General features: G+C 58.1%; 53 protein-coding genes and 2 tRNA genes. 27 read left to right on the forward strand and 28 right to left on the reverse strand.

Annotation, left to right across the window (positions count from 1 at the left end; genetic code table 11):
* Window positions 1-71: 71 nt before the first annotated feature.
* From AB5Y76_RS01830 to AB5Y76_RS01850, 5 genes are all read right to left on the reverse strand, one after another.
* Window positions 72-320 carry a DUF3297 family protein gene (locus tag AB5Y76_RS01830; protein ID WP_005338226.1) on the reverse strand — a complete coding sequence of 83 codons (249 nt, stop codon included), beginning with the start codon at window positions 318-320 and terminating at the stop codon, window positions 72-74.
* Between the two features lie 112 nt (window positions 321-432).
* Window positions 433-861: an N-acetyltransferase gene (locus AB5Y76_RS01835; RefSeq protein WP_236297513.1), complete on the reverse strand. Its 429-nt coding sequence runs from the start codon at window positions 859-861 to the stop codon at window positions 433-435.
* An 85-nt stretch (window positions 862-946) separates the two neighbouring features.
* Window positions 947-1,435 carry a TIGR00645 family protein gene (locus AB5Y76_RS01840; protein ID WP_040065876.1) on the reverse strand — a complete coding sequence of 163 codons (489 nt, stop codon included), beginning with the start codon at window positions 1,433-1,435 and terminating at the stop codon, window positions 947-949.
* 183 nt (window positions 1,436-1,618) lie between these two features.
* Complete coding sequence (locus AB5Y76_RS01845) at window positions 1,619-3,004, reverse strand: ATP-binding protein (protein ID WP_005338217.1); 1,386 nt, start codon at window positions 3,002-3,004, stop codon at window positions 1,619-1,621.
* Window positions 3,004-3,678, reverse strand: coding sequence for a response regulator transcription factor (locus AB5Y76_RS01850; RefSeq protein WP_040066247.1), 675 nt, complete (start codon window positions 3,676-3,678; stop codon window positions 3,004-3,006). The genes AB5Y76_RS01845 and AB5Y76_RS01850 overlap by 1 nt, the downstream gene beginning before the upstream one ends.
* A 200-nt stretch (window positions 3,679-3,878) precedes the next feature.
* Here AB5Y76_RS01850 and AB5Y76_RS01855 point away from each other — a divergent pair, with 200 nt between their 5' ends.
* Window positions 3,879-4,559, forward strand: a complete 681-nt coding sequence (locus tag AB5Y76_RS01855; RefSeq protein WP_263717891.1) for a polymer-forming cytoskeletal protein — start codon at window positions 3,879-3,881, stop codon at window positions 4,557-4,559.
* A gap of 87 nt (window positions 4,560-4,646) precedes the next feature.
* Here the strand turns inward: AB5Y76_RS01855 and AB5Y76_RS01860 are convergent, their stop codons facing one another.
* Together AB5Y76_RS01860 and tsaA are read right to left on the reverse strand one after the other, a co-directional pair.
* Complete coding sequence (locus AB5Y76_RS01860) at window positions 4,647-5,195, reverse strand: cytochrome b (RefSeq protein ID WP_263717890.1); 549 nt, start codon at window positions 5,193-5,195, stop codon at window positions 4,647-4,649.
* A 288-nt stretch (window positions 5,196-5,483) separates the two neighbouring features.
* A complete protein-coding gene (tsaA, locus tag AB5Y76_RS01865; RefSeq protein ID WP_263717889.1) occupies window positions 5,484-6,188 on the reverse strand; it encodes a tRNA (N6-threonylcarbamoyladenosine(37)-N6)-methyltransferase TrmO in 705 nt (234 codons plus the stop codon).
* Window positions 6,189-6,400: 212 nt separating this feature from the next.
* On the opposite strand from tsaA, the gene AB5Y76_RS01870 reads away from it, so the two are divergent.
* Window positions 6,401-7,399, forward strand: coding sequence for an NAD-dependent epimerase/dehydratase family protein (locus AB5Y76_RS01870; protein ID WP_263717888.1), 999 nt, complete (start codon window positions 6,401-6,403; stop codon window positions 7,397-7,399).
* A gap of 159 nt (window positions 7,400-7,558) precedes the next feature.
* Here AB5Y76_RS01870 and AB5Y76_RS01875 read toward each other — a convergent pair whose 3' ends face one another.
* From AB5Y76_RS01875 to cydD, 4 genes are all read right to left on the reverse strand, one after another.
* Window positions 7,559-7,945 carry a DUF488 domain-containing protein gene (locus AB5Y76_RS01875; RefSeq protein ID WP_263717887.1) on the reverse strand — a complete coding sequence of 129 codons (387 nt, stop codon included), beginning with the start codon at window positions 7,943-7,945 and terminating at the stop codon, window positions 7,559-7,561.
* 9 nt (window positions 7,946-7,954) lie between these two features.
* Window positions 7,955-8,326 carry an Rcs stress response system protein RcsF gene (gene rcsF / locus AB5Y76_RS01880; protein ID WP_013723982.1) on the reverse strand — a complete coding sequence of 124 codons (372 nt, stop codon included), beginning with the start codon at window positions 8,324-8,326 and terminating at the stop codon, window positions 7,955-7,957.
* Window positions 8,327-8,500: 174 nt separating this feature from the next.
* Window positions 8,501-10,231 (reverse strand): cysteine/glutathione ABC transporter ATP-binding protein/permease CydC, encoded by a 1,731-nt coding sequence (cydC, locus tag AB5Y76_RS01885; protein ID WP_263717886.1) that lies wholly within the window; start codon window positions 10,229-10,231, stop codon window positions 8,501-8,503.
* A complete protein-coding gene (cydD, locus tag AB5Y76_RS01890) occupies window positions 10,224-11,993 on the reverse strand; it encodes a cysteine/glutathione ABC transporter permease/ATP-binding protein CydD (RefSeq protein ID WP_263717885.1) in 1,770 nt (589 codons plus the stop codon). The genes cydC and cydD overlap by 8 nt, the downstream gene beginning before the upstream one ends.
* A gap of 201 nt (window positions 11,994-12,194) precedes the next feature.
* Here cydD and AB5Y76_RS01895 point away from each other — a divergent pair.
* Window positions 12,195-12,268 (forward strand) — tRNA-Gly (locus tag AB5Y76_RS01895).
* Between the two features lie 15 nt (window positions 12,269-12,283).
* Window positions 12,284-12,358 (forward strand) — tRNA-Gly (locus tag AB5Y76_RS01900).
* 171 nt (window positions 12,359-12,529) lie between these two features.
* On the opposite strand, the gene arcA is transcribed toward AB5Y76_RS01900, so the two are convergent.
* Window positions 12,530-13,249, reverse strand: a complete 720-nt coding sequence (gene arcA, locus AB5Y76_RS01905) for a two-component system response regulator ArcA (RefSeq protein WP_005338193.1) — start codon at window positions 13,247-13,249, stop codon at window positions 12,530-12,532.
* A 396-nt stretch (window positions 13,250-13,645) separates the two neighbouring features.
* Here arcA and AB5Y76_RS01910 point away from each other — a divergent pair, with 396 nt between their 5' ends.
* Complete coding sequence (locus tag AB5Y76_RS01910; RefSeq protein WP_263717884.1) at window positions 13,646-14,053, forward strand: DUF3293 domain-containing protein; 408 nt, start codon at window positions 13,646-13,648, stop codon at window positions 14,051-14,053.
* Between the two features lie 42 nt (window positions 14,054-14,095).
* Entirely contained in the window at window positions 14,096-14,575 is a 480-nt protein-coding gene (locus AB5Y76_RS01915) for a putative 4-hydroxy-4-methyl-2-oxoglutarate aldolase (protein WP_263717883.1), read from the forward strand.
* Between the two features lies 1 nt (window position 14,576).
* On the opposite strand, the gene AB5Y76_RS01920 is transcribed toward AB5Y76_RS01915, so the two are convergent.
* A complete protein-coding gene (locus AB5Y76_RS01920) occupies window positions 14,577-15,056 on the reverse strand; it encodes a hypothetical protein (RefSeq protein ID WP_005359117.1) in 480 nt (159 codons plus the stop codon).
* A gap of 157 nt (window positions 15,057-15,213) precedes the next feature.
* On the opposite strand from AB5Y76_RS01920, the gene AB5Y76_RS01925 reads away from it, so the two are divergent.
* The 7 genes from AB5Y76_RS01925 (at window position 15,214) to AB5Y76_RS01955 (ending at window position 21,626) form a co-directional block, all read left to right on the forward strand.
* A complete protein-coding gene (locus AB5Y76_RS01925) occupies window positions 15,214-15,612 on the forward strand; it encodes an META domain-containing protein (RefSeq protein ID WP_005359119.1) in 399 nt (132 codons plus the stop codon).
* Window positions 15,613-15,851: 239 nt separating this feature from the next.
* Window positions 15,852-16,220 carry a helix-turn-helix transcriptional regulator gene (locus tag AB5Y76_RS01930; RefSeq protein ID WP_005338181.1) on the forward strand — a complete coding sequence of 123 codons (369 nt, stop codon included), beginning with the start codon at window positions 15,852-15,854 and terminating at the stop codon, window positions 16,218-16,220.
* 4 nt (window positions 16,221-16,224) lie between these two features.
* Complete coding sequence (gene arsD, locus AB5Y76_RS01935; protein WP_005347398.1) at window positions 16,225-16,593, forward strand: arsenite efflux transporter metallochaperone ArsD; 369 nt, start codon at window positions 16,225-16,227, stop codon at window positions 16,591-16,593.
* A gap of 27 nt (window positions 16,594-16,620) precedes the next feature.
* Window positions 16,621-18,384 (forward strand): arsenical pump-driving ATPase, encoded by a 1,764-nt coding sequence (gene arsA / locus AB5Y76_RS01940; protein WP_263717882.1) that lies wholly within the window; start codon window positions 16,621-16,623, stop codon window positions 18,382-18,384.
* A gap of 109 nt (window positions 18,385-18,493) precedes the next feature.
* Window positions 18,494-19,558: an ACR3 family arsenite efflux transporter gene (arsB, locus tag AB5Y76_RS01945; protein WP_005338173.1), complete on the forward strand. Its 1,065-nt coding sequence runs from the start codon at window positions 18,494-18,496 to the stop codon at window positions 19,556-19,558.
* A gap of 75 nt (window positions 19,559-19,633) precedes the next feature.
* Window positions 19,634-20,059 (forward strand): glutaredoxin-dependent arsenate reductase, encoded by a 426-nt coding sequence (arsC, locus tag AB5Y76_RS01950; protein ID WP_005338171.1) that lies wholly within the window; start codon window positions 19,634-19,636, stop codon window positions 20,057-20,059.
* A 358-nt stretch (window positions 20,060-20,417) separates the two neighbouring features.
* A complete protein-coding gene (locus AB5Y76_RS01955) occupies window positions 20,418-21,626 on the forward strand; it encodes a NupC/NupG family nucleoside CNT transporter (protein ID WP_021230483.1) in 1,209 nt (402 codons plus the stop codon).
* A 77-nt stretch (window positions 21,627-21,703) separates the two neighbouring features.
* Here AB5Y76_RS01955 and AB5Y76_RS01960 read toward each other — a convergent pair whose 3' ends face one another.
* Complete coding sequence (locus AB5Y76_RS01960) at window positions 21,704-23,803, reverse strand: hypothetical protein (protein WP_368177655.1); 2,100 nt, start codon at window positions 23,801-23,803, stop codon at window positions 21,704-21,706.
* 443 nt (window positions 23,804-24,246) lie between these two features.
* Between AB5Y76_RS01960 and AB5Y76_RS01965 the strand changes: the two genes are divergently transcribed.
* Window positions 24,247-24,396, forward strand: coding sequence for a hypothetical protein (locus AB5Y76_RS01965; RefSeq protein ID WP_005338159.1), 150 nt, complete (start codon window positions 24,247-24,249; stop codon window positions 24,394-24,396).
* Between the two features lie 182 nt (window positions 24,397-24,578).
* On the opposite strand, the gene AB5Y76_RS01970 is transcribed toward AB5Y76_RS01965, so the two are convergent.
* Window positions 24,579-25,355, reverse strand: a complete 777-nt coding sequence (locus tag AB5Y76_RS01970; RefSeq protein ID WP_368177656.1) for a BPL-N domain-containing protein — start codon at window positions 25,353-25,355, stop codon at window positions 24,579-24,581.
* A 216-nt stretch (window positions 25,356-25,571) separates the two neighbouring features.
* On the opposite strand from AB5Y76_RS01970, the gene AB5Y76_RS01975 reads away from it, so the two are divergent.
* On the forward strand, window positions 25,572-26,081 hold the full coding sequence (locus tag AB5Y76_RS01975; RefSeq protein WP_368177657.1) for a metal-dependent hydrolase: 510 nt from the start codon (window positions 25,572-25,574) through the stop codon (window positions 26,079-26,081).
* A gap of 208 nt (window positions 26,082-26,289) precedes the next feature.
* On the opposite strand, the gene AB5Y76_RS01980 is transcribed toward AB5Y76_RS01975, so the two are convergent.
* From AB5Y76_RS01980 to AB5Y76_RS02015, 8 genes are all read right to left on the reverse strand, one after another.
* Complete coding sequence (locus AB5Y76_RS01980; protein ID WP_368177658.1) at window positions 26,290-26,778, reverse strand: hypothetical protein; 489 nt, start codon at window positions 26,776-26,778, stop codon at window positions 26,290-26,292.
* A 129-nt stretch (window positions 26,779-26,907) separates the two neighbouring features.
* On the reverse strand, window positions 26,908-28,923 hold the full coding sequence (locus tag AB5Y76_RS01985; protein ID WP_368177659.1) for an ATP-binding protein: 2,016 nt from the start codon (window positions 28,921-28,923) through the stop codon (window positions 26,908-26,910).
* A gap of 674 nt (window positions 28,924-29,597) precedes the next feature.
* Window positions 29,598-30,404, reverse strand: coding sequence for a tryptophan synthase subunit alpha (gene trpA, locus AB5Y76_RS01990; RefSeq protein WP_368177660.1), 807 nt, complete (start codon window positions 30,402-30,404; stop codon window positions 29,598-29,600).
* On the reverse strand, window positions 30,401-31,594 hold the full coding sequence (gene trpB, locus AB5Y76_RS01995; RefSeq protein WP_106552996.1) for a tryptophan synthase subunit beta: 1,194 nt from the start codon (window positions 31,592-31,594) through the stop codon (window positions 30,401-30,403). Before trpB ends, trpA begins: the two co-directional genes overlap by 4 nt.
* Before the next feature lie 47 nt (window positions 31,595-31,641).
* Complete coding sequence (trpCF, locus tag AB5Y76_RS02000; protein ID WP_368177667.1) at window positions 31,642-33,138, reverse strand: bifunctional indole-3-glycerol-phosphate synthase TrpC/phosphoribosylanthranilate isomerase TrpF; 1,497 nt, start codon at window positions 33,136-33,138, stop codon at window positions 31,642-31,644.
* Complete coding sequence (gene trpD, locus AB5Y76_RS02005; RefSeq protein ID WP_335866213.1) at window positions 33,138-34,166, reverse strand: anthranilate phosphoribosyltransferase; 1,029 nt, start codon at window positions 34,164-34,166, stop codon at window positions 33,138-33,140. Before trpD ends, trpCF begins: the two co-directional genes overlap by 1 nt.
* Before the next feature lie 15 nt (window positions 34,167-34,181).
* A complete protein-coding gene (locus AB5Y76_RS02010) occupies window positions 34,182-34,781 on the reverse strand; it encodes an aminodeoxychorismate/anthranilate synthase component II (RefSeq protein ID WP_016351382.1) in 600 nt (199 codons plus the stop codon).
* On the reverse strand, window positions 34,774-36,408 hold the full coding sequence (locus AB5Y76_RS02015; RefSeq protein ID WP_368177661.1) for an anthranilate synthase component 1: 1,635 nt from the start codon (window positions 36,406-36,408) through the stop codon (window positions 34,774-34,776). Before AB5Y76_RS02015 ends, AB5Y76_RS02010 begins: the two co-directional genes overlap by 8 nt.
* Window positions 36,409-36,844: 436 nt before the next feature.
* Between AB5Y76_RS02015 and AB5Y76_RS02020 the strand changes: the two genes are divergently transcribed.
* The 6 genes from AB5Y76_RS02020 (at window position 36,845) to tesB (ending at window position 42,021) form a co-directional block, all read left to right on the forward strand.
* Window positions 36,845-37,726 (forward strand): PHP domain-containing protein, encoded by an 882-nt coding sequence (locus AB5Y76_RS02020; protein WP_368177662.1) that lies wholly within the window; start codon window positions 36,845-36,847, stop codon window positions 37,724-37,726.
* A 106-nt stretch (window positions 37,727-37,832) separates the two neighbouring features.
* Window positions 37,833-38,453 carry an L-threonylcarbamoyladenylate synthase gene (locus AB5Y76_RS02025; RefSeq protein ID WP_005338129.1) on the forward strand — a complete coding sequence of 207 codons (621 nt, stop codon included), beginning with the start codon at window positions 37,833-37,835 and terminating at the stop codon, window positions 38,451-38,453.
* The gene (locus tag AB5Y76_RS02030) at window positions 38,446-39,315 is read left to right on the forward strand and encodes a ScpA family protein (RefSeq protein ID WP_368177663.1); all 870 of its coding nucleotides are present in this window, start codon (window positions 38,446-38,448) and stop codon (window positions 39,313-39,315) included. The genes AB5Y76_RS02025 and AB5Y76_RS02030 overlap by 8 nt, the downstream gene beginning before the upstream one ends.
* Complete coding sequence (scpB, locus tag AB5Y76_RS02035; protein WP_005350230.1) at window positions 39,299-39,871, forward strand: SMC-Scp complex subunit ScpB; 573 nt, start codon at window positions 39,299-39,301, stop codon at window positions 39,869-39,871. Before AB5Y76_RS02030 ends, scpB begins: the two co-directional genes overlap by 17 nt.
* Window positions 39,872-40,005: 134 nt before the next feature.
* Window positions 40,006-40,929 (forward strand): 23S rRNA pseudouridine(2605) synthase RluB, encoded by a 924-nt coding sequence (gene rluB / locus AB5Y76_RS02040; protein ID WP_005347347.1) that lies wholly within the window; start codon window positions 40,006-40,008, stop codon window positions 40,927-40,929.
* A gap of 225 nt (window positions 40,930-41,154) precedes the next feature.
* Complete coding sequence (gene tesB / locus AB5Y76_RS02045; protein WP_263718709.1) at window positions 41,155-42,021, forward strand: acyl-CoA thioesterase II; 867 nt, start codon at window positions 41,155-41,157, stop codon at window positions 42,019-42,021.
* A gap of 77 nt (window positions 42,022-42,098) precedes the next feature.
* On the opposite strand, the gene aceK is transcribed toward tesB, so the two are convergent.
* A complete protein-coding gene (gene aceK / locus AB5Y76_RS02050; protein ID WP_263718711.1) occupies window positions 42,099-43,826 on the reverse strand; it encodes a bifunctional isocitrate dehydrogenase kinase/phosphatase in 1,728 nt (575 codons plus the stop codon).
* 206 nt (window positions 43,827-44,032) lie between these two features.
* On the opposite strand from aceK, the gene AB5Y76_RS02055 reads away from it, so the two are divergent.
* The 4 genes from AB5Y76_RS02055 (at window position 44,033) to thrC (ending at window position 49,729) form a co-directional block, all read left to right on the forward strand.
* Window positions 44,033-44,737, forward strand: coding sequence for a tRNA/rRNA methyltransferase (locus AB5Y76_RS02055; RefSeq protein WP_115520819.1), 705 nt, complete (start codon window positions 44,033-44,035; stop codon window positions 44,735-44,737).
* Between the two features lie 263 nt (window positions 44,738-45,000).
* Window positions 45,001-47,460: a bifunctional aspartate kinase/homoserine dehydrogenase I gene (gene thrA / locus AB5Y76_RS02060; RefSeq protein WP_263718716.1), complete on the forward strand. Its 2,460-nt coding sequence runs from the start codon at window positions 45,001-45,003 to the stop codon at window positions 47,458-47,460.
* A gap of 2 nt (window positions 47,461-47,462) precedes the next feature.
* Window positions 47,463-48,458 (forward strand): homoserine kinase, encoded by a 996-nt coding sequence (thrB, locus tag AB5Y76_RS02065; RefSeq protein ID WP_263718719.1) that lies wholly within the window; start codon window positions 47,463-47,465, stop codon window positions 48,456-48,458.
* Window positions 48,455-49,729, forward strand: coding sequence for a threonine synthase (gene thrC, locus AB5Y76_RS02070; RefSeq protein WP_263718721.1), 1,275 nt, complete (start codon window positions 48,455-48,457; stop codon window positions 49,727-49,729). The genes thrB and thrC overlap by 4 nt, the downstream gene beginning before the upstream one ends.
* Before the next feature lie 90 nt (window positions 49,730-49,819).
* Here the strand turns inward: thrC and kwaB are convergent, their stop codons facing one another.
* The 3 genes from kwaB to AB5Y76_RS02085 all read right to left on the reverse strand — a co-directional run bounded on the left by kwaB (window position 49,820) and on the right by AB5Y76_RS02085 (window position 52,118).
* On the reverse strand, window positions 49,820-50,782 hold the full coding sequence (gene kwaB, locus AB5Y76_RS02075) for an anti-phage protein KwaB (RefSeq protein ID WP_263718723.1): 963 nt from the start codon (window positions 50,780-50,782) through the stop codon (window positions 49,820-49,822).
* 2 nt (window positions 50,783-50,784) lie between these two features.
* Entirely contained in the window at window positions 50,785-51,390 is a 606-nt protein-coding gene (gene kwaA / locus AB5Y76_RS02080) for an anti-phage protein KwaA (protein WP_257690713.1), read from the reverse strand.
* A gap of 212 nt (window positions 51,391-51,602) precedes the next feature.
* Window positions 51,603-52,118: a transposase gene (locus AB5Y76_RS02085; protein WP_263718726.1), complete on the reverse strand. Its 516-nt coding sequence runs from the start codon at window positions 52,116-52,118 to the stop codon at window positions 51,603-51,605.
* Window positions 52,119-52,716: 598 nt separating this feature from the next.
* Here AB5Y76_RS02085 and AB5Y76_RS02090 point away from each other — a divergent pair.
* Window positions 52,717-53,094 carry a hypothetical protein gene (locus AB5Y76_RS02090; protein WP_263718728.1) on the forward strand — a complete coding sequence of 126 codons (378 nt, stop codon included), beginning with the start codon at window positions 52,717-52,719 and terminating at the stop codon, window positions 53,092-53,094.
* Window positions 53,095-53,319: 225 nt separating this feature from the next.
* Window positions 53,320-53,901 (forward strand): DUF1349 domain-containing protein, encoded by a 582-nt coding sequence (locus AB5Y76_RS02095; RefSeq protein WP_263718730.1) that lies wholly within the window; start codon window positions 53,320-53,322, stop codon window positions 53,899-53,901.
* 79 nt (window positions 53,902-53,980) lie between these two features.
* Here AB5Y76_RS02095 and rimO read toward each other — a convergent pair whose 3' ends face one another.
* Window positions 53,981-55,309: a 30S ribosomal protein S12 methylthiotransferase RimO gene (gene rimO / locus AB5Y76_RS02100; protein WP_088869804.1), complete on the reverse strand. Its 1,329-nt coding sequence runs from the start codon at window positions 55,307-55,309 to the stop codon at window positions 53,981-53,983.
* Between the last annotated feature and the right edge of the window lie 208 nt (window positions 55,310-55,517).

Below are 55,517 nucleotides of genomic sequence, written 5' to 3' on the forward strand. Positions count from 1 at the left end.
AGCACCAATACCGGAAACAACAAGGCCACCGCGAGGGTGGCCTTGTTGTTTATCAATCAGCAGCGCGCTGATTAGCTGTAGAAGGCTTCAACGGTGCCCTTGAGCTTGATCAGGATGGGCTGACCACGGCGATCCAGCGCCTTGGGGGAGGGGATCTTCACCCAACCTTCGCTGATGCAGTACTCCTCGACATCGGTGCGCTCTTTGCCGTTCAGGCGAATACCGATCGGGTGCTCGAAGCAGGCGGCCACATAGTGAGGGCTGCGGGGATTGCAGGAGAGGTGATCCGGCAGAGCCGGTTTGGTGCTGGTATCGCTCATCGATATAACCCGAAATGAATAAAAAGTGGGTCATTGTAGAGAATGCCGCCATGGCATTCAAGGCGGCCACAAAACAGGCAAAACGTGCTCGCCATCGCTATGGGCGACCCGCTTATCCTCGTTGCCAATGCATCACCAGCTCGGGGCGACCGCTATGCTCGCACAGCTGCTGCTCACCCTCTTTGAAACCGTTGCGGGAATAGAAGCGCCGCGCCTGCTCATTTTCGGCGTAGACCGTCAACTCGAGCCGGTCATATTGGGCTTTGAGGTGTTCGAGCAGTTGGTGACCCAGCCCGTGTGATTGGTGAGCAGGGGAGATAAACAGGGCGGCAACAGAGCCCTGATACCAGGAGATAAAGCCCAGTAGCTGTCCATCCTCCTCATAGACCCAGCTCTTGCTGGCGGGCAGATAGATGTCCCGCATCGCTGCCCGTTGCTCATGCCAAAAGGCGGCGGGAATAAAGTCGTGGGCTTGTACCGATGCCTGATACCAGAGCTCGACGGCGGCATCCAGATCGGTGGCAGATAATGGGCGGATCATATTGGCCTCGACTGTGAAGAGTGGTCGCACGATATGCCCGAACCATGTCGTGTTATCGGGCATATCGTCTATCGCAAGCTGGCTACTATTTGCGGGTCAGCTTGTCGAGGTAGCCCATGGCGAAGGCCGAGAGGACAAAGGTGATGTGGATCAGCAGGTACCACTTGATCTTGTCGTTGGGGAGATTTTCGGCATTCATAAACACCTTGAGCAGGTGAATAGAGGATATGGCGACAATGGAGGCGGCGACCTTGTTTTTCAGGGAGCCGGCATCGAGTTTGCCGAGCCACACCAGTTTGTCGCTCTCATCCCCGACATCGAGGCGCGAGACGAAGTTCTCATAGCCGGAAAACATCACCATCACGATAAGTCCCCCCACCAGGGTGATATCGATCAGCGACAGTGTGACCAGCACCAGATCCACCTCTTTCATCTCCAGTATGTTGGGCAGGATATGGAGGATCTCCTGAAAGAATTTCACTCCCAGTGCCAGCAGTATGAGGCTGAGCCCAAGATAAATGGGGGCCATGATCCAGCGGGATGCGTACATCAATCTTTCAAACATGTTTTCCATAGTGCGATTACAGGTCCATCAAATGGTTAACAAACGAGTCGGCCATAGCTTAACCGAGATGCCTCACATCTCAAGCATCTCGATAGCATATTGCTGAATTGGGGGGTGTCAGGCAGGAGTTTTTAACCCTGGGTAGGGCAGTGCTGCGGGTGGCAGAGGGCCCGTGGTCGGGTCTATCCGGTGTCAGGGCAGATCCAGGGTAAAGCGGGCGCCGCCGAGGGGGGATTCATCGACCCGGATCTGGCCGCCGTAGCTGTGGACGATTTCGGTCACCACTGCCAGACCTATGCCCTGACCGGGTGAACTGTCTGCCCGCACGCCGCGCTGGAAGATCTGCTCTGATTTGGCCGGGTCGATACCCGGGCCATCATCTTCCACTTCGATACGCAGCCGCTCGAGATGGCGACGCACCGTCACCTTCACTTCGCTGATGGCAAACTTGCAGGCGTTGTCGAGCAGGTTACCCATCAGCTCCATCAGGTCGCCCTGCTCGCCGTGGAAGAGGGCGTCATCGTCGAACTTGAAGTGGGTTTGCAGCTTCTTGTGGCGATAGACCTTGGTCAGGCTGGCCAGCAGTTTTTCAATCAGCGGCACCGGCTCGGTGCCCTTGCTGGCAAGGCGCTGGCGGCCAGTAACGGCCCGTCTGAGCTGATACTGGATCATCTGATCCATGGTGAGGATTTGCTCGTTGATGTTGTCGTGGATCTCCCGCCCCAGCTTCACTTCGCGGGTGGTGATCTGGATCAGCGCCAGCCGGGTTTTCAGGCTGTGGGCGAGATCGTTGAGGGCGTGCTGGTAGCGCTGGGTCTGCTGGCGTTCGTTCTCCAGCAACTGGTTGATGGAGTCGGTCAGCGGGGCCAGCTCCCGCTCAAAATCACTCGAGAGGTCATCGCGCTTGCCGGCCCGGATATCATCGATCTGACGGGCGATGGTGCGCAGTGAGCTGAGGCTCCAGAAGGTGGTGAGCAGCAGCAGCCCGGCCAGCAGCATATAGGCGAGCAGCGCCTGTTTGGCGGTCTGGTAGAGGTAGGTGCGGGACTCTTCGTGGTAGCGTTTGGCCGAGTCGATCATCACCACGTAGTAGGCGGTGGTGCCGCTGCCGGGATTGCGGATAAACCGCAGGCTGTAGACGAAGTAGCTCTCGCCGTTCTTGATGGTGTGCTTCTTGAAGAAGTAGTCGAGATCCATCCCCCCCAGATACTTCATCAGATCGCCACAGATGGTCTGTTTGGCCTTGATCACCTCCGGCATATGGAGGCTCGACCAGACCAGATCGCCATCGGCGCGGCAGATCAGGGTATCGAGGTTGCGATCCCCCGCACCACGGGATATCCGCCCCAGCTCGACGTTTGACCCCTTGTCATCCGGCTCGGTGGAGGAAAACAGCTTGGCCAGGTTCTCCTGCATCCGGGCGCTGGCCTTCTGGGTCTGCTCCTCGACGTGGCCGAGGTAGAGGGCGTAGACGGCAAACCCCATGATCAGCGCGATGACCAGCAGCGAGCTGAGCAGCAGTTTGATGTGCAGTGAGCTGCGGATCATCTTGATGGGGCGCGGCAGATGAAACTGCATCAGTTACAGGAGAGGTTGAAGATGTAACCCTGACGCCGGATGGTGGAGATGGGTTGAATCGTCCCTTCCGGATCCAGCTTCTTGCGCAGGCGGCTCACCATCACCTCGATGGTGTTGGGGTCCCCTTCGCCGTCGCCGTAGAGCTGGTCGAGCAGTTGCTGCTTGGAGACCACCTGACGGGCATTGCGCATCAGGTACTCCAGAATGAGGTATTCAAAGCTGGTGAGCACCGCCACTTCACCGGCGATAGTCAGCTCCTTGCGGGAGAGATCCAGCTCGTAATCACCGGCCTTCACCTTGGGCGAGATAAAACCGGCGCTGCGGCGCACCAGCGCATTGAGTCGGGCCAGCAGCTCATCTTTCTGGAACGGTTTGACCAGATAGTCATCAGCACCCGCTTCCAGTCCTTCGACCTTGTCCTGCCAGTTGCCACGGGCGGTCAGCACAATGATGGGGAAGGGGATCTGCCGTTCGCGCAGTTGCCGGATCAGTTGCAGGCCGTCCATATCGGGCAGACCGAGGTCGATGATGGCCACATCAATGGGATAGTCGGCGGCGTAGTGCAGTGCAATCCCGGCCTGGTCGGTGCTGTAGACCTGATTGTCGGCTTCGGTCAGCAGAGAAGAGAGGTGGTGATTGAGCAGCTTGTCGTCTTCGACCAACAGAATTTTCATGATGTGAGCGGTCATAGGGATCCAGGCTGTCAATTAGAAAGTGTATGTCGCTTCGAGTCAATTCGAATCCTAATGCATCCCGGCTGTATCGGGACTGAATCAGCGGGACTTCAGAGTTCGCGCCAACTGGTCGTTTAACCATGGTCTCGGGTTGTCGATGACATGCTGGTCGGCAGCCATGTTGCGAAAGGTTTGATGTGATGAGAGAGATGGCCGGGAGGCTGCTGGCGCGACTGCAACAGCGTGAGCGCAGTGACCTCCTCTATATTGTCTGGCTCTGCTGGGGGGCAGCCTTGCTGCTCTACGTGCTGGGGTCGCCCTGTTTTCTGTGGCCAGTGGCGCCGATGCCGCTGGTTCTGCTTGTGTGGTTGGTGGAGAGAGTACGGATGTTTGGAAGAAACAAAGGTGGTGCGGCTGCTGGGTCGGCCGGCGCCACTGTGATTGCAGCCGGTGCCCGCTTCAAGGGCGAGTTGCAGGTGGAGGGGGATCTGGAAGTGCGCGGTCAGGTCAATGGTACCATCCAGCTCATCGGTGGTGTGCTGCGCATCATGCAGGGCGGTAGCGTTGAGGGAGAGGTGAGTGCGCCCCACGTGATCATCAATGGTCTGCTGGAAGGCACCTGTACCTCCGCCGAGGTGGAGATCCTGGAGAGCGGCAAGATGCAGGGGATCTTCAAGGGGGGCAGTCTTTCCATCTGCAAAGGCGGCAACTTTGTTGGCCAGTCCCAGCCCACCGTGGCCGGCAAGGCCGATCCCGTGTTGCAAGCCTTGTCTGAAAACAGTTCGTCCGGGAGCAAGCACCCGGAGAGCAAGAGCAATGTGAAAAAGCTGCCGCACGAGCCGAAAGGCAAGCCGACCGAGGAGCTGGCCAAGCAGGCGTGATGCCGTTTGCGAGCGGTGCAGATGACGGTTGTTCAGGAAAACAGAGAGGGGGCCACGATGGCCCCCTCTGCGTTTCCCCGTTACCCGTTAGCTGCGGCGCGGCGGCAGCATATTGGTGAGGGTGTTGTCTTTGAGAATATGGTGGTGATAGAGGGCGGCCAGCGTGTGCAGGCCTATCAGGGCGTAACCGATATTGCCCAGCGTCTCGTGCACCTCCTTGATCAGTCCCTTGAGATCCGGACTGGGGGAAAGCAGGGCAGGCAGCTCAAGCCCGAAGAAGGGGATGGGTTTGCCCGCGGCGCTCAGCAGCAGCCAGCCAAACAGCGGGGTGAGAATCAGAAAACCGTAGAGGGCGAGGTGGGCCAGTTTTGCCAGCTTGTGCATGACCGGGGAGAGCTCGGGCACGATGCGGGGTGTCGGGCTCATCCAGCGCAGTGCCAGTCTGACAAACACCAGGGCGAAGATAAGCAGCCCCAGCATAAAGTGCCACTCCTTCATCAGATCCCGGCCTGGGTCCCCTTTGGGGAAGATATCGCGAAATTCGATCAGGGCGTAGACGGCGATCATGGCCCACAGGGTCAGCCAGTGCAGCCCGATATTCAGGGTGCCATAACGTTGTTCACTGTTCATCAGCATAGGTTTGTTCCTTCGAAGTGCTGTCACATCCGTGTGGCATCCCCGCACTCAAACGTGTCGGGGCGAGGCCAGATCCCTTGGCGGCAACAGGCTGGCTGCCATGCTTGCCATACATCGATAGCCTGCTGCTGGCATCAGTCAGAGAGGAGATCCCCTCTGCTGTCTGCATGGTATCACTGGCAACCGGGTGGATAGTCTGATCAATGCCACACAATTTACAGGCTCATTAAGCCCCTTGTGACGTGAAGAAGGCGTGAAATAGCATCAGCGATGTCAGCCCGCCCAGGTTCAGGCAGGCTCGATGGCCAGCACCAAGCAATCCGGCTCGCTGATGCGAAAACGGACGTTGCAGTCAAACAGCCGCACCCCGTACTCCTTCTCATCGGGCTTGCCCTTCTTGTAGGCGGGGCGCGGATCTTGCGCCAGCACTTCGCTCACCAGCTGGCGCAGCTCGGGGTGAGCCTTGAGCCAGGGTTGCAACTGCTGCTCGGCCTCGGCACTGAAGCTCACCGCCAGCGGCGGGGTGGGGGCGTCGGGGGCAAAACCACCACGGGCATCCGGCAGGCTGTCGGCATAGGGGATGTAGGGCTTGATATCGACGATGGGGGTGCCATCGAGCAGATCCACCGCCCCCAGCTCTAGCCACAGCTTGCTCCGCTCGCGACCAACCCCGTGCAGCTCGACCACCGAGAGCCCGAGCGGATTGGGGCGGAAGGTGGAGCGAGTGGCAAAGACGCCGACCCGTTCGTTGCCGCCAAGGCGCGGCGGGCGCACCGTCGGGTGCCAGCCTTGCGCCATGGTCTGGTGAAACACGAAGCTGAGCCACAGATGGGAGAACTGCTCGATGCCGCGCAGCACATCCGGCTGATCGTAAGGGGGGAGCAGCTCGAGGCGGGCGCGGGCCGATTTGACCAGTCCGGGCTGGCGGGGGATGGCGAACTTCTCCTTGTAGGGAGAACAGATGATCCCGAGGGTGTCGATTTCGAACTTCATGGTGGATCCTGACTGAAAACCCCGGCAATTTAGCACAGGCGGCCCCAAAACGCAGGTTCGGCCTCACTACGCCCTTTTCTGCGGCGCTGCCGTGATCCCTGTCCCATCCCGGCCAGTCGGGGGCTGTGCCCGCGCGCCGAGTTGCGTAGGGTGGAGGCATTGGCGTGTCAGGATGAAATATGTGCACTCGCGTCCAAGGGGGAGGGAGAGGGATGAAATTGCTGATTATCGGTGGCACCGGCTTTTTGGGGCGCCACCTCACCGCGCTGGCGCTGGATTGGGGCCATGAAGTGACTCTGTTCAACCGTGGCCTGCACCAGCATCCGGACTGGCGCGATCTGGTGCAGCTCACCGGCGACAGGGACAAGAGCCTGATCGCCCTGCAAGGGGCCAGTTTGCAGTGGGATCTCGTCATCGATACCTGCTGCTATCGCCCTGAGCAGGCGGCGAGCCTCTCGGCAGCTTTGCTCGGGCGCTGCGCGCGGCTGATCTTTATCTCCACCATCAGCGTCTATCGCGATTTCTCAATGCCTGGGATGAATGAGTCGGCGCCGCTGCATGCTATCCCCGAAGGTGAAATGCCCACTGACTATGGCCCGCTCAAGGTGTTGTGCGAGCAGGAGTATCGCGCCTGCTGGGGCGAGCGGCTTTGCATCCTGCGCCCGGGCGTACTGTGTGGCCCCCATGATCCTACCGGGCGCATGGCCTGGTGGATTAAGCGGGTGCAGCAGGGCGGGCCCTGGTTGCTGCCGGGCAGTGGCGAGGATCGCTTGCAGTATCTCGATGTGCGCGACTGCGCCGAGTTTGTGCTGCGTGCGGCGGAGCAGCAGTTGGGGGGCACATTCAACTTGCTCAAATCCGGTATTACCTTGAGTGACTGGCTGGAGCGGCTGAGCGCTAGGTTGCAGCCCGCTCGCCCCATCCAGCCCGAGTGGCTGCCCTGGCCCACCCTGATGGCAGCCGGTATCGAGCCCTGGCAGAGCTATCCCACCCTGCTGCCCTGCGCGCAGTCGGAATTTGCCGGTTACGGCACTATAAGCGCCGAGGCGGCCATCGTTAAGGGATTGAACTTTCGGCCTCTGGAGGAGACCGCCGCCGACCTTGCCCACTGGCTGGCCATCGAGCCTGCCGCCGAGGTAGCGGAGAATGCCATGACTCAGGCCGAGGAGACTTCGCTGCGGCAGCAGTTGCTGGAGCCCAGTCTGCATTAGGAGGGGGGGCATCGAGCCGCTGCTGCGGAAAATTGCTGCGATAGCGCGAACACAACGAGAGAGGGCATCCCGCGGGATGCCCTCTCTGTCTATTCATACCTGATGGCTACTGAAGATCGGCTGACGCGATTCCCCATCCCATCGCTGTCGCTCACCGAGTTAGCGGATGGCGGCCCCCGCGGCTACCAGCAGCTCTTTCAAGATGGTGCGATGGCAGCGGGACTCCTGCTCGCAGTAGCAACCGACCGAGAGGTTGGTGGTATGAGAGAGGGCGGCCAGTAGCGCCAGATCATGCCTGGCGGCAGGTTGCGCCATCTCGGCCTTGTACTGTTTGCCAAACCCTGCCCACTGGGCGGGTGTCTCGGCTGCCAGCCCCAGCTTCATGGTCTCGCTGCTGGGGGCCAGGTTGGGAAACCAGACATCGTACCAATGCTGGCTGGCAAATTCGCTCTTGGGTACGCCGCGGGGCGGGCGGCGCACCGTGCCGATCCGCAGCCCCTCATCGGGCAGGCGCGGGCTGCCAAGGCAAACGATAGCGAGGGCCATGACAGCGAGTTACTTCTCTTCGGCCACTTTCAGTGCCTGCCCGTAGCAGATCACCTGTTTCAGGCAGCCCGGGGTGTCGCTGAACTCGGCACACTTGTCGATGGTGACGCCGTTGCCACCCATGTCGGCTGCGCGGCGGCGGGCCAGGGTGCGCGCTTCACCGGCGTTGGGCACCGGCTGGTTGGCATCGGCCTGGCAGGATTCACCCTCGATGGTGCCGAGGTAGAGGTAGTTGAGGTCAGCCAGCTCATCTTGTTCATAGATGCGCACGCTACCGGGTTTGAAGTATTCGTCGAAGTTCTCTTTATCCAGATTGCTGTTGAAGGCGTAGTTGGCACAGCCGGAGGCAATCAGGGGCATCATCAGGATCAGGCGTTTCATCGTCTCGTATCTTGTGTCGGTGATGAGGACAGTAGAAATGCGCAGGCGCTCCATGTCGGCATCTTGTTGAATAATGAGGGGGACATTATAGGGGCCAGCCGCCTGCGGCGACCAGCCCCGTTTTGCGCCCGTTTGTCAGGGTGTGACCCCCATCAGGCTGATATCAGCCTGATATCAAACAGGAGCCAGCCGCTGATAGAGGCTGCGGTAGTAATCATCCCCCAGCAGCTCGTCGTGCGGGGCGCAGAGGCGGATCTGTCCCTCTTCCATCAGGGCAATCCGGTCCATCTGCTCCATCCCCAGCAGGCGGTGGGAGATAAGCAGCAAGGTGCGATCAGCCCCGAGCCGGAACAGCAGATCCATGATCTCCCGCTCGGTCTGGCTATCGAGCCCTTCGGTCGGTTCGTCCAGCAGCCAGATCGGCGCATCGTGCAGCAGGGCGCGGGCAATGCCGATACGGCGACGCTCGCCACCGGAGAGGGGGCGTCCGCCGTCACCCAGCCAGGCGTCGAGGCCCGCCTCATCTTCCAGCAGATTGGCCAGTCCGACCTGGGTCAGTACCGCAATCAGCTGCTCGTCAGAGGCGGTCGGGGCGGCCAGTTTGAGGTTGTCCCGCAGGGTATCGGCAAACAGATGCACCCGCTGGCTCACCACCGAGATGGAGGCGCGCAGCGCCCCTTCGCTGTAGTCGGTGAGCGGCTTGCCATCCAGCAGGATCTTGCCTGCTTGCGGGCTCCACTCCCGGGTCAGCAGCCCCATCAGGGTCGATTTGCCGCAGCCGGTCTGGCCCAGCAGCGCCAGCTTTTCACCGGCGTGCAGTTGCAGGGTGCAGCCACGCAGCACCGGCTGAGGGTTGCCGGGGTAGCCAAAATAGAGGTCATTGATCTGCAGGGCGCCAGCGGTGGCGTGGGTCTGCTCGTCGCCCCACACGGGTGCTTTTGCCTCTTGCAGGATCTCGTTCAGGCGGCGTGCCGAGGTGAGGCTGGTGGAGAGGTGCTGGAAAGCCCCCGCCAGCGGCATCAGCGCCTCGAAGCTTGCCAGGGTGGCAAAGACCATCAGTGCGGTAATGGGGTCGGGCGCAGCACCCGCTACCCCATGACCGGCCAGCCAGAGCATCAGGGTCAGGGTCCAGCCGCTCAGCAGTTGCACCGAGAAGTTGGCCAGCCCGCTCACCTTGGCCATCCGGGCCTGCGCGACGAGCAGTGCCTGTTCGGCTTGTTGCAGCTCAACCAGCGCCTTGGGGGCGGCGGCAAACATCTGCAGCTCGGCCTGACCATCCAGATAGTCCACCATCCGGGTGCGCAGGGTCGATTTTTCGGCAATCAGCGCCTGACCGGGGCGACGGCCGAGGAAGTAGAACACCAGCGGCAGGGCAATCATGCCAAACAGCAGAATGGCACCCAGGGTGAGGGCGAGACGGCTGTCGAAAAACGACAGGAATAAGACCAGTCCGGCGGTGCTGAGCAGGGCCGCGCCTATGGGGGTGATCAGCCGCAGATAGACGTGGTCCATCGCATCGATGTCTGCCACCAGCCGGTTGAGTAGATCCGCCTGACGGAAACCGGCCAGGGTACCGGTGGATAGCGGCGAGAGTTTCTGCCAGAACCAGACCCGCAGTCGGGTCAGTACCCGGAAGGTGGCGTCGTGGCTCACGACCCGCTCACCCCAGCGACCGGCGGTACGGACGATGGAGAAGAAGCGCACCCCGCCTGCAGGGGTCATGTAGTTAAAGGCATGGGTCGTCGCAACTGTCATCCCCGCCACGGCAGCGGCGGAGAGGAACCAGCCGGAGAGGGAGAGCAGCCCCATGCCAGCGGCCAGGGTCACCAGCGCCAGCAGCAAACCAATGGTGAGGCTGAGCCAGTGTTGGCGATAGAGGCGCAGAAACGGCAACAGATCACTCATCGAGAGAACCTCCGGAACGTTGGGAGAGCAGGCGGGCAAAAGGCCCATCCGCCTGACTCAATTGTTGGAAGCTGCCTTGCTCCACCAGCTGGCCGCGGGCCAGCACCATTATCTTGTCCATCTTGGTAAGCTGGTCGAGGTGGTGGGTGATCATCAGCAGGGTCTGGCCAGCCATCGCCTGCTCAATGGTGGTCATGATGGCGCGTTCGGAGTGGCGATCCAGACTGGCGGTCGGCTCATCGAGCACCATCAGCTGGGTTGATTTGAGCAGGGTACGGGCCAGGGCAAGGCGCTGGGCCTGACCGACCGAGAGGCCGCCCGCCTGATCGCCGACCGGATAGTCGAGCCCCTTCTCCATGGCAAATTCCCACGCCTGCGACCGTTTCAGGGCATCTTCCAGCTCGGCATCGCTGGCCGTTGGCTTGGCCAGCAGCAGGTTGTCGCGCAAGGAGGCGTGGAACAGCTGCGGGTTTTGCGAGAGCCAGCCCAGTTGCAGGCGCCACTGGCTCATGTCGAGGGTGGCGAGTTCCTGTCCGTTGACCTTGAGCTCGCCACGATAGGGAGCAAAGCCGAGCAGGGCGTTGACCAGCGAGCTCTTGCCTGCGCCGCTGACGCCGATGAGGGCGGTGCGCGAACCGGCTTCCAGGGTGAAGTCGATGGGGCCGACCAGCACCTTGCCTTCGGCGCTCAGCACTTCAAGGGCTTTGGCTTCTACCTTGACCGGGCTGTCGGCATGGAACGGCGCCGTGCCTGCGGCCGGCTCGCTCACCTCGGCTTCGAGGAATTCAAGCAACTGCTCGGCAGCGCCAATGGCCTGCGCCTTGGCGTGGTAGTGGGCACCCAGTTCCCGCAGCGGGGCGTAGAACTCGGGGGCGAGAAACAGCACGAACAGGCCGGTAAAGAGGGTGACCTTGACCCCATAGCTACCAAAGTTCAGATGGTCGATATAAGAGAAGCCGAAGTAGACGGCGACCAGCGCGACTGAAATCGCGGCGAAGAACTCCAGCACGGCGGTGCTCAAAAATGCCAGGCGCAGCACTTCCATGGTGCGCTCACGAAAATCTTCCGAGGCGTCGCGAATAGCGTCACCTTCTGCCTGGGTACGCATAAAGAGTTGCAGGGTACGCAGCCCCTTCAGCCGATCGAGGAAGTGGCCGGAGAGACGGGCCAGCGCCTGAAAGTTGCGGCGGTTGGCATCGGCGGCGCCCACACCCACCAGGATCATAAAGATGGGGATGAGGGGCGCAGTGCCCAGCAGGATCAGGCCCGCCGCCCAGTTGACCGGGAACACGGCCACCAGAATGACCACCGGAATAAAGACGGCGATGGCCATCTGCGGCAGATAGCGGGAGAAGAAATCCTGCATATTTTCAATCTGTTCCAGCAGCAGGCTGGCCCAGCTACCGGCCGGACGGCGCTGGATATAGGCAGGGCCGAGACGACTCAAGCGAGTGAGCACCAGCTGGCGGATGGTCTGGCGCACCGCGCTGCCCGCCTTGAAGCTGGCCACTTCGCGGCCGTAGGCCAGCGCCGCTTTGCCAAGCGTCACCAACAGCAGGGTAATAAAGAGCGTGATGGATTGCTCAGGCGTGGAGCCTTCGATGATAAAGCCGTGCAACAGGGTCGCCAGCAGCCAGGCTTGCGCCACCATCAGAATGCCCTGGCCAAGGCCAAAAGCGATGGAAATCGTGATCCAGCGGCGACCGTGACTCGATTGCTTGCGCAACCAGCCATAGAGACGTTTTTGCGTTTTTTTATCCATTACCACCATCCTCGCGTCGAGTGGCGCAAGACTATCCTTGCCGTTTGGCCTTGGCAACCTTGTAAATTATCTGTGTTGAAAATGTTTGATTGAAAAAGCAACCGTCTGTTCAATCCTTGTCCGAACAGATTGATTTATTGAAAAAAGTGGCAAAGGCGCCATTGCGCTCGGCGGCAAAATGCATATAGTAGGAGCCCTGACGCGGGTGTAGTTCAATGGTAGAACGGTAGCTTCCCAAGCTGCATACGTGGGTTCGATTCCCATCACCCGCTCCAAATTTCAGATGCCAGGCGGGCATCGTATAATGGCTATTACCTCAGCCTTCCAAGCTGATGATGCGGGTTCGATTCCCGCTGCCCGCTCCAGCTTCAAAACAAAAAGCCCACTCCTGCGAGTGGGCTTTTTGTTTTTCATCCGTCTCATCTGTCTTGTGCGCCGTTCGACGTCACGCTCACCGTTTCTCAGCTTTTAAGGCAAATCGCAGAGACATAAAAGGCGCCCGAGGCGCCTTTTCAGATCAACAGCGTCGCGGGAGCTTATTCCTGCTCCAGCTCACCACAGAAACGGTAGCCTTCGCCGTGGATGGTGGCGATGATCTCCGGAGTATCGTTGACGCTTTCGAAGTGCTTGCGAATGCGACGGATGGTCACGTCAACGGTACGGTCGTGGGGCTTGAGCTCACGGCCGGTCATCTTCTTCAGCAGCTCGGCACGGGTCTGGATCTGGCCCGGGTTTTCGCAGAAGTGCAGCATGGCGCGGAACTCGGAGCGCGGCAGCTTGAACATGTCGCCAGTCGGGCTGACCAGTGCGCGGCTGTTAATATCCAGCGCCCAGCCGTTGAACAGGTAGCGCTCAACCAGCTTCTTCTCTTCGCCACCGGCAGCCACGTTCATGGTGCGGCTCAGCAGGTTGCGGGCACGGATGGTCAGCTCACGGGGGTTGAACGGCTTGGTGATGTAATCATCGGCGCCGATCTCCAGACCCAGGATCTTGTCCACTTCGTTGTCACGACCGGTCAGGAACATCAGGGCGATGTTGTCGTTCTCACGCAGCTCACGGGCCAGCAGCAGGCCGTTCTTGCCCGGCAGGTTGATGTCCATGATCACCAGATTGATGGTGTGGGAAGTGAGGGCCTGGTGCATTTCGTCGCCGTTGTTGGCTTCGAGCACGATGTAGCCTTCGGCTTCAAAAATGCTTTTCAGGGTATTGCGTGTGACCAGCTCGTCTTCGACGATCAGAATGTGTGGTGTTTGCATGAGTATTCCCAGATTCTTATCAGTTAATTATCTTAAATTTAACACTCTTTGGCGTTTCAAACCGATTTCCTGACTGATCCTGAAAATTTATTACGTCATCCTGGGTATGAGAGTCAGGTCGGAATATCGCGAATTAGGCATCAGTACCGGCAAGTATCCCTGTGCCACTTATAGGTTCCCGACAAGTCTGGTCGAGCAGAGCCTGGAAAGGTCGTCCATTACGAAAGTGGCCGCATTTTATCAGTTAACAGGAGCATAACAACACTCTTTGCCGTCAGATAGCAACTTTTTAACTCTGATTTGATATAGGTCAAACCCTGGTACAGCAGCATCATACTTGGCCTGAACCGGGTTTTCGCCCCTACAAAATGTAATGGAATGTAACATGTGATTGACATGAATTTGTGGGAAAACTACAAGAAAATCTGCTTTATCGCGCCATTTGAGCCACCAGACTGGTCTGCTTTTGCCATCATCACTGCCTGGAATCCGGCCAGCCAGTGGGTCACAGAACGACGCAATATGCGGCGGGAACGGGCGCTGTGGCGCCATCTGACCGTGGATTTGCAGGTGCCCGTGGTGGGGCCATTTTGGGGATCTGACCCGGACGAACGCTGGCAGGAGTCATCGCTGGCGGTGGCGCTATGCCTGCCACAAGCCCGTCAGCTGGCTGCCCGTTTTGGCCAGAACGCCATCTACTGGGTGGAGGATAGCCAGCTCTGGCTGGTGCCAGTATTGACGGATAAATCAGCTGTTTGTCTGGGCAATATTGAATCCTTCTGGATTGCCAGAAACCTTGACTGATGAAAGAATGAACACCTTCATGCATCTGAAAGGAATCAAATCATGCTGGATCTCCTGCCCGACCTCTGCGATCAACATGGCGACTTGCTGCAAGTAGCCGACCCGGTGTTTCAGGATTTTGGCGGTAAGGCCATCTTCTATGGTCGCGCCGTAACGCTCTCCTGTTATGAAGACAACAGTCTGGTGCGGGATCTGGTGACCCGCCACGGTCACGGCAAGGTGATGGTGATCGATGGTGGTGGCTCGCTGCGCCGTGCGCTGCTTGGCGATCAACTGGCGGTCAAGGCGGTGGAGCAGGGGTGGGAGGGGATCCTGATCCACGGCGCGGCGCGGGATGTGGGCACCCTGGCGACATTGGCGCTCGGGGTCAAGGCGCTGGCGGCCTGTCCGGTCAAGACCGAGAAGCGAGGATTGGGAGAGCTGGGGGCCGTGGTCAGCTTTGCCGGTGTGACCATCCACGAAGGGGATTACGTCTATGCGGATCGCAACGGCGTGGTGGTGAGTGCCACGCCGCTGATCTGATTCAGAAGTTGAAACCGACCCCCAGGCTCAGCGCCTGATCGGCTGTGATGGCGCTGACCCCGTAGTTGGCGGTGAGGGAGAGTCTCGGTGTCAGCAGCAGGTTGGAGTTGAGCTCCAGCAGGGTGCTGGCCTTGTTGAGATCAAGATGCTTGATCTGGCTGCCGATATTGAATGCCGGAGAGAGCTGGTAGCGTATCCCCGAACTCATATTGAAACCGGATGTGCGATTCTGATCCGCTACCGCCGGGCCCGCTTCCATGAAGAGGGTCACATCATCCACCACCGGATATTGATAGCCGCTATTGACCAGCCAGAGATCAAAACTGTCGCTGTGATGGCTATGGCCATTGAGCAGCACACCCGAGTAACTTTTGACATAGAGAGACGGGTTGGATTGCGGCTGAACCACTGCCCAGTCGGCGGCCTGTGCGGCCATGCTGGCGCAGGTTGCAAGCAGTGTGATGATGAGCGATTTGACCATTCGTTTCCCCTCCCTGGGTCCGGAACTGAGCCTAAGCATGGCACATGCCAGCTGGTAGTAAAGTGAAGGGAGATCACAATAAAATCCTTTGGCATGGGCGCCAGCCATGTTAAACAGGCTGCCGTATTGATGGCTCTAATCATTAAGAGGTGAATCCATGAACAAGAAACTGACTCTGCTGGCCGCGCTGGCACTGGGAGGCTGCGCAATGGCAACAGGTTCCAGCATGGCTCAACTGCAAGCATCCAGCTGGCAGCTGCAAGGCGCCACCGGCGATACCTTCACCCTGCAAGTGGTCGACGGCAAGGTGGCGGGCAAGGGCGGCTGCAACCGCTATTTTGGCGGCATCACCAAGCAGGGTGACGGTGTCTTGACGCTGGGCGCCATGGGCTCCACTCGCATGATGTGCATCGGCGACGCCATGAACAAAGAGACCGAGTTCCTGCAAAAGCTGGAGAAGGTGGCAACTTACTCCATCAACGGCAACCAGTTGACCCTGAGCGATGCCAACAAGGCTGCCCTGCTCACCTTTAACGCTGTGCCTGCTGCCAAATAAGGCACGCGTTCGTCTGATTGCCCCGACAGCGCTGACTGTCTGATACGCCCTCCCTCTGGAGGGCGTCTGTTTATCTGCGATGAACCCTGTGTGGCCGTCCGCAACTGTTGTTCACTTGTCGATTCCTCTTTCTGCCCGGTTTGATGCCAGAATCTCGTATCTTTGCTTCGGTACGTATCTTGATCATTTCAATGATTCTTGTATAGTTGAAATGAAAGGTTGCACCAAGGGGAGTGAAGATGAACAAAGAGATGGCCACCAAGGTCTTTGAATCGCTGGCATCCGGCATCCGGCTCGATGTATGGCGGCTGCTGGTGAAGGCCGGGCTGGAGGGGCGAGTCGCCGGTGAACTGGCCAGCGAGCTCGATATTGCCCCCAATACCCTCTCGTTTCACCTCAAGGCGATGCTCAACACCGGTCTGCTGTCGGTGGAGCAGGAGGGGCGCTTTCTGCGCTACCGCGCCAATATTCCCCTGATGCTGGATGTGATCGCCTACCTCACCGAGGAGTGCTGCGCCGGTCATCCTGAGGCGTGCGGCGTGATGCGTGCCGAGTCAGCCTGCTCCCCCCATGTTCTGCCTGCGCAGCCCTGCTGCAACAAGGAGTAATGCCATGTCCTCCATTCAGATTTTTGATCCCGCCCTCTGCTGCTCCAGCGGTGTCTGCGGTACCGAGGTTGATCAGGCACTGGTCACCTTCGCAGCCGACCTTGCCTGGGCCAAGGAGCAGGGAGTTGCCATCGAGCGTTTCAATCTGGCCCAGCAGCCGATGCAATTTGCCGAGACACCTGCCGTCAGTGCTTTTCTGACCCACGCCGGGGAGGAGGGGTTGCCACTGGTGCTGGTGGAGGGACAGGTGGTGTTGACCGGCCGTTATCCGAGCCGCAGCGAGCTGGCCCGTTATGCCGGGCTGCCTGCGCCGCAAGCGGCCATCAAGGGGATCGTCAAGGGCGGTTGCTGCTCTGGCAGCGGTTGCTGCTGAGTCGCGACGCACCATTCGGGAGAGGCTATGTATCATTTTCTGACCAATCCACCGCCGTTTCTCTTCTTCACCGGCAAGGGCGGGGTGGGCAAGACCTCGCTGGCCTGCGCCAGTGCGGTGGCTCTCTGTGATATTGGCAAGCGGGTGCTGCTGGTGAGCACCGACCCTGCCTCCAACGTGGGGCAGGTGTTTGCCACCGAGATCGGCAATCGGGTCACTGCCATCGCCACGGTGCCCGGTTTGTCGGCGCTGGAGATAGATCCCCCCGCGGCGGCCAAAGCCTATCGGGAGCGGATTGTCGGACCGGTGCGCGGCAAGTTGCCCGAGAGCGTGGTGCGCAGCATCGAGGAGCAGCTCTCCGGCGCCTGCACCACCGAGATCGCCGCCTTTGACGAGTTCACCGCGTTGCTGACCGACCAAACGCTGCTGGCCGAGTATGACCATATCGTCTTTGATACGGCCCCAACCGGCCACACCATCCGGCTGCTGCAACTGCCGGGTGCCTGGAGCGAATTTCTGGAGCAGGGCAAGGGGGATGCCTCCTGCCTCGGCCCGCTGGCTGGGTTGGAGAAACAGCGAAGCCAGTATGCCGAGGCGGTCGCCGCGCTGGCGGATGCCGCTCGCACCCGCTTGGTGCTGGTGGCGCGGGCCCAGCAATCCACTCTGCGGGAAGTGGCCCGCACCCACGAGGAGCTTGCCGCCATCGGCTTGTTGAATCAGCAACTGGTGAGCAATGGCCTCTTCCCCGAAGGCGCCATTGCCGGAGATCCGCTGGCAATGGCGCTCTGGCAGCGCGAGCAACAGGCTCTCGCCCAGATGCCGCAGGGGATCAAGGGGCTGGCGCAGGATCATATCCCGCTGCTGGCCACCAATCTGGTGGGGGTCGACAGTTTGCGCCAGCTGCTGCAATCAGAGGGAACAGCCGCCCAATCCCCGACAGTACAGTCCACTGTCAAGCAAGCCCAGCCCGAGTTGAGTTCGCTGGTGGACGAGCTTGCCGCCGATGGTCACGGCCTTATCATGCTGATGGGCAAGGGCGGGGTGGGCAAAACCACCCTGGCGGCCGCCGTGGCGGTGGAGCTGGCGAGCCGCGGTTTGCCGGTGCACCTCACCACCTCGGATCCCGCTGCGCACCTGAGTGAGACCTTGGCAGCTAGTTTGCCCCATCTGGAGGTGAGCCGCATCGACCCCCACGCCGAGACCGAGCGTTACCGCGCCCAGGTGCTGGCCACCAAGGGGGCGGCGCTGGACGAGCAGGGAAGGGCACTGCTGGAGGAGGACTTGCGCTCCCCCTGTACCGAGGAGATCGCTGTGTTTCAGGCCTTCTCGCGCATCATTCGCGAGGCGGGCAAGCGCTTCGTGGTGATGGATACAGCCCCCACCGGCCACACCCTGCTGCTGCTCGACGCCACCGGCGCCTACCACAGGGAGATCGCTCGCCAGATGGGAAGCAAGGGGTTGCACTTCACCACCCCCATGATGCAGTTGCAGGATCCCAAACAGACCAAGGTGTTGATTGTGACGCTGCCCGAGCCGACGCCAGTGCAGGAGGCTGCCAATCTGCAGGCCGATCTGCGCCGGGCCGGCATCGAGCCCTGGGGCTGGCTCATCAACCACAGCTTGCAGCAAGCCGCGGTCAGTTCACCGCTGCTGCAACTGCGGGCTGAGCGCCAGTTGCCCCATATCGAGGCAGTCGAGCAGCAACACGCCAGCCGCTTCGCCGTGGTGCCGCTGCTCGCCGAAGAGCCGGTGGGGCCCGATGCCCTGCGCCGCCTCTGCCAGCACCATTGAGTCGCCGCCCCGGCCAGCAGCCGGGGCGGCTTGAATATGCCGTTACTTGTTATAAACCTGTGTTTTGAACCAATAGAAGATGCGAAATTGCGCCGCATCGGGAGCTGTGATGTCTGCAACATGTGATGCCAAGGCCGTGCCTGCCATCGGCTTTTTTGAACGTTATCTGACCGCCTGGGTCGCCCTCTGCATTCTGGTGGGGATTGGGCTTGGGCAGGGGCTGCCGGATCTCTTCAAGGCGATCGGTGCCATGGAGGTGGCCAAGGTCAACCTGCCGGTGGGGCTGCTGATCTGGGTGATGATCATCCCCATGCTACTCAAGATCGACTTTGGCGCCCTGCATCAGGTGAAGGGGCACATGAAGGGGATTGGGGTCACCCTCTTTATCAACTGGCTGGTCAAACCCTTCTCCATGGCCTTCCTCGGCTGGCTCTTTATCCGCGTGCTGTTTGCCGACTGGTTGCCGGCGGATCAACTCGACAGCTATGTGGCGGGGCTGATCCTGCTGGCGGCGGCCCCCTGCACCGCCATGGTGTTTGTCTGGAGTCGCCTTACCAACGGCGATCCCTACTTCACCCTGTCGCAGGTGGCGGTGAACGACCTCATCATGGTGTTTGCCTTCGCACCGCTGGTGGCGCTGCTGCTCGGGGTCTCCAGCATCATAGTGCCGTGGGATACCCTGCTTACCTCTGTGGTGCTCTATATCGTCATTCCGGTCATCATCGCCCAACTGCTGCGCAAGGCCTTGCTGAAAAAGGGAGAGGCCCATTTTGACGGCGTCATGACCCGCATCCAGCCCTGGTCGGTGGCGGCCCTGCTGCTCACTCTGGTGTTGCTGTTTGCCTTTCAGGGCAACGCCATCATTGAGCAGCCGCTGGTTATCGCCCTGTTGGCGGTGCCCATTCTGATCCAGGTGCTGTTCAACTCGGGATTGGCTTACTGGCTCAACCGCAAGGTGGGGGAGAAGCACTCGGTTGCCTGTCCTTCCGCCCTGATCGGCGCCTCCAACTTCTTCGAGCTGGCGGTGGCCGCCGCCATCAGCCTGTTCGGCTTTCACTCCGGCGCGGCGCTCGCCACCGTGGTTGGTGTGCTGATCGAGGTACCGGTCATGCTGCTGGTGGTGCGGGTGGTTAACGCCAGCAAACCCTGGTACGAAGCGGGGCTAAGCCGCTAACTGATGGCCGTTAACAGATGGCCACTAACTGATGCTATCCATTTTCTATTCACTTGATTAATGAGAGACACGCAAATGAGTGCAATCACCATCTATCACAACCCGGAATGTGGTACCTCCCGCAACACCCTGGAGCTGATCCGCAACAGCGGCGTGGAACCCACAGTCATCCACTATCTGGAGACGCCGCCCTCACGCGACCAGCTGGTGGCGCTGATCGCCGCCATGGCCATGCCGGTGCGCGATCTGCTGCGCAAGAACGTCCCCCCCTACGAGGCGCTCGGTCTGGCGGAAGATCGTTTCAGCGATGATGAACTGATCGATGCCATGCTGGCCCACCCCATCCTCATCAACCGCCCCATCGTGGTCACGCCGCTTGGCACCAAACTGTGCCGTCCGTCGGAAGTGGTGCTCGATATTCTGCCCGATCAGCAAAAAGGGGCCTTCGCCAAGGAAGATGGCGAGCAGGTGGTGGATGCGAGCGGCAAGCGCCTCAAGTAATCATCTGAGTACTCAAGTACGGATTGAAACAGGGCCAGCGTCACGCTGGCCCTGTTTCGTTGTGTGAACAAGTTGAAAAAGTTATTCCGGCCAATCGTTTTACCGCTTTTTCTGTGACGATGATCACTGTACCATCGCCGCCCGACCTGCCACCCGGCCGCATCTCCCCCTGCGACGGCGCTGGCGTCACCCGATACATGCTGTCACCCGGAACGTGAATGACCCCAGGATGGGACCCGCCACTAACCTGTAGGTTTGTGGTCTGCGTGTCGCGTGGGTCGGCACTTCTCTCGCCGGATCGCCCGCGACGCCTGTCTGCAGACTTGCCATATGAAACTCCTCTCTTCATAGGTGCAAGATGACACTGTTATTGAGTCTGGTCGGTATGCTGGCCCTGATGTTTATCGCCTGGCTGGCGAGTGAAAACCGCCGAGCCATCCGCTGGCGAACCGTGCTGGGGGCGCTCGCCCTGCAAACCGGTTTTGCTGCCCTGGTGCTCTATTTCCCCCCCGGACAAATCATGCTCGGTGCCATGAGCAATGGCGTCTCCGCCCTGCTCGGCTTTGCCGACAGCGGCATTCGTTTCGTGTTTGGCGATCTCGCCAGCAACGGCTTTATCTTCGCGGTGCGGGTGCTGCCGCTGGTGATCTTTATCAGTGCGCTGATCGCCGTGCTCTACCACTTCGGCATCATGCAGTGGGTGATCAGGGTACTGGGCGGCGCTATTCATCGCCTGCTCGGCACCAGCCGCGCCGAATCCCTGGTGGCCACCGGCAATATCTTCCTGTCGCAAGGGGAGTCGCCGCTGCTTATTCGCCCCTTCCTCGCCGGTATGACCCGCTCCGAACTCTTTGCGGTGATGACCTGTGGCATGGCTTCGGTGGCGGGCTCGGTGCTGGGCGGTTACGCCGGTCTGGGGGTGGATCTGAAATACCTCATCGCCGCCTCCTTTATGGCTGCGCCGGGTGGCCTCTTGATGGCGAAACTCTTGGTGCCGGAACAGCAGCAGGTGAGCGATCAGACCGAGATCACCCTCGACAAGAGCGACTACAGCAACGCCATCGACGCACTGGCGGGCGGCGCCATGGGCGGCATGAAGATCGCCGTGGCCATCGGCACCATCCTGCTCGCCTTTGTCAGCGTCATTACCATGATCAACGCCGGTCTCACCACAGTCGGCGAGTGGTTCGGCTGGGCCGATCTCTCCCTGCAGCAGTTGCTGGGTTATCTGTTTGCTCCGGTGGCCTGGCTGATTGGCGTGCCCGCTAGCGAGATGATGGCGGCAGGATCCCTGATTGGTCAGAAGGTGATCATGAACGAGTTCGTCGCCTATCTGGATTTTGCCAATATCAAGGCGGATCTGAGCGCCCACACCCAGATCATCATCACCTTCGCCCTCTGCGGTTTTGCCAATCTGGGCTCTATTGCGGTGCAGCTTGGCTCCATCGGCACCATGGCACCGGAGCGCCGTCACGATGTGGCCAATATGGGCTTCAAGGCGGTGCTGGCGGCGACCCTGGCCAACCTGATGAGTGCCACCCTAGCCGGGATCTTTGTCTCCCTCTGATGAGATAAAACGAGGCTGCGCCAGTAAAAAAGCGCCCGCCCCATCTGGGGCGGGCGCTTTGTTTTATGGGCAGGGTGCTAGCGAGTGTTCGCTTCCCCCAGCCTTGGGTTGAGGGAGAGGATCCGGGTCTTGCTGACCCGGTGGCGATAGATCTCTCGCAGATAGAGCAGCGCCTTTTTCACCGATTCACGGCTGAGGCGAATATCGTTGATGGAGACGAACTTCTCCTTCTCGCGGATAAGCTCCCGATATTTCTTCTCATACATGGGCTTGATGGCGTACCAGTTGGTATCGAGGATCTTGGCCGGGTTCTCGAACTCGTTGAGCATGCTGTCGAGCAGTGTGTCGTTCCACTCCTCATTGCTGATCATCTCGATCACCGCCTTGTCCAGATGCTCATCGAAGCGATAGTGATCCTTGGCAAAGCAGCGCTTGATAAAGGCCACGATCAGGGTCAGGAAGTCATCGCTCAGGCAGGGGCTCTTGACGATCAGGGTGGTGAGGGAGATGTTGGCCGACGCCCCGATGACCAGCGCATAGCGCTTGAGGGTGGTATTGGGGAAGAGCCCGTTGAGGTGAGACTTGAGCCGGTTGAGATCCATATAGGAGAGCTTGTACTCCTTGGGCAGGGAGATGATCGACACCACGGAGGAGCAGTTCTTGAAGAAGTGCAGCTCGTTGAGGTGGGCCGGATCATGGCCACTTTTCACATAGTCGTCCAGATACTCCCGATAGTTGCCCGCCTCGATGGGCAGCAGACTGATCCCCTCGATGGCCTGGGTCATCTTGTTGAAGTGGGGCAGCTCGATGGAACGGGTGAAGAGATCGTCCACATTGAGCCCGTCCTCCTTGTCAAACAGGCCGCCGGGGGGCGAGATGGACTCGGCATACGCCACCGCCACCGGCCCCGCCAGACTCATAAAGAGGTCGTTGGCATCGAGCCGAATGGTCTCGCTGATGTCGATGCCCGCCCGGCGAAAGTAGTTCTCGTCGTAGTCGGTGGTGACGGCCTGGGCGGTGAGAATGTTGAAGATCTGCTGGGAGATGTACTGGTTGGCGTACTTCTCCATGGTGTTGACGTCAACATGCTGGATCTCGCCATCGTCGCTCTCTTCGGCGTAGCGCATGATGTCGTTGGAGATCAGCATCATGGCATTCCAGGGCCTGATCCGCTTGAGCATGCTGGCATCGCACGCCTGCTCGTTGTCGAAGTGATAGGAGAAGTCCCACTCCTCGGCCAGGTACTTGCACAGCAAACGCCCCGCGTTGATGTGCAGCGCTTCCGAGATCTCGATACCCCGATCACAGATATTGGGCAGGATGCAGATGCCGCTGGTGAAGATGGGATCGAACATGAAGTGCTCCCCGAGGGAGAGGTGCTCCTCCTCTTCTGACGGGGGCGAAAAGGTCTTGCTCATGTAGGAGTACTGCTGGGCCAGCCCGAACTCGGAGGCCATGCCGGAGCCGGTGCCGCCCCCGGCACTGAAGATGTAGAAATAGAGGCGAGACTGGTTGGCCTTGATGCCGCAGGAGTCCACCAGATAGGTATGAATGGCCTGCCACTCGGAGTTGGCGAAGTAGTGGGGGCTCTTGTTGAGGATGATCTTGGCCAGATACTGGCCAAGGATGGGGGCGTTACCCGCGCCTCCCGCATGGATCTCCGACAAGTCCATCACCCGCATCTTGGCGTAATCACGCAATGAGCCACCTTCGCCGCTGCGATTGGAGTGGCGGATGCGGCCATCGATGTCCTTGTCCAGATCCCCCAACATCACCATGGGCTCGATCAGAAAGACCGGCCGGGCCCCGTTGTTTGGCAGTCGCAGGTTGCGCCGGATCCAGCTAACCGGACCAAACTCCTTCTCCCGCTTGCGTTGCTCTTCACTGTTGAACTCATTGAGATAAAAGCTGCGGGCGTTGTAGACCAGCGAGGCGACATCCTGCGCGATGTTGGAGCCGCAGCGTCCCAGCCCCACCAGACAGACGGACGGAAAGTTGTGGGGCACGGCGGCGCCCGTTTCGCTCTCTCCGATGGCGGCCGGAAACACCGCGTGGCGCAGCTGTTCCAGATTGGCAAGAATGCGGGCCAGATCCCCTTCGGTGTAGTAGAGGTAACGGTTGCCTACGTCCTGCTCATCATCCGTGCTGATAGGTAGCAGATCGATATGCTCGGTCATGAAAAAAGATCCCTCTTGGCGGCGAATGTATATAAATCAGCAGCTTTGGACTGCCCGCTAACTCTAGATGATAAAAAGCGGGGGCGCGGTGAGCGGAGGGCGAGAGTTGTGACTGTGTGATCATGGGCACAGCAGCGCACCGTAAATCTGCCGGGACTCCTCAATGGACGGATGGAGCAACGGCGCCCCATTCCCCTGAAAAGGGGGACGACCAGACTCAACAACGTGTTGACCCCGTGCCGGATCATCCCGCTCTGAGCGGCCTGTTTCCCTTGCGCTGGCGTGGCGGAATCAACACGAAAAAGAATTTTTAGATTGGTTTTGGTACTTCCAATCGATTATTTGATTGGGCAGTAACGGCATTAGCGGTGTCAGATTAGGGGAGCAGGTTGGCCAACGCGCCGTCAGCCAGTCTTTACGCGGTCACACAAGGAGACACTCTGATGGAAACACTTGACCAGAAAATCGACACCATGCGAGAAGCATTTATGCAGCAGGAGCGCAAACAGGCCCACGACAAGTGGCAAGCCAGGGTCGAAGAGCTGCTACAGATACGGGGTGAGGAGAGACAACCGGAGGAGCAGGAAGAGTAGTGCTCGCTCCCGGGCGAAAGTTGAGGTAGCGAACCCTTTGTATCGGCTACCCGTTATCTACCACCGATAAAAAAACCACCGACCTTTTGCAGGTCGGTGGTTTTTTTATGGATTGCGGCCGATTGGATGGCCTGACTTCCGGGCCGAGCAATGGGGTCACATCCGGGGGCGTAGGGACGCGACTACTTCGAATCGGTGACGGGCTCTTCGGAGAGCAACTCGTTAACGAGTCCTGCAGCCAGATGAATATTCGACTCCATCTTGTCGCCGTCCACCGCATTCGCTTTCCACGATTCGGGGGCTTCGGGGTGTGGCCCGGAAACCGCCACCTTGCCTTTGCCGTATGAGCTGATCAGCGCGGCAATCTGATGGTTTTGAAAGTGGGCGATGACCTTGACCTGCTCGGGGCTTGGCACTGGCGTAAATTGCGGGCCGGCCTGGTAATACATCTGGCGCTCTTCGCCAAGCCAGGTGATCGGGAAGATCCTGGCGCTAAAGTCGCCGTCATAATCATCGGATGTCGCAGGAACAAGACCCAGCGCCGGCACAAAGCCCTCCTCCTCAGACCAGCCGGCGGATGCCACAAAGGCACCCCCACAGATCCCGAGGTAGCGGCCACCATTCTGCAAATAGGTTTTTAATGCCGAGCGAGCGTCCGCGGTGAAGGCGTTGAGGAGCGGCTCAGCATCGTCCTCAGTGCCGCCAACGATAAACACCCTGGCATTATCGAGCTCTGCAGGCAGCGCCTCGATATTGGAGAGATACCTGACCGGCAACCCCACCTGCTTGACCACATCCGCAATCGCCTTGGTGCTATCCCCATCAGAAACCGGCCCGTTATAGATCAGCGCGTACGGCTCTTGCTGCGGCTGCGCAGAGGCTGCCTCTGCCATGCATCCTGTCATTAACCAAAGGCTGATAACGCTCGCAATCCGCACGACGCTTTTTGGTACATTCATCGCTGCCACTATCCCTGTGATGTGAATCGAAGAGACTACTTATCACGATCCCGTTCTGCATGTCAGCCGCTGTGAAATGAACATTTCAAGTTAACGCGCCAACGCTGATTGGGCCTGCGTTCGACACACAACGAACCAATACAGTGGGCGCACTTCACCTTCACTTCACCGAGCGGGGATAAGGTAGTCACACGTTTTCAGTTGGAGCTTTATTCTATGCCCACCATAGTCACTCACGCCGCCGTCCCTCTCTGTCTTGGACTGGGGCTTGGCAGCCGGATTATCCCGCCACGCCTGCTGCTGCCCGATGCCGATGTGCTCGCCTTTAAACTGGGGGTCGCCTACGGCCATGTCTTTGGCCACCGCGGCTTTACCCACTCACTGCTGTTTGCCTTTGCCCTGCCCGCTCTGGCCACACTGTTTCACCGCCAATTTCGGGCGAGCGCCGCCACCGTCTGGTCGTTTCTGCTTGTCTCTCTGCTCTCCCACAGCCTGCTCGATTCCCTCACCACCGGCGGCAAGGGGGTTGGTTGGCTCTGGCCGTGGCGTGACGAGCGTTTCTTCGCCCCCTGGCAGGTGATCCGGGTTGCCCCCTTCAAGCTGGAGGCCTACCTCACCGCCCGGGGTGAGGCCGTGATCCTCTCCGAGCTCTACTGGGTCTGGCTGCCGGGGGTTGTATTGATGCTGGTATTGATGGGATGGCGGGTGTCGAGAAAGGAGAAGTAGTGGTGGAGGTGGAAATGGTTATTGGATAAATTGTGGCTGAGTAAAAAATTAAAAACTGGCCCCCCATCTTTTGTGTTCTGGCGATCCAACGTCTTGTTCGGGAAGGTTGGGGGACTGATTTTTTTACCGCCAACACCTTAAAAAACACAACGCATGATAAAGATATCACGCGTTGCGAATCAATTTTAAATTTTTGGTGGCAATTACGTTATCCCATATCATTAAACCATTGGCTACACTTCCAGCGGAGATAAAATAAGAGAGTTAAGCTAATGGAAAATAATAAAATGATAACTGCATCCATTAGATACTGGCTGCCAAGCAGTTTCGCTTCAACTTCGGATAACGTTATCAATGCAGATGCCGTAATTGATAATATTAGCGGGTCGATAGCCTCATCCGGCCCAGGAGTAAAAAGCATATAACCTAATTCAATAGCTGATGATACCAAGAGAGAACCACCTATTATTAGTAAAAAATCTCTTGCGTAGAGCTTAGAAGCTAAAAATAAAGATTCAAATTTGTAGTCAGCAAATTCAAGAACTTTTAAAAGTACGGTATAGAAGATAAATGCGCCAACACCGAACTGTAAGACTACCCGAACAAACTCTGCTATTGGTTTTGCTGCGCTATATAATTTTTGAGCGCATCCTTTAGCTGGCTTGCTCGCTTCAACAACTGATTGTTTTTTACTCATGAATTAAACTCAAGTTAACTAGAAAATAGGCACTAAATTTATATGAGCTATCAATACTTCAAGTGGTTACACCTCGCATTTGTGGTTTATTTGGAGCGCGGTGGAGAACCAATCATGACAACATTCGCTTTACTCCGATGTTTCCTGAAGTTCATCTACCAGTTGCTTTGATGATTTATTCTCTAGAGAGTCTCTTTTCATTTTAAGTTTGTCAAGTAAGTAGTGGTTTGCCAAATCAAACTCGGCAAATATGGTTCCCCAAGTTTTTACATACCCTTTTATTCGGTTGTTTTTGAAACTAAACACTAGCCCAGGTTCATTCTTAGCATCTGCCGTCTCTAAAGCCGAATGGATGTCGAAATCTTTATCAGAGACTTTCCTACCAACCAGTATTATTTCAAACTTCATTTTTTCCATAGAGAAGCCTGAGTGCTCAGATATTATTCGAGCATAATCTCTAATTTGTTTAAGGTGTTTCTCGTTGAGAGCGATAGCTGGTCTCTTTATTTCAATGATCGTACACTGGTAATAAGGCTCACCGATGGAATTGAAAGCAATATTTTTCCTAGCCAAAAATAAGTCTACCTGTCGTCTTACACCATCAATATTTATCCCATCTTCTAAATCAGATGGTTCTATGTCACACTCATCAATTGAATCTATTCCTTTAATATGTTCCCTAAGATTAAGAGATATATTTTGGAAATCATCCTCTTCAGCACCGAGCACCGTGTATTTGTTACCGAAAAGCCAAGTGTTGCTTTCAATAATACCTTGTAAATCAGGTGTTTCAAGGACTTCTTTGTAGTGCTTAACCATTATTTCTCGAAGTTTATGAACTGCAAGTTCTCTCTTTTGGAGGACTTCAATAGTGCTAACAATATTTTTTAGTGATGAACTCTTTACCTGCTTTGAGAATATGTTTAGTTGATTTTCATCTAGATTAAGAATGTCGCCAACAATATCAAAAATCGTGTCATTCTCATTTGAAACAAGAATCTTATCAATTAATGCCAATAATATCCTTACAGGCTTTTCCTTGATGTTATTAAAAATGGCGGGATCAGCATAATAAAGTGACTTGACAAAAGATTTGGTGTTTTCTCTTCTCCACGTCGCTTCTTCCGACTTTAGGTTTTTGTACTCTGGGAAATATCCGCGAGCCTCATATTCATTTATTTTCTCTTCAACAAATTCCCGGAGAAATTCTTCGTATATATCGTTACTGAACTTATGTATTGCCTTTTTTAGTTTCTTAAATTCAGCGGAGTCTGGGCTAACCTGTGGAGTATCTGTGAAATTCAGAGGTGAACCATTTTTATTGAAGTTATCGAACCAATCCGATCTAGAATAAGAGCTAAGATGGAAGTTTGGCTTTTTATTAAAACTGCTTAAGTCGCGATGTAATACCCGCCCATCATGGTTAACAATATAGTTGTATGACTTTTCATCTCCTGGTTTGTTGAACCATCGAATAAAATCAATTCTAAACTCTATATTGTTGATGAGGATTTTTTTATCAATAAGAACACTCTCAGGGATGTCAACATCCAGTCCATTAACAGTTAACTTTCGCTCAGGATTTAGAATTAGTCTCCAACCAAAATAATTCTCAAGGCTTTTTCTAATTACATCCAGTTCTGGCAGGTTAGTATGAAAATTTGTAAGAACTACACATGTGCCTGATTTATATGAGCTTAATGATATATGCTGTTCTTCAGATGAAATCTCTTGTGCTGAAAAGTTACGTAGTGTATGACTGTCTATTATTATCTTAGACTCAGTATCATGGCATTTGGTGTACCACGTAGCATTTGAGCAGAGTAAATGAAAAGCAAGCCTACCCTTTCCGTGAGCACCTTGGAGGTCATCATCACCTTGCTTTGAAGATTCATTAAATCTAGAAAAATGCTGATCGCATTCTTTTATATTAATACCTGAGCCGTTGTCCAATATAGTTATAGCAGCTAGGCCATGCATCTCATTGTGCTCAATTGTGACATCAACAGATGTTGCACCAGAATCAAATCCGTTAGCAATTAGTTCAATAACTGATTGGAATGGGTATCTCTTCCATTTCGTGAAATGTTTTTTAATTCCCTCATGAGTGATATCTGCTGTACCACTTATTGCCATGTTGCCCATTTAAAAATCCATATTATTTGTATGATTGGTTTAAAATATTAAAGCTCGGCTTATAAATAGCTGTTTCGAATATCTTGTGTTTTGGACTAAAAATTGTAGGTTGGTGCTTCACGAAGTGAAGCCCAACGTTTACCGCGAAATATATCTGTAAATCTGTTTTACGGTTCAGCCACATTCTTGTTTATCCCGCTCTGATGGTGGCAATAAGGCTCGTCTGTTGGGCTTCGCTACGCTAGGTGCCAACCTGCAAAAACCACGCTACCGCCCCTGAGTTTCAGCCCCCAGACCGCTGCTTTTAACCTGTGAGAAAGCAACAATCGCAGCCATGGTATGCTCCCGAGAGAGGGATTGTCGTTTGGCTATCTTAAGGGTGAAGGCTGAGTGTTGAGAAGAGGGTTCTGGCGGGAATCTGTGTTGGATCAATAAATTAGTCATTAAGGCGTGCGCTATGTGAGCAACTCATTTGGCTGGGAATGCACCATCCCCTCACCCCAGCCCTCTCCCGTAGGGAGAGGGGGCAAGACGCCGAGAGCTGCAAGCGGGTGAGAGCGAGATAAAAAGAAAGGGAGCCGGTCAGGCTCCCTTTGATGCGGTGATGCAACGATGGCTGCTATGCGTAATGTGGATATGCAGCCGGATCACTACGGCCAATGGCATTTGACCCATGCCGCCCCTTATCGATTGGTCGCGGCCTTCATCCCTTCCACAAACTCTTTCAGACGAGTGAGCATATGTTTCGGGTTCTGGTGGTGGGTCTCGATGATCTTTACCACGGCGGAGCCGGAGATGGCACCGGCGGCGCCAGCTGCAATCGCTTCACGCACCTGAGCCGGTTCGCTGATGCCAAAGCCGAGCAGGGCGGGGGGGGCATTGAACTCGCGCAGGGTATTGATCAGCCCCTCCACCGGCATGCCAGCCTTGGTCTCGGCACCGGTGACGCCGGCGCGGCTCACCAGATAGGTGTAACCATTGCCGAGCTCCGCCACCTGTTTCAGGGTCTCGGCATCGCCATTGGGCGGGGCGATAAAGATGCTGTCGATGCCGAACTTGTCGGCGGCCGCCTTGTAGGGGGCGCACATCTGCACCGGCACGTCGGCCACCAGCACCGAATCCACGCCCGCCTGCTGGCACTTCTCGTAGAAGCCATCGATTTTGCGCACATAGACCAGGTTGGCGTAGACCAAGAGGCCAATGGGCAGCTGCGGGTACTTGGCGCGGATGCGGCCAAGCAGCTCGAAGCAGTCGTCCGGGGTGGTGTGGCTGGCAAAGGCGCGCAGGGCGGCGCCCTGAATGGTGGGGCCATCCGCCACCGGATCGGAGAAGGGAATGCCGAGTTCGAGGGCATCGGCGCCCCCTGCGACCAGCGCATCGACGATGGCCAGTGACAATTCGGGGGTGGGGTCACCCAGCATCACAAACGGCACAAAGGCGCCCTGATTGGCCGCGTCCAGACGGGAGAAGAGTTGTGCGTAACGGTTCATGACAAGGTTCCTTCTTTCTCGAAAATGTCAGCGACGGTGAAGATATCTTTGTCGCCACGGCCGGATAGGTTGACGATGAGCACCTGCTCTTTTTCCGGTTCACTGCGGGCCATCTTGAGGGCGTGGGCCAGTGCGTGGGAGGACTCCAGCGCTGGTATGATGCCTTCGGATTTGGCCAGCTCCTGGAAGGCGTCCAGCGCCTCCTTGTCGGTCACCGAGGGGTACTCGGCGCGGCCGATGGCGGCCAGATGGGCGTGCTGCGGGCCGACGGAGGGGAAATCGAGCCCCGCCGAGACGGAGTAGGACTCCTGGATCTGACCCTGAGTGTCCTGCATCAGGTAGGAGTGCATGCCAAAGAAGACCCCCTTGCTGCCGTGACCCAGCGGCGCACCGTGCTCGCCACTCTCGATGCCGTGACCACCCGGCTCGACGCCGATAAGGCGCACTGAAGGCTCATCGATAAAGTCGGCAAACATGCCGATGGCATTAGAGCCGCCGCCGACGCAGGCGATCACTGCATCAGGCAGCCGCTCCTCCTTCTCGAAGCACTGGGCCTTGGCCTCTTCGCCGATCATCTTCTGGAACTCCCGCACGATAGTGGGGAAGGGGTGCGGGCCAGCGGCGGTGCCGAGCAGGTAGTGGGCCGACTCGTAGTTGGCAGCCCAGTCGCGCAGCGCCTCGTTGCAGGCATCTTTCAGGGTGCTGGAGCCGGAGTGCACTGGGATAACGGTGGCGCCCATCAGCTTCATACGAAAGACGTTGGGCTTCTGGCGCTCGCAATCCTTGGCACCCATATAAACCCGGCACTTGAGGCCGAGCAGGGCACAGGCCAGCGCAGTCGCAACGCCATGCTGACCGGCACCGGTCTCGGCGATGATCTCGCTCTTGCCCATCCGCTTGGCCAGCAGTGCCTGACCCAGCACCTGGTTGGTCTTGTGGGCGCCGCCGTGCAGCAGGTCTTCACGCTTGAGATAGAGGCGGGTCTTGGTGCCCTTGGTCAGATTGCGGGTCAGGGTGAGCGGAGTCGGGCGACCGGCATACTCGGTCAGCAGGGACTGAAATTCGGCGATAAAGGCCGGATCATCCTTGGCATCGACAAAGGCTTTCTCCAGCTGGAGCAGGGCCGGGATAAGGATCTGGGGCACATACATGCCGCCAAATTCGCCGAAAAACGGGTTGAGCAGGGTCATGGCTTCTTCCTTGTATTAGCTAAATCGAAACATCAAAAAGGGTTGCGTTACAGGTTGCGCAGTGCGCCGAAGGCGGCTGCAATCTTGTGCGCATCCTTCTGGCCCGGGGCACTCTCTACCCCGGAGTTGAAATCAAGGCCGAGGCAGCCCACTTGCGCCGCCTGCAGGGCGTTGTCGGGATTAAGGCCGCCCGCCAGCATCAGCTTGGCTTTATCGAGATGGGCCAGCAGGGCCCAGTCGAATGCCTGACCGGTGCCGCCGCTCTGGCTGCCGACTTTCGTATCCAGCAGCAGGCGATCCGCCGGGTAGTCGAGGTCGGGCAGCGGCTCGCCGCTTGTGATGCCAATTGCTTTCCAGATCTGGCAGCCAGCGGGCAGCAGCGGCCGCAGTTCCTCGATATAGGCAGCATCCTCATCCCCGTGCAGCTGTACCGCGGCGAGCCCCAGCGCATCTACCGTCTTGGCAATGGTGGCGGGCTGGGCGTTGCGAAATACCCCAACGTAAGAGAGCGGCGCACCCGCCATCACGGCGCGGGCGGCGGGGATGTCCACATAGCGCGGGCTTTTGGAAACAAAGATAAGACCCCCGAATACCGCACCCGCCTGATGGGCAGCGGCGGCATCCTCGGCGCGGGTCAGGCCGCACACCTTGTTCTGACCCAGCACCAGCTTGCGCACAGCCACCTCCAGATCCGGCTCGGCCATCAATGACGAGCCCACCAGAAAGCCCTTGGCGTAGTGGCGCAGATCCGCCACCTGGGCGCGATGGTTGATGCCGGACTCGCTGATCACCACCCGATCGCTCGGAATATCTTTGGCCAGCTGTTTGGTGCGGTTGAGATCGACGCTCAAGTCGCGCAGATCCCGGTTGTTGATGCCAATCACCGGCGCCCCCAGCGCGATGGCGCGGGTCAGCTCCTCCTCGTTGCTCACTTCGGTGAGCACGCCCAGACCCAGCTCCTTGGCCACCGCGAACAGGGCGCGATAGCCCTCGTCGGTGAGCACCGAGAGCATCAAGAGGATGGCGTCCGCCTGATAGTGGCGAGCCAGATAGACCTGATAGGGGTCAATCATGAAATCCTTGCAGAGCACCGGCTGCGATACGCGACCTCGCACCCGCGGCAAAAAGGCGAAATCCCCCTGAAAGAACTTCTCGTCGGTCAGCACCGAGATGGCGGTGGCGTATTTGCCATAGATGTCGGCGATGGCCTCCGGGCTGAAATCGTCGCGGATCAAGCCCTTGGAGGGAGAGGCCTTCTTGCACTCCAGAATAAAGCGGGTGGAGCCCGCCTTGAGCGCCCCGACGAAATCCCGATCGCTCGGGGTCAGCGCGCTCTGGAAGCTCTCCAGCGGCTGGGTCAGCTTGCGGGCGGCGACCCACTCCTGCTTGGCCGCCACGATTTTGCCGAGAATGGTCTGGCTGATAGAGGCCATGTTCAGAAAAGCATGGGGGGCAATAAGGTCTGACATCTCGTTATCCTTGCGAAGCTGGTTATTGCCGGTTGGGCGTTCTGAATGACTGTTGTGCAATGTGGTGGCTGACATCATGCCTCCTGATGGCCCGCTTCCTGATGGCTCAAAATAGCCAGCCGGGCGGCGAGCTCCGCAGCCTTGCCACTCGCCAGCACCGCCAGCACCTCGGCTGCCGCGCTCTTGAGATCCTTCGCCTTGCCCGCCATCAGCAGCAGCGGTGCCACATTGGCGGCGATGGCGGCGTTGTGGGCCGGGGTGCCACGCCCTTCCAGAATGGCGGCAGTGATGGCGCGGTTCTCTTCCGGTTCCCCGCCCTGAATGGCGCTGACCGGATAGGTCTCGAGGCCAAAGTCAGCCGGGGTGATCATAAATTCGCGGATCTCGCCGTCACGGATCTGGGCCACCTGGGTCGGGCCGTGGATGGCAATCTCATCCAGCCCGGCGCCGTGCACCACCATACCGGTTTTCAGCCCCAGTGCCAGCAGGGTTTCTGCGATGGGACGCACCAGCTCGGGGGCATAGACCCCCATCAGCTGATAGGTGGGGCGAGCGGGGTTGATAAGCGGCCCCAGCACATTGAACAGGGTGCGGGTTTTGAGGGCCTGACGTACCGGCATGGCGTGGCGCACCCCGGCGTGGTACTGGGGGGCGAACAGGAAGCAGATGCCAAGCTCGTCCAGACAGCGGCGCGCCTGCGCCGGGCTCATGTCGAGCTTGATGCCCATCTTGTCGAGCAGATCGCTCGAACCCGACTTGCTCGAGACCGAGCGGTTGCCGTGCTTGGCCACTTTCAGGCCGCAGGCGGCGGCGACCAGCGCCGAGGTGGTGGAGACGTTGATCGTGTTGAGACCATCGCCACCGGTGCCGACGATGTCGCAAAATTCATAGTCCGGACGCGGGAAGTCGCGTGCTTCTGCCAGCAACGCTTCGGCGGCGCCGGCGATCTCCTCCGGGGTCTCCCCCTTGATCTTGAGGGCGGTCAGGAGACTGGCGAGCACGATGGGATCCACTTCGCCACGTACCACCTGACCGAAGGCGTCGCGGGTACTTTCACGGCTCAGAGACTGACCCTGATAGAGGGTGTTGAGATGTTGATGCATGTTGGTCTCCTTACCTTAACGCACGCTGCTTTCTGGACGAGTGATATGGGCGAGCGCCTGAGTCAGCAGACGGGCCCCTTCCGAGGTCATGATGGATTCCGGGTGGAACTGGAAGCCCAGTACCCGCTCATCCTGCTGCTCGATGGCCATGGGCATGCCCTGATAGTGGGCAATCACCGTCAGCTCTTCCGGTACATAGGTAGCGACCAGCGAGTGGTAACGGGCTACCGGCAGCGGGCTTTGCAGCCCCGCGAAGGCGCCGTGGCCGTTGTGCTCAATCAGCGAACGCTTGCCGTGGACAATTTCGCCCGCCGCGCCGACGGTGCCGCCGTAGGCTTCGCACAGGGCCTGATGGCCGAGGCAGATACCGAGGATGGGCACCTGACCACGGGCCAGTTTGATCAGATCAATCAGGCAACCCGCTTCGTGGGGGGCACCCGGGCCCGGGGAGAGCACCAGCACGGCGTCCCCTTCACAGGCGGCGATCTCGCTCATGATGCGGCTGGCCGGCAGGCTGTTGCGGTAGATCCGCACCGGATAGCCGAGGGAGCGGAACTGATCGACGAGGTTGTAGGTAAATGAGTCGAAGTTGTCGAGCAGGAAGATATTAGTCATGGCTCACGTCCTTATGTTGCTCCTGCTGGGCGCTCAGGGCTTGCAGGGAGGTGCCATGGCTGGCTGCGATGGCGGCCAGTACGGCGGCCGCCTTGGCGCGGGTTTCGTCCGCTTCGGCCTGGGGCTTGGAGTCATAGACCACCCCTGCACCGGCCTGTACGTGGGCCACGCCCTCTTTGACAAACGCCGAGCGGATGACGATGCAGGTATCCATCTCGCCGGCGCCGTTGATGTAGCCGACCGCGCCGCCGTAGCTTCCGCGGCGCTTGCCTTCTACCATGCGAATAAGCTCGCTGGCGCGGATCTTGGGGGCGCCGGTGAGGGTGCCCATGTTCATGCAGGCCTGATAGGCGTGCAGGGCGTCAAGGTCGGCGCGCAGGGTGCCGACCACCTTGGAGACCAGATGCATCACGTGGCTGTAGCGATCCACTTTCAGCAGCTCCTTGACGTAACGGGTACCGGGTTCCGAGATGCGGGCGATGTCGTTGCGGCCCAGATCCACCAGCATCAGGTGCTCGGCCACCTCTTTCTCGTCCTGACGTAGTTCCAGCTCGATGCGGCCATCGAGATCCCGGTTGATGCTGCCATCCGGGTTGAAGCCGCGGCGGCGGGTACCGGCGATGGGGTACATCTCCACGTCGCGGCTGGCGGCGCAGAATTTCACCGCGCTCTCCGGCGAGGCGCCAAACAGGGTGAAGCCCTCATCCTGCACGTAGAACATGTAGGGGCTGGGGTTGGTCTGTTTGAGGCGGCGATAGGCGGCAAGGGGGCTCGGGCAGGGCAGGGAGAAGCAGCGGGACGGCACCACCTGGAAGATGTCGCCACGGCGGATAAAGCCCTTGAGCTTCTCCACCTCGGCGCAGAACTGCTTGTCGCTCTTGTCCACGCTCATGCCGCCGCTCAGGGGCTGGGTGGTCAGCTCGGCGCTTAGAGGTTGCTGGCAAATCTGTTTGAAGTCGGTGAGCCGTTCGGTCAGGCGGGTGTATCTGTCTTCCACCTGGCTTTCGTCGCTGTCGCCGCCGAAGATGCAGGCCAGCAGTTGAGTGGTGCGCTCGATATGATCGATGGTGATGAGGGTTTCGGCCACATAGAAGCAGTAGTCGGGGCAGCTGTTGCTCCCCTCCGGCACGTCGGGCAGATCTTCAAAAGAGGCGATGAGGTCGTAGGCGAAGCTGCCCGCCATAAAGAGGGCTTCTTTACCCAACTGGCAATCGAGCTCCTGCTGCAGGGTGCGCAGCACGTCCAGCACGCTGCTTCCCTTGAGGCGGGAATCTTCGTCCAGCTCCCGATCGGAGGCCAGGAAGTCGAGTTGCAATTCGCCATCTACCAGCGAGCGGGCCACCACCACGGGCAGCCGCTCGGCCAGCAGGCTCTGCAACTGGGCGCCGTTGTCGTTCAGGCTGCGAACCCGCACGGTGCGGCCACGGCACTCGATGCGCAGGCAGGCATCCACCAGCAGCAGGCTCTGTTTGCCCGCCTTGGAGTCGATCTCCACCGATTCCAGCAGCAGGTTGTTGGGGCGACCCTGACAGAGGCGGGTATAGAGCGCCAGCGGATCGGCCACATAGGGGGCGTTGAGCTTGAGGGTATCGAATTCACCCAGAGGAAGGCGATGTGTGGCTGTCATAGTGCGTTCCCTTGCGTGTGATGCGTGTTACCGATGTTCATGACGTTGAATTCCTTGAAAATTTAATTGGTCCGGGGTGGCTGGTTCAGGGGCGCCATCGCCAGGTCAGCTTGCTTGTCTGAATTCTCGGTTTCATCACAGGTCCATTTGCCGGATAATAAAAAAGCCCGCTGGGGTCAGCGGGCTTTTTCTTTGGGTTCTTAATTTGCTGTCAGATTACAGGTACAGCAACGACCACACGCCCGCATGTCAGGGAGTGTGCCACCACCAGATGGTCAGGATGGAAGTCGTTTGCATGATAAAGTCCTGTAAAAAGATGTTTGCAATGAAGTGCCTACAGAAAACGATAAAGCCGCGGCCAAGTCAAGTCGCTTTTTAGCCTTCTTTCACCGATTTGCCATGAATGGTGACCTGACCACGAGAGCGGAACAACCTGATGAGATTCGATCTTCACTGCCATACCACTGCCTCCGACGGAGTGCTGAGCCCAGCCGAACTGGTGCGCCGCGCTGCCGAAAAACAGGTCGAGGTGTTAGCAGTTACTGACCACGATACCCTTGCAGGGCTTGATGAGGTGCGCCGCACCATTGACGCCGAGCGACTGCCGCTGCGACTGGTGAGCGGGGTCGAGATCTCCACCGGCTGGGAGCATCACGAGATCCATATCGTGGCGCTGGGGGTGGATGAAAAAAATCCGCAGCTGACCGACTTTCTAACTGGCCAGCAGGCTCGCCGTGAAGAGCGCGCGCAGGAGATCGGGCGCCGTCTGGAGAAGTGCCTCATCCCCGGCACTTATGAAGAGGCCAAACAGCTCGCCGGTGATGCCGCCGTGACCCGCGCCCACTTTGCCCGAGTGCTGGTGGCACGCGGGGTGGCCGACAATATGCAGAAGGTATTCAAAAAGTACCTGAGCCGTGGCAATAAAGGGTATGCCCCGGCCGAGTGGCCCGAGATGAGCGAAGCCATCGCTGCCATTCACGCCGCTGGCGGGCTGGCGGTGCTGGCCCACCCCAGCCGTTACGATCTCACCGCCAAGTGGATCAAGCGGCTGCTGGTGGCTTTCAAGGCGGCCGGTGGCGATGCCATGGAGGTCTCATTGCCCCAGCAGAGCCCGCAGGAGCGGGCCAATCTGGGCCAGTGGGCCAAGGATCACGACCTCTATATCTCGGTGGGATCGGATTTTCACTTTCCCTCCAACTGGACCGAGCTGGGCCGCCACCTCTGGCTGCCCAAAGAGGGGATGCCCGTCTGGTTGGCCTATCCCGGTCACTTTGGGCTCACCACCGAGCAACATGCCGAGCTGCTGGCAAGCCGGTAACGGCGCCAGCGAAGCGGCCACAAACAGGTTAAGGTAGTGTCATGGGTCTTTGACCCGTGACCATACGAGCGGGCAGGTATTGCTGCCCCCATTGCGAGAACAAGCTATGAGTCAGCATTTTTACGTACATCCGGAAAACCCCCAGGCCCGTCTGATCGGTCAGGCGGTACAGATCATCCAGAACGGCGGCGTCATCGTCTATCCGACAGACTCCGGTTATGCGCTGGGTTGCCAGATGGGTGACAAGGGCGCGCTGGAGCGTATCTGCCGCATCCGTCGCCTCGACGCCAACCACGACTTCACTCTGGTGTGTCGCGATCTCTCCGAGATCTCCACCTACGCCAAGGTCGACAACAGCGCGTTTCGCCTGATCAAGAACAACACCCCGGGCGCCTACACCTTCATCTTCAAGGCGACCAAAGAGGTGCCGCGCCGCCTGATGAACGAGAAGAAGAAGAGCATTGGCATCCGGGTGCCGGACAACAAGATTGCTCAGGCGCTCTTGGAAGCACTCGGCGAGCCGCTGCTCTCCACCACATTGATCCTGCCGGACTCCGAGATGGCCGAGTTCGACCCGGAAGAGATCTTCGACAAGCTGGGCAAGCAGATCGATTTGGTGGTCAACGGCGGCTATCTGGGCGAGCAGCCCACCACAGTGGTCGATTTCTCTGACGACGAGCCGGTATTGCGTCGTCGCGGCGCCGGAGACCCGACCCCGTTTGAGTGATGTCGCTGAACCGGTGACAGTCTCTTCCGCCGAGACGGGGACTGGCTCCGCGCTACCCATCGCGAAAGTCCTGGGGCAGCCCTATCACGAGCTGCCCCAGGATCTGTTCATCCCGCCCGATGCGCTGGAGGTGTTCCTCGATACCTTCGAGGGGCCGCTGGATCTGCTGCTCTATCTCATAAGGCGTCAGCAGCTCGATATCCTCAACCTGCCAATCCTGCAGATCACCGCCCAGTACATGGAGTACGTGGAGCTGATGCAGGGGCTCAACCTTGAGCTGGCGGCCGAATACCTGCTGATGGCAGCCTGGCTCGCGGAGATAAAATCCCGCCTGCTGTTGCCCAAGGCGCCGGAGCTGGAGGATGAAGATGAGGGAGAAGACCCGCGGGTGACCCTGATCCGCCGCCTGCAGGAGTACGAGCGCTACAAGGTAGGGGCGGAGCGGGTCAATGAGCTGCCACGGGTGGAGCGGGAGATTTATATAGCAGCCGCCTTGCCCCCCGATTTTGGCGCCCTCAAGCCACTGGCGCCCGATGTTTCGCTGGTTGAGCTCGCCCTTTACATGCAAAGTGTGGTAAAACGCGCGACTCATTTCGAACATCACCAAATCCGCCGCGAACAGATCCCGACCCGGGTGCGCATGGCGGAGATCCTTGCCATGCTCACGCTGGGGCAGACCCTGCGCCTTGAACAGGTGCTGCGCGCCGAAGAGGGGCGCATGGGGGTTCTGGTGACGTTTTTGGCCCTGCTGGAGCTGTGCAAGGAGCAACTGATCTGGATCCTGCAGGCAGAACCACTCGGCCCAATCCATTTCGCATTGGCCGAGCAGAGCGAGGAGGGCAACCGTGGCGCTGCCCACTGAACGACTCAAGACCTTGATCGAAGCGGCGCTGTTTGTGGCCGGTCGTCCGCTCAATGTCAGCGAACTGAAAAGCAGCGTGCTGGCCGATTATCCGGTGACCAGTCGCTATGTTCAGCTACTGTTGGCCGAGATCAGGCAAGATTACAGCTCGCGAGGCGTCGAGCTCAAAGAGGTCGCCTCCGGCTGGCGCTTTCAGGCGCGTCAGGAGTATGCCGAGGAGCTCTCGCGGCTCTGGAGCGAGCGTGCTCCGCGCTATTCCCGCGCCGTGATGGAGACGCTGACCCTGATCGCCTATCGCCAACCCATCACTCGGGCCGAGATCGAAGCGATCCGCGGGGTGGCGGTGTCGAGCCAGATAGTGAATACCCTGAAAGAGCGTGGCTGGGTGCGCAGCATCGGCCACAAAGAGGTGGCAGGTCGCCCCGAGCTGCTCGCCACCACCAGAGAGTTTCTGGATTACTTTAATCTGCAGAGTCTGGAGCAGCTCCCCGAGCTGGATCCGGAGCTGCAACCCCTGTTGCCCTCTGCGGTGGACGGGGAGAGCGATGCCCGGTGAATGGCGCCCAAGCGTGCCTATTTCACCGAGATATACATTTTTCAACTGTGGTGAGCGCTCCAACCGGCGTTTGTTACAGTTAACCCCGTTGCCCCTTTTACCAGTGGGCAGCGATCAACAATCAGGTAACCCCGATGAGTGAAAAACTGCAAAAAGTGTTGGCCCGCGCGGGTCACGGCTCCCGTCGTGAGATGGAGGCCCTGATCACCGCAGGTCGGGTCAGTGTGGATGGCAAGGTCGCCACACTGGGGGATCGCGTCGAAGTGAACGCCGTGATCCGGGTGGATGGTCACCAGGTCAAGACCCGTGCCGCAGAGGAAGTGATCTGCCGCGTACTGGCTTACCACAAGCCGGAAGGGGAGATGTGTACCCGTCACGATCCGGAAGGTCGTCCCACCGTGTTTGATCGTCTGCCCAAGATGGAAGGTGCCCGCTGGATTGCGGTCGGCCGCCTCGACGTCAACACCTCCGGTCTGTTGCTGTTCACCACCGACGGTGAGCTGGCCAACCGCCTGATGCACCCGAGCCACGAAGTGGAGCGGGAATACGCGGTGCGTGTCTTTGGCGAGATCACCGAAGCCATGCTGCAGCGTCTGCGCAAGGGCGTGCAGCTGGAAGATGGCACCGCCAAGTTCAACAAGATCAAACCGGCTGGCGGTGAGGGTCTGAACCAGTGGTTCAACGTCACCCTGACCGAAGGACGCAACCGTGAAGTGCGCCGCCTGTGGGAATCCCAGGAAGTGCAGGTGAGCCGCCTGATGCGGATCCGCTACGGCGACGTCAAGCTGGACCGCGGCATCCCGCGCGGCGGCTGGCAAGAGCTGAAACTGCCGGAAGTGAACTACCTGCGCGGTCTGGTCAACCTGCCGCCGGAGACCGAATCCAAGGTCGACCTGCAGCAGGATGGCAAAACCAGCCGTCACAAGCAGGCCGCCCAGATCCGTCGCGCCGTACAGCGTCACAAAGAGATGCAGGGCAAAGAGCCCCGCGCTCGCGCCACCACCGCCCGTCGCAAGCCGCAAGCCTCTACCCGCAACTCCGGTACCGGCAGCAAATAAGCGCCGTTTGCCAGTGACGCACACTGATAGACGTGCAAACTTGCCAAAAAGCCCGCACCAACTGGTGCGGGCTTTTTTGTATCAGCGCCCCTTGGCTGGTAAAAGGGTGGCTGGTGAGAAATTGAGGGGGCATTTCTGTCGTCTGCTTGCCCGTAGACTCGCCGCTGCGGTTGCTCTGCTCCGGTGAGCTTGTTAGCCTGTGCGGCTCTGATAGAGGAGTGAACGATGAGCAAGGTACTTGATGAGCTGCTGGCGTTGCTGGCGCTGGAAAAAATCGAGGAGGGCCTGTTTCGGGGCCAGAGCCAGGATCTCGGTCTGCGGGCCGTGTTTGGCGGACAGGTAATGGGGCAGGCCTTGTCAGCTGCCAAGCAGACGGTCGAGACCGGCCGTCAGGTTCACAGTTTTCACTCCTACTTCCTGCGTCCGGGGGATGTGACCCGTCCCATCGTCTATGACGTGGAGAATATCCGTGACGGCCAGACCGTCTCCACCCGCCGGGTCAAGGCGATTCAGGGCGGCAAGCCCATCTTCTATCTCAACGCCTCGTTTCAGGTGCCGGCCGACGGCTTCGAGCATCAGGCGCAGATGCCCACCGGCATCACCCCGCCGGAGGAGCTCAAGAGCGAGCTGGAGCTGGTGCGCCCCTACGAGAACCTGATCCCGGTCTCCCTGCGCGACAAGATCCTCTGCGAGCAGCCCATCGAGATGCGTCCGGTGACCCTGGTCGACCCTATTCGCCCGACGGTGCAGGATCCGGTGCGTCACGTCTGGTTCAAGGCCAACGGTCAGATGCCGGACGATCTGCGGGTGCACAAATACCTGCTGGCCTACGCCTCCGACTTCAACTTCCTGCTCACCTCGCTGCAGCCCCACGGGGTGTCCTACTGGGAGCCGGATATGCAGGTGGCCACCATCGATCACTCCATGTGGTTCCACCGGGATTTCCGCTTCGACGACTGGCTGCTTTATGTGGTAGACAGCCCGAGCGCCAGCAGCGGTCGCGGTCTGGTGCGTGGTCAGTTCTTTACCCGTGACGGCATGCTGGTGGCGAGCACCATGCAGGAGGGGGTGATCCGCCGTCGCGGCAGTTAGGGCGCAAAGCGGATAGTAAAACGGGGCGGCTTGGGCCACCCCGTTTTCGTTGCAGCGATGTGCGCGGGCCAGCGGGATCAGCCGCCGCGCTGGTACTTGAAGCGCTTCTTGCGCCGGTAGGGATAAACATCCTCGAACACCCCCACCTTGATGTTGCTCTGCAGCATCTTCCAGTAGTTGGCGTCGAACATCTCCTTGTGCAACTGCAACATGATCTCGCGCACCTGTGGCTTTTGCAGCAGGAAGGTGGCGAACTCCTCGGGGAAGATGTCGTTGGGGGCTACCGAATACCAGGGCTCGGCGCTCCACTCATCCTCGGGGTAGCGGGGCGGCGGGATCTGGCGGAAGTTACACTCCGTCATGTAGCAGATCTCGTCGTAGTCGTAGAAGACCACCCGGCCGTGGCGGGTTACGCCAAAGTTCTTGAATAGCATGTCCCCCGGGAAGATGTTGGCCGCCGCCAGCTGCTTGATGGCGTTGCCGTACTCCTCCAGCGCGAGCCGAGTCTGCTGCTCGTCCGCCTTGTCCAGATAGAGGTTGAGGGGGATCATCTTGCGCTCGGTATAGAGGTGCTTGATCACCAGCTTATCGTCGCTGATGGTGAGGGCCGAGGGTGCCACCGTCTTGAGCTCGGCAAGGAGCTCGGGCGAGATGCGATCCAGCGGAAACTCGAAGTTGGTGAACTCCTGGGTATCGGCCATCCGGCCAACCCGGTCGTGCTGTTTAACCAGCCGGTATTTTGCCTTCACCTGCTCGTGGCTCACATCCTTGGGGGGAGTGAACTCGTCTTTTATCACCTTGAACACCACATCGTAGGAGGGGAGGGTGAACACGCTCATCACCATCCCCTTGATGCCGGGAGCGATGATGAACTGATCCCGGCTCTGGGCCAGATGGTGACGGTAGTGGCGATAGAGCTCGGTCTTGCCATGCTTCTGGCAGCCGATGGCGTTGTAGATCTCGTAATCGGGCTTGTGGGGCATGATCTGGCGCAGGAAGACGACAAACAGTGCCGGTTCGCGGGCATAAACCATGAAATAGGCGCGGGCGAAGCCAAACACGATGGAGGCGAGATCCGGCTCGAAGATCACCGTATCCACATAGATGCTGTGGCCTGTGCTGAGCAGGGGCAGAATAAAGGGGAAGACCTGATCCCGGGCCCGGATCAGCCCCACCAGATAGGCCCCCTTGTTGCGGTAGAACACCTCTTTGAGCAGCTCGATGGCAAAGGGCTCGTCATGTATGATTTGCGGGCCGTTCTCCGCAAGATGGCGGTGGATGTCGACAATATCCCGCTGCTTGTCCTCGTAGGGGAGGGTGAAGCTGTAATCGCCGAGTAGCTGGCTCAGAGTCTGCGGCAAGTGGGCCAGATCGGTGCGATAGATCCGCAGCAGGGCGCTCAGGTCCGGTTTTTCGCCACGGCTGACAAAGGGGTGGATATAGAGGTTTTCGTCGCGGATATTGCGATGGCGAAAGATCCGGCGATAGACGGAGTTGAAGAAGGACTCCGCCACCTCGAAGTTGTCACAACGGGGTAGCAGGTCGCTGAAGGCGCTCTTGACCCGCTTGAGTAGCTCCTGAGTGGCGTGGTGCTCCCCCATCATCTGGCGGATGGAGCTGGCGGTGGCCCCCACATGGTGGTCATAGAGGCGAATACGCTCCCGTCCGGCGAGCTGCACCCCCAGCCAGTCACTGTTCTCGAAGCGGCTCTTGCTGCCCTGGGTTATCTCGAGAAACCGGCTGTAAAACGACTCGAAGCGTTGCAAGATAGTCTCGGCGACGGCCTGTTCCAATGGCTGCTGCATCTCTCTCTTCCTTGTGATCTGTCGGGCCGATAGCGCGAAGGATTGGGTGTAATTTGTTCACACGTCAGGCCACTATCGCAACATTCAAACGTCTGTTCAAGTGGCAATTTTTGGGGATAAACGGTAGATTGCGCCCCTGTTTTGGTGATGGTTTAGCGACTGTTTGCTGTCTGTTTGAGAGGCCGTCCGGCCTGTGAGGAAACCCGATGAAGCTCTATTTTGTCCTGGTGGCACCTGCCCGTCCTGCGAACGTGGGGGCGGCGGCCCGCGCCATGAAAACCATGGGATTCGATGCCATGCGACTGGTGGCGAGCCGGGTACACGAAGAGGAGGAGGCGAGCTGGGTGGCCCACGGCGCCCAGGAGATCCTGACTCAGGCCGAAGCGTTCGAGACTTTGCCCGAGGCGCTGGCGGACATGGATCTGGTGATCGCCACCACCGCCCGTGAACGCGGTCGCTACCAGCACTACCTCACGCCGGGGGAGATCCGCGAGCAGATCCGCAGCAAGCCATCGCTCGGCAAGGTCGCCATCGTCTTTGGCTGCGAGGAGTCGGGGCTCTCCAACGAGCAGCTGGCCGAGGTCGATCTCATCAGCTATCTGCCCCTCAAGGTGAGCTACCCGTCCCTCAATCTGGGGCAGGCGATCATGCTCTACGCCTACGAGATGAGTCAGCTGATGGATGAGCTGAACGCCGACGGCGCCGCTGCGGTAGCAGAAAATTTTGATAACGCCGGGCAGGTTCGGGTGCTGAAAAGCAAAACAGCAGAATTGCTGGGTGAACTCGGGGTTTCGCAGGATGAAAAACTGCATCAATGGGTGATGGACCGGGTGCCCATGCTGCCGCAGCGGGATTTGAACATGCTCCACCTGCTCTGCAAAGACCTTGCGCGCCGCTTTGGGCGCGAGTAGCGAAGAGGTTTAAGTTGACAGCCCAAGGCCAGCCGCGGTATTGCTAAAAGCCAGCTTCGTCAACGAGTGTTCGTCATGCAGTTATTCACCAACGTCATCACCACCACCATTATTACCGGTACCACCACAGGTGGCACTGGGGCCGGTTGATGCGCTGACGAACAAGCACAGAAATCAAAAAAGGCCCGTACCCACCCAGTACGGGCCTTTTTGTTGGACTGGTTTTTAGATTGAATTTCATAGATTTACAGGGAGAGAAAGCGATGAGAGTGTTGAAATTTGGCGGGTCTTCACTGGCCGATGCAGAGCGTTTTTTACGGGTGGCCGATATCGCGGTCAACACCCACGGCCAATCTCAGGTAGCCCTGGTGCTCTCTGCACCTGCCAAGGTGACCAATCATCTGGTGGCGCTGGTGGAACAGACCAGTCGCGGCATGGATGCCAGTTCCACCCTGTTTGAAGTCAACGGCATCTTCTCCCGCCTGCTGGCCGGGTTGAAGGCGGCCTATCCGGCGCTTGATGACAAGGCGCTGCTGGCCCGTCTCACCGCCGAGCTGGATCAGGTGGAGCGGCTGATGCAGGGCATCCGTCTGCTGGGCCTCTGCCCGGACAACGTGCAGGCGCGCATTCTGAGCCGTGGCGAGAACCTCTCCATCGCCTTTATGCACGAACTGCTGCGAGTGCGCGGTCTGGATCTGGAGCTGATCGTACCGGAAGAGCTGCTGGTGACCGACGGCGGTTATCTGGAAGCCCATGTCGATATCGAAGCCTCCCGCCTGCGCTTTGCCGCCAAGGGGCTGCGTAGCGATTGCCTTTACCTGATGCCGGGCTTTACCGGCGGCAGTGACAAGGGCGAGACCGTGCTGCTGGGTCGCAACGGCTCCGACTACTCCGCAGCCGTATTGGCCGCCTGTGTCGATGCCGAGTGCTGCGAGATCTGGACCGATGTCGAAGGCTGCTACAGCTGTGACCCCCGTCTGGTGCCGGATGCCTACCTGCTGAAAACCCTCTCCTACAAGGAGGCGATGGAGCTCTCCTACTTCGGCGCCAAGGTGCTGCACCCGAAAACCATCGCGCCGGTGGCCCAGTTCCACATTCCCTGCCTCATCAAGAACAGCTTCAACCCGCAAGGGCCGGGCACCCTGATCGGCCCGGAGAGCGGCGACGATGACCTGAAAGTGAAGGCCATCTCGGATCTCTCCGGCATGTGCATGTTCAACGTCTCTGGTCCCGGCATGAAGGGGATGGTCGGCATGGCCGGTCGCATCTTCTCCGCCGTCTCCCGCGCCGGGGTCAGTATCGTGCTGATCACCCAGTCATCTTCCGAGTACAGCGTCAGCTTCTGTATCCACAGCTACGACAGTGAGAAGACCCGCAAGGTGCTGGAGCGCGAGTTCGAGCTCGAATTCAAAAACCAGCTGCTGGAGCCGTTGGATATCATCAGCGATCTGGCGATCATCTCCCTCATCGGTGACGGCATGCGCACCAGCAAGGGGATGGCGGCCCGCTTCTTCACCTCGCTGGCGCAAGCCTCCATCAATATCGTCGCCATTGCGCAGGGGTCGAGCGAGCGCTCCATCTCGGCGGTGGTGCGGGATCGCAAGGTGGCGGAAGCCATTAAGGCGTGCCACCAGAACTTCTTTGGCAGCCAGCAGTTTATCGATCTGTTTGTGGTCGGGGTCGGTGGCGTCGGTGCCGCGCTGGTGGATCAGATCGCCCGCCAGCAACCGGTACTGGCCGAGCAGGGCACTGGCCTTCGCGTGGTCGGCATCGCCAACAGCCGCCAGATGGCGGTCAACAAGGATGGCCTGAACCTCGCCAACTGGCGTGAACAGCTGGTGGAAGCCCGCGACAGCTTCTCGCTGGAAGGGGTGAAAAAGCTGGTGGAAGATAGCCATATCATCAACCCGGTGATCGTTGACTGCACCTCCTCCGAGGCGGTGGCCGTCCAGTACGCCGACTTCCTCGCTGCTGGCTTCCATGTGGTCACTCCGAACAAGAAGGCCAACACCGGCTCGCTCGATTACTACAAGGCGCTGCGCCGCACTGCCCGCCAGACTCGCCGCAAGTTCCTCTATGAAACCAACGTGGGCGCTGGCCTGCCGGTTATCGAGAACCTGCAGAACCTCATCAAGGCCGGTGACAAGCTGCGTGCCTTCGACGGCATTCTGTCCGGTTCGCTCTCCTTTATCTTCGGCAAGCTGGATGAGGGGATGGCCTTCTCCGAGGCGACCAAAATCGCCCGTGGCAACGGCTTTACCGAGCCGGATCCCCGCGACGATCTCAACGGCATGGATGTGGCGCGCAAGCTGCTCATTCTGGCCCGCGAAGCCGGCATGGCGCTGGAACTCTCCGATGTGGAGGTGGAGCAGGCGCTGCCGCCCGGATTTGACGCCAGCGGCGACGTGGAAGCCTTTATGGCCCGCCTGCCGGAGGCCGACGGCTGGTTCCGCGACCAGTTCGCCGCGGCCCAGCGTGAAGGCAAGGTGCTGCGCTATGTGGGTTCCATCGAGGGTGGCAAGTGCAAGGTGGCCATCAAGGCGGTCGGTGGCGACGAGCCGCTGTTCAAGGTCAAAGACGGGGAGAACGCGCTCGCCTTCTTCTCCACCTACTACCAGCCGATCCCGCTGGTGCTGCGCGGCTATGGCGCCGGTACCGAAGTGACTGCGGCGGGCGTCTTTGCCGACGTGCTGCGCACCCAGAACTGGAAGCAGGAGCTATAAGCATGAGTTCAGACATGTACCCCTCTTATATGACGGACGGCGGTAGCGTAGTCGCCTACGCGCCTGCCTCCAGCGCCAACCTGAGCGTGGGATTCGATGTACTGGGGGCGGCGCTCGCCCCCGTGGATGGCTCTCTGCTCGGCGATCGGGTGCAGGTAAAATCGGCTGACGTGCCTTTTGCGCTGTCCTCTGTGGGCCGCTACGCCCACAAGCTGCCGGACGATCCGAAAAAGAATATCCTCCATGACTGCTGGGTCGCCTATGGCGAGGCGCTGGAGAAGCGGGGCCTGAAACTCAAGCCGCTCGAAATGGTGCTGGAGAAGAACCTGCCCGTCGGTTCGGGTCTGGGTTCCAGCGCCTGCAGCGTGGTGGCGGCCCTTGAGGGGCTCAACGCCTTTCACGGCGCGCCGCTTAATGAACACGATATGCTGCTGCTGATGGGGGAGATGGAAGGCAAGATCTCCGGCTCCGTCCACTACGACAACGTAGCTCCCTGTTATCTGGGCGGCATGCAGTTGGTGCTGGAAGAGCACGGCGTTATCAGTCAGGGTATTCCGGTGTTCGATCAGTGGTACTGGGTGGTCTGCTATCCGGGCACAGTGGTCTCTACCGCCGCGGCCCGCGCCATTCTGCCGGCCCAATATCGCCGTCAGGATTGCCTCACCTATGGCCGTCGCCTGGCTGCCTTTGTTCACGCCAGCTACACCGGACAGGAGGGCTTGGCGGCGAGCGTCTTGAAAGACGTGATAGCTGAGCCCTACCGTGCGGCGCTGATCGAAGGCTTTGCCGAGGTGCGGGCGCAGGCGGCCCAGAACGGGGCGCTGGCCACCGGCATCTCCGGCTCCGGTCCCACCGTGTTTGTGGTGATAAAGGATCTGGCGCAGGCCGAGCGGATGAAGGATTGGATGGAAGCACATTTCGTGCAGAACGAAGATGGATTTGCCCGGGTCTGCAAACTGGACATGGCCGGGGCACGGGTAACAGGAAGCGAGCTATGAATCTCTACAACATCAAGGACAACAGCGAACAGGTGAGCTTCGCGCAGGCAGTGCGTCAGGGCTTGGGTCGCGAACAGGGGCTCTTCTTCCCCGAACAACTCGAACCGCTCGCCGATGTGGATGCCCTGCTCGATCTGCCGCTGGCCGAACGCTCTGCTCGCATCCTGAGCCACCTGCTGGGGGACGAAGTGCCCGCAGCGAAAGTGAGCGAGCTGATCAATGCCGCCTTCACCTTCCCGGCGCCGCTGGTGAAACTTAAGGATGGAACTTATGCCCTCGAGCTGTTCCACGGCCCGACCCTGGCGTTCAAGGATTTCGGCGGCCGCTTTATGGCCCAGTGCCTCGCGGCCTTTAGAACCAACGACAAGATCACCATCCTCACCGCCACCTCCGGCGACACCGGCGCCGCCGTGGCCCACGCCTTCTACGGGCTGGAGGGGATCGAGGTGGTGATCCTCTATCCCAAGGGCAAGATCAGCCCCTTGCAGGAGAAGCTCTTCTGTACCCTCGGCGGCAATATCCGCACCATCGCCATCGATGGCGACTTCGATGCCTGTCAGGCGCTGGTGAAACAGGCCTTTGACGACGAGGCGCTGAAAAAGGCCATTGGCCTCAACTCCGCCAACTCCATCAATATCAGCCGTCTGCTGGCGCAGGTTTGCTACTACTTCGAAGCGGTGGCCCAGCTGCCGAAAGCCGATCGCGCCAAGGCGGTGATCAGTGTGCCGTCCGGCAACTTTGGCAACCTCACCGCAGGCTTGATTGCCAAGGCGCTGGGGCTGCCGGTGAAGCGTTTTATCGCCGCCACCAACGCCAACGATACCGTGCCGCGCTACCTGAAAACCGGTCAGTGGGAGCCGCACCAGACAGTGGCCACCCTGTCGAACGCCATGGATGTCAGCCGCCCCAACAACTGGCCGCGAGTGGAAGAGCTCTGCCGTCGCAAGGGCTGGGCGCTGGAGACTTTGGGTTCTGGTATGCGTGACGATGCCCAGACTCGCGATGCCCTGAAACGGCTGCACCAGCAGGATTACCTCTGTGAACCCCACGGCGCCATTGCCTGGGATCTGCTGGGTGAACAGCTGGCCGAGGATGAGGTAGGGGTGTTCCTGTGCACCGCCCATCCCGCCAAGTTCAAGGAGTCGGTAGACGAGATCCTCAATCTCGATGTACCGCTGCCCGGCCCGCTTGCCAAGCACGCCGACCTGCCGCTGCTCTCCCATAACCTGCCAGCGGAATTTGCCCGGTTAAGGGCGTTTTTGGTGGGTTAAGCCGCTGAGGTTAGATAACCGATAGAAATAAAAATCCCCCGGTAACGGGGGATTTTTATAGCCAAAAGTATAAAACACGGCCGTGCATTATTAGTGATTTTCAACTTCATCCTTCGCGATACTTTCATAGTAAAAGTCAGTTAATTGCGAAGTTAAAAAATCATCCATTAATATCTTTATGAATAGATCTTTGGATACTTTGGTATCGAGCATTATTTTTGTTTTTTCAGGGTTAAAGCGGATTCTGTTTTTTAATGCTGGATATGCTTGGCAAAATGCAATGATTTTATCATTGCCAATATTTGAGGAAAGCACTGGAGATGATTTTGCGACCCTTGTTAATTTTCTTGCATATTTTACGTCACTTACCAAACTCTCCAACTCACTGATGTTGGACAAAATGTCTTTGTTTTTAATTGCAGCTATGCCTAATGAGGCTTCTTTTTTTATAACGTCATGAAAGCCAAAACTCTTTTCAATGACATCCAATTCAAAAATAAAAATACCTTTTTCTGTTCTTATTAGCTGAAAGTTATCACTAATCCTAAAAAAGTCATCATTTATTTTTTCAAATTTCGAATGAGATTGTTTCAAAAAGAAATGTTTTTTTGAAAAAATGTTTACTGGAGCCATAGTTTTATATAAAACTATTTGCTTATTGTGATCCCCAATCTCTATCAGTAGTACTTTGATATTATCAATGCCATCCTCATCTACTTTAAAAAACTCATGGTCATCAGTTTCAACTACTTTGTTCATAGCATTGAGTTCATCAGGTATGTCAAGGTCATAGTAGTAAATAACCTTTGATCTGCTATCTGATGATGATAGGTTTAAAATACTTAAATCTTCGTTATCGATCACTGTCGATTGTAATTTAGTAAGAAATAGTGAAATCAATCCACCTTGTGCTTCAGGATTAATATCCATTTTCTTTGGAGTATCGTCTCCCTTTACTAGCGCATATACAACAACTGATATTTGATCTTTGTTTTCAATGAAATATTGTAGCTCAACATTTAATAATTGTTTTCTTTCAATAGCTTTCGTCATAATCAAGCCTTATGATCTGAATAGTAAATTCTGTCGTCTAATTTTATGTACCTTACAAGGTCATTATTTTTTAGCTTTTGGCGGGTAATAACAATAATGTCATCTCTAGCTTGCTTGCCTTTAAATTCACCACTAACTTTGTAAATATGAAATCCCAGTAAGGCCAATGATGGGTTTGCATAAAAAAGATCTGTTTTTATATATATTACGCCCATAACAACAAGTAGTAATACAAGAACGAAAATATATTTTGTTTTCTCAAGGTCAAATGTTATTAATGGTATTACGTATGTAGCCAAAAAAGTCAGGTGCTCATAATTTATGCTTTCAATTTTTGTTATTTTAAAAGGAATTTCAGGTGTTTGTCTAACGTCACTCTTGAATTTTAAATAACAGAAAACACTATATATAAAAATGCCGATGAAGATTATTGACGTTGTATTCCTTTCAATTAAATTATAAGTGCCAATGAATTCGCATTTTTCTCCAAAACAAACTGGAATATCAATTGTAATGATTATAAAAAATAAAAAAAGTAGTGATAGAGACAATATGTAGAGGCTGGCTTTTTTATATGTATTACTCCAGTGATAATTTTGTTGATTCATAGAACCTCCGTTCTATTAACTTATCCTGTATGTTGGGCTAAATGCCGTAGGTTGGTGCTGAACGAAGTGAAGCCCAACGTTTACCGAGAAAGCTAAATTTCTTTTAGTTATCGATAATATATGTTCAAAAATTATCTTTTTTGGGAAACCATATCTCCCGTTTGTTGGGCCTCGATGCGTTCAGCACCAACCTACAACATATCCCTAGCCGATTATTCCCGACCCGAGTCACTATCAATGGCCCAATCTGGCCCTATCCATCCTGCGGCGATATGGCGATGAATGGAGGAGTAAGGCCAATCGACAGGTTTGGCACAATAACCATGTTTGACCGGATTGAAGTGGATGTAATCGACATGGGCTTGCAGATCCTTGTCATCCCGGATCAGATGTTCCCAATAACGGCGTTGCCAGATACCGCGTTCCCGTTTTCTGAGTCGGCTCTCCCGTATCCGCTCTGTTTTGGCAATGCCCCGTGAAAAGCCTGCCTTGATTAGAGACCAGCGCATGGGATAGTCACTGTCACCCGGCGGTAGTTGCCAAATGGCATGGAGATGATCCGGCATCACCACCATGGCAATAATCTCGAAGGGGTGTTGCTGTTTGACGTGGCGGAGCACTTCGCGCAGCAGGTCGATATGACGTACCAGCAGATCCTGCTTTCGGTCAGCCAAGTTGACGGTGAAGAACCAACATGCCCCACTGGTTGTTGCTCGGCGATAGCGCATGGTTCTCCTTTCCGGAAATATCCAGTCTGTTCGGTTGCACCGAATGGCCACCAACTGACCGAGGGCTCGCGTGTTGGGCTTCGCTACGCTCAGCGCCAACCTACGCAATGCATCAATCACTGTGCAAAACCCACGCTACCGCCCGTGGATTACAGCTTCCAATATGCTCCATTAACCAGCGAGGGCAGCAGCCCATCACTGATGAATAGGCACCGGATGGCTATGTTAAGCCAATCGAATCTGGTCGCACCAGTCAAAAGCTGACGTAACTGTCAGTAATGACTGGTTTTTTGCGCTAGCTCAATAAAAGAGTGTGGCTGGAGGCAGGATTCCCATGGCCCTTGATTTTATTGGGGTTGGCGGGTATGGCGGGCAAGTAGAGGTCGGGCTTGCTACTGAGGAAGGGTTGGCTGGGGGCAATCCCGCTTAGCCAATCGGCGCTATAGTGCGGGCGATGGTTGACCTGTGCTCTGTCTCCCAGCTGGCGAGGCGGGGGATCTGCGGCAACAATCAGCTGTTGCAATCACAGCCATTTGCAATACATCGTCATGCAAATATGACCATGCAAACACATCACCAGATAGAGAGGATATCTCCCATGAAGCGTACCATCCTGTTCGGCCTGCTCTGCGGCAGCGTGCTGCTGGCCAATCCGGTCTTTGCCAACGACGCAGCCCAGTTGCAGTGCGAGGCGCAGGCCGCAGCCAAAAAGTTAAACGGCGCCGCCAAAACCAGCTTTGTCGGCAAGTGTGTGAAAGATGCCGCTGGCGCCGCGACCGGCGAGTGCGAGAAGGCGGCAGCCGACAAGAAGCTGGCCGGTGCGGCCAAAAACAGCTTTATCCAGAAGTGCGTGAAGACGGGCGCGGCGGCGGATCCGGCGGCCAAGTGCGAGAAGGCGGCGGCCGACAAGAAGCTGGCTGGCGCGGCCAAGAACAGCTTTGTCCAGAAGTGCGTGAAGGATAGCGCCGCCAAGTAAGGCATTTTCTCATCCGGTGTGTTTGCGGGGGGCCATCAGGCCCCCCGCGCTTTTTGGGGCGCACTGATGGCGCAACGCACAAGCCTTGTATCGGGGCGGCAATAGCGACACTATTGACTCCTTTTATGGGTGCCGCAGAGGCGCAGCCATGACCTGCCGTGACCGGGCGAGGTGTTGGCGAGCCGCATCCGTGCGGGATTACGCGCGATAAGGGAGCAAATCAGGATGATGGAAGGGCAACAATGGCGCTGGCTCAATGAGCCTGCCGAATGGCACCAGACCAGCGATGGTTTGCAGGTGGTGACAGACCAGCAGACCGATTTTTGGCGCAGCACCTGGTATGGCTTCGAGCGCCACAGCGGGCATCTTTATGGCTGCGAGGTGGCAGGGGAGTTTACCTTTCAGGTCTGCGTCGAGGGGGAGTTCACCACCCTCTACGATCAGGCGGGGCTGATGCTGCTGCAAGACGAAGCGCACTGGCTCAAGGCTGGCATCGAGTACAACGACGATCAGCCGATGATCGGCAGCGTGCTGACCAATCCGCGCTCTGACTGGGCCACCGGAATTTTCCCCGGCAATCCGCGTCGCTTCTGGCTGCGGCTGACCCGGCTGGCGGATTGCCTGCGTTTGCAATACTCCACCGATGGCAAGGTGTGGCCGCTGCTGCGCCTCGCCCCGTTCCCGCCAAGCGAACGATGCTTTATCGGGGTGATGTGCTGCACACCGGAGCGGCAGGGGCTGGCGGTGCGCTTCTCTGACTTGCGCCTCACGCCGCCCCTTGGCAAGGCGCTCCATGATTTGAGCTAGGCCAGCGTTTTGCCTGCGACATTGAGCCAATAAAAAAGCGCCCGCAGGCGCTTTTTTCATTTGGCTGGTAAGGCCTCAATTAGCTGATCAGGCTGGCCCACAGGTCATATTCGTCGGATTCGTCGATCCGCACCTTGACCATGTCCCCCGGCTTGAGGTTGGTTTCGCCGTTGAGGTAGACCAGACCATCGATCTCCGGCGCATCGGCGAAGGAGCGGCCAGTTGCGCCCTCTTCGTCCACCTCGTCGATGATAACGGTCATCTCCTGACCCACTTTGCGGGCCAGCTTGCGGATGGAGACCTGCTGTTGCAGCTCCATAAAGCGCTGGAAGCGCTCTTCCTGAATCTCTTCCGGTACCGGATCCGGCAGCTCGTTGGCCAGTGCCCCTTCGACCGGGCTGTATTTGAAGCAGCCGACGCGATCCAGCTCCGCCTTGTCGATAAAGTCCAGCAGCATCTGGAAATCTTCCTCGGTCTCGCCTGGGAAGCCGACGATAAAGGTGGAGCGCAGGGTGATCTGCGGGCAGATCTCGCGCCACTTCTGGATCCGCTCCAGGGTGCGCTCGACGGTACCCGGGCGCTTCATCAGTTTGAGGATGCGCGGGCTGGCGTGCTGCAGCGGAATATCGAGGTAGGGCAGTACCTTGCCATCGCGCATCAGCGGGATGACGTCATCCACGTGCGGGTAGGGGTAGACGTAGTGCAAGCGCACCCAGATGTCGAGCTTGGCCAGCTCTTCGCATAGGGCGACCATGCTGGTCTTGACCGGCATACCGTCGTAGAAACCGGTGCGGTGCTTCACATCGACGCCGTAGGCGGAGGTGTCCTGGGAGATCACCAGCAGCTCCTTCACGCCCGCCTCTTTCAGGCGCTTGGCTTCGGCCAGCACGTCGCCGATGGGGCGGCTCACAAGATCCCCGCGCATGGAGGGGATGATGCAGAAGGTGCAGCGGTGGTTGCACCCTTCGGAAATCTTCAGATAGGCATAGTGGCGCGGGGTCAGCTTGACGCCGTGGGCCGGTACCAGACTGGTGAAAGGGTTGTGCTGCGGCTTCTCCACATATTTGTGGACGTGGCCCAGCACCTCTTCATAGGCGTGGGGGCCGGTGATCTCGAGCACCTTGGGGTGGATCTCGCGGATCTGATTCTCTTTGGCGCCGAGGCAACCGGTGACGATCACCTTGCCGTTCTCGGCAAGCGCTTCGCCGATCGCTTCCAGCGACTCTTGCACCGCGCTGTCGATAAAGCCGCAGGTGTTGACGACGACCAGCTCGGCATCGTCATAGCTGGGCACCACATCGTACCCTTCGGTACGCAGCTGGGTCAGGATGCGTTCTGAATCGACCAGGTTTTTGGGGCAACCCAAGGAGACGAATCCTACTTTGGGGGCCTGTTTTGTGTTGGACATCGCTCAATCACTCTTAGGTGGCTCTTCTTTAAGGGCGCGGATTTTACCGGAATGGTTAACCAAAAACTATACAGCCAGCATGGCAGAACCGAACAATATCTCCGACCAGGCAAGATTGGGCCGCACCAACAGTCGCTGATGGCGCGCCCTTGGTGGGGCTATTGCCTCTGCCGTGCAGGCTTGTTGTGGGGAAGCTGCTTTGTTGATT

The sequence above is a fragment of the Aeromonas sp. R1-2 genome, assembly GCF_040908505.1.
Classification (GTDB): domain Bacteria; phylum Pseudomonadota; class Gammaproteobacteria; order Enterobacterales; family Aeromonadaceae; genus Aeromonas; species Aeromonas veronii.

Bases quoted from the DNA above. Each gene is read 5' to 3' on its own strand.
- AB5Y76_RS01870 (WP_263717888.1), top strand. From the start codon at position 6,401: ATGAAATTGCTGATTATCGGTGGCACCGGCTTTTTGGGGCGCCACCTC.
- AB5Y76_RS01855 (WP_263717891.1), top strand. From the start codon at position 3,879: ATGAGAGAGATGGCCGGGAGGCTGCTGGCGCGACTGCAACAGCGTGAG.
- AB5Y76_RS02090 (WP_263718728.1), top strand. From the start codon at position 52,717: ATGAAGCGTACCATCCTGTTCGGCCTGCTCTGCGGCAGCGTGCTGCTG.
- kwaA (WP_257690713.1), bottom strand. From the start codon at position 51,390: ATGAATCAACAAAATTATCACTGGAGTAATACATATAAAAAAGCCAGC.
- trpB (WP_106552996.1), bottom strand. From the start codon at position 31,594: ATGACCCTGCTCAACCCGTTTTTCGGCGAATTTGGCGGCATGTATGTG.
- AB5Y76_RS02020 (WP_368177662.1), top strand. From the start codon at position 36,845: ATGAGATTCGATCTTCACTGCCATACCACTGCCTCCGACGGAGTGCTG.
- arsD (WP_005347398.1), top strand. From the start codon at position 16,225: ATGTCCTCCATTCAGATTTTTGATCCCGCCCTCTGCTGCTCCAGCGGT.
- AB5Y76_RS01975 (WP_368177657.1), top strand. From the start codon at position 25,572: ATGCCCACCATAGTCACTCACGCCGCCGTCCCTCTCTGTCTTGGACTG.
- AB5Y76_RS01960 (WP_368177655.1), bottom strand. From the start codon at position 23,803: ATGACCGAGCATATCGATCTGCTACCTATCAGCACGGATGATGAGCAG.
- AB5Y76_RS01830 (WP_005338226.1), bottom strand. From the start codon at position 320: ATGAGCGATACCAGCACCAAACCGGCTCTGCCGGATCACCTCTCCTGC.
- AB5Y76_RS01925 (WP_005359119.1), top strand. From the start codon at position 15,214: ATGAACAAGAAACTGACTCTGCTGGCCGCGCTGGCACTGGGAGGCTGC.
- rimO (WP_088869804.1), bottom strand. From the start codon at position 55,309: ATGTCCAACACAAAACAGGCCCCCAAAGTAGGATTCGTCTCCTTGGGT.
- kwaB (WP_263718723.1), bottom strand. From the start codon at position 50,782: ATGACGAAAGCTATTGAAAGAAAACAATTATTAAATGTTGAGCTACAA.
- thrA (WP_263718716.1), top strand. From the start codon at position 45,001: ATGAGAGTGTTGAAATTTGGCGGGTCTTCACTGGCCGATGCAGAGCGT.
- AB5Y76_RS01970 (WP_368177656.1), bottom strand. From the start codon at position 25,355: ATGAATGTACCAAAAAGCGTCGTGCGGATTGCGAGCGTTATCAGCCTT.
- AB5Y76_RS01875 (WP_263717887.1), bottom strand. From the start codon at position 7,945: ATGGCCCTCGCTATCGTTTGCCTTGGCAGCCCGCGCCTGCCCGATGAG.
- AB5Y76_RS02095 (WP_263718730.1), top strand. From the start codon at position 53,320: ATGATGGAAGGGCAACAATGGCGCTGGCTCAATGAGCCTGCCGAATGG.
- AB5Y76_RS02010 (WP_016351382.1), bottom strand. From the start codon at position 34,781: ATGACTAATATCTTCCTGCTCGACAACTTCGACTCATTTACCTACAAC.
- AB5Y76_RS01840 (WP_040065876.1), bottom strand. From the start codon at position 1,435: ATGGAAAACATGTTTGAAAGATTGATGTACGCATCCCGCTGGATCATG.
- AB5Y76_RS01910 (WP_263717884.1), top strand. From the start codon at position 13,646: ATGAATTTGTGGGAAAACTACAAGAAAATCTGCTTTATCGCGCCATTT.
- AB5Y76_RS01965 (WP_005338159.1), top strand. From the start codon at position 24,247: ATGGAAACACTTGACCAGAAAATCGACACCATGCGAGAAGCATTTATG.
- AB5Y76_RS02015 (WP_368177661.1), bottom strand. From the start codon at position 36,408: ATGACAGCCACACATCGCCTTCCTCTGGGTGAATTCGATACCCTCAAG.
- tesB (WP_263718709.1), top strand. From the start codon at position 41,155: ATGAGCAAGGTACTTGATGAGCTGCTGGCGTTGCTGGCGCTGGAAAAA.
- aceK (WP_263718711.1), bottom strand. From the start codon at position 43,826: ATGCAGCAGCCATTGGAACAGGCCGTCGCCGAGACTATCTTGCAACGC.
- AB5Y76_RS01835 (WP_236297513.1), bottom strand. From the start codon at position 861: ATGATCCGCCCATTATCTGCCACCGATCTGGATGCCGCCGTCGAGCTC.
- trpD (WP_335866213.1), bottom strand. From the start codon at position 34,166: ATGCATCAACATCTCAACACCCTCTATCAGGGTCAGTCTCTGAGCCGT.
- AB5Y76_RS02055 (WP_115520819.1), top strand. From the start codon at position 44,033: ATGAAGCTCTATTTTGTCCTGGTGGCACCTGCCCGTCCTGCGAACGTG.
- cydD (WP_263717885.1), bottom strand. From the start codon at position 11,993: ATGGATAAAAAAACGCAAAAACGTCTCTATGGCTGGTTGCGCAAGCAA.
- AB5Y76_RS01845 (WP_005338217.1), bottom strand. From the start codon at position 3,004: ATGCAGTTTCATCTGCCGCGCCCCATCAAGATGATCCGCAGCTCACTG.
- AB5Y76_RS01930 (WP_005338181.1), top strand. From the start codon at position 15,852: ATGAACAAAGAGATGGCCACCAAGGTCTTTGAATCGCTGGCATCCGGC.
- AB5Y76_RS01955 (WP_021230483.1), top strand. From the start codon at position 20,418: ATGACACTGTTATTGAGTCTGGTCGGTATGCTGGCCCTGATGTTTATC.
- arcA (WP_005338193.1), bottom strand. From the start codon at position 13,249: ATGCAAACACCACACATTCTGATCGTCGAAGACGAGCTGGTCACACGC.
- AB5Y76_RS01980 (WP_368177658.1), bottom strand. From the start codon at position 26,778: ATGAGTAAAAAACAATCAGTTGTTGAAGCGAGCAAGCCAGCTAAAGGA.
- thrC (WP_263718721.1), top strand. From the start codon at position 48,455: ATGAATCTCTACAACATCAAGGACAACAGCGAACAGGTGAGCTTCGCG.
- trpA (WP_368177660.1), bottom strand. From the start codon at position 30,404: ATGAACCGTTACGCACAACTCTTCTCCCGTCTGGACGCGGCCAATCAG.
- AB5Y76_RS01985 (WP_368177659.1), bottom strand. From the start codon at position 28,923: ATGGGCAACATGGCAATAAGTGGTACAGCAGATATCACTCATGAGGGA.
- AB5Y76_RS01860 (WP_263717890.1), bottom strand. From the start codon at position 5,195: ATGCTGATGAACAGTGAACAACGTTATGGCACCCTGAATATCGGGCTG.
- cydC (WP_263717886.1), bottom strand. From the start codon at position 10,231: ATGAGTGATCTGTTGCCGTTTCTGCGCCTCTATCGCCAACACTGGCTC.
- rcsF (WP_013723982.1), bottom strand. From the start codon at position 8,326: ATGAAACGCCTGATCCTGATGATGCCCCTGATTGCCTCCGGCTGTGCC.
- thrB (WP_263718719.1), top strand. From the start codon at position 47,463: ATGAGTTCAGACATGTACCCCTCTTATATGACGGACGGCGGTAGCGTA.
- arsA (WP_263717882.1), top strand. From the start codon at position 16,621: ATGTATCATTTTCTGACCAATCCACCGCCGTTTCTCTTCTTCACCGGC.
- rluB (WP_005347347.1), top strand. From the start codon at position 40,006: ATGAGTGAAAAACTGCAAAAAGTGTTGGCCCGCGCGGGTCACGGCTCC.
- arsC (WP_005338171.1), top strand. From the start codon at position 19,634: ATGAGTGCAATCACCATCTATCACAACCCGGAATGTGGTACCTCCCGC.
- AB5Y76_RS01850 (WP_040066247.1), bottom strand. From the start codon at position 3,678: ATGAAAATTCTGTTGGTCGAAGACGACAAGCTGCTCAATCACCACCTC.
- trpCF (WP_368177667.1), bottom strand. From the start codon at position 33,138: ATGTCAGCCACCACATTGCACAACAGTCATTCAGAACGCCCAACCGGC.
- AB5Y76_RS01920 (WP_005359117.1), bottom strand. From the start codon at position 15,056: ATGGTCAAATCGCTCATCATCACACTGCTTGCAACCTGCGCCAGCATG.
- AB5Y76_RS02085 (WP_263718726.1), bottom strand. From the start codon at position 52,118: ATGCGCTATCGCCGAGCAACAACCAGTGGGGCATGTTGGTTCTTCACC.
- AB5Y76_RS01915 (WP_263717883.1), top strand. From the start codon at position 14,096: ATGCTGGATCTCCTGCCCGACCTCTGCGATCAACATGGCGACTTGCTG.
- AB5Y76_RS02025 (WP_005338129.1), top strand. From the start codon at position 37,833: ATGAGTCAGCATTTTTACGTACATCCGGAAAACCCCCAGGCCCGTCTG.
- tsaA (WP_263717889.1), bottom strand. From the start codon at position 6,188: ATGAAGTTCGAAATCGACACCCTCGGGATCATCTGTTCTCCCTACAAG.
- arsB (WP_005338173.1), top strand. From the start codon at position 18,494: ATGTCTGCAACATGTGATGCCAAGGCCGTGCCTGCCATCGGCTTTTTT.